A 57671-nucleotide genomic window follows, 5' to 3' on the forward strand; every position below is an offset into this window, starting at 1 on the left:
TCAATAAGGTCCCTACCACAAAGGTCTTGGCGTTTGAAAAAGTCTCCAGTGATGCTTCACTCGCCAAAAGAATGAGACTTTCTGAAGGGGAAGAGTTATATAAAATTACAAGACTAAGGCTAGCGGACGAAGTCCCTATGCTGTATGAGATTTCCTATCTGCCTGTAGCAAAATTTCCTGATTTAAAAGCAGAGACTTTACAAAAGCAGCCAATGTATACGATATTTCGCGATCTTTACCACGTTCAAATCACAAAAGCAAAGGAACGTTTCCGATCCGTGCCAACTTTGCCAAAAGAAGCAGGATTTCTGCAAATTCAAGAGGGGGAGCCTAGTCTTTTAATTGAAAGGCTTACCTTTGAAAATGACATGGTGATTGAGTATACATACACCATTGCAAGAGGAGATAAATTCACCTATTCAGTAGAATTAACCTAGCAGTAGGTGAATAGCTTCATTCACTATCTGGTCATGATGACATTACATGAGAGGAAGGATATACGTTGAATAAAGTTAAAAGTGAACAGACTCATACTAGAAGAGAGATTGAGCAGCAACCAGATTTATGGATAAAAGTCATTAAGCAATTTTCCGAAGAAAAAGATAGAATGGAACAATTTTTTAAGACACTAGCAGAAAAGCATCAGGATGCTCGAGTGGTTTTTTCAGGGGCAGGTACAAGTGCATTTATCGGAGAAACAATTTATCCTTACGTTCGTCGAGCAATCAGAAATAAAGGTTGGGACGTAGAGGCGATCTCAACAACCAATTTAACAGCAACCCCTCATTTATTCTTAGATAAAGAGATTCCTACGATTTTGGTTTCTTTTGCTCGTTCCGGAAATAGTCCTGAAAGTATCGCGGCTGTGGAACTCACCGAAAAGCTTGTGGATGAATTTTATGAGATTACGATTACTTGTAATCAAGAAGGGGCTCTTGCAAAAAGGCAACAGGGGGAGGACCGGCAACTTGTGCTTATTCTCCCGGAAGAGGCCAATGATAAGGGATTAGCCATGACAAGCAGCTATTCGACGATGGTTTTAACCGCTTTATATCTATTTAGTGAAAATAAAGCAGGATTTGAGCAGGCTATCTCAGATATTTCCGCTGCTGGAAAAGAAATGCTGGATATATGCACCGGAATGATTCCGAGTTTGGTAGAAGAGAATACTTCTCGAGTCGTTTATTTAGGATCAGGGGTATTTGAAGGGTTATCGAGAGAATCGTCCCTGAAATTTTTAGAGTTAACAGCCGGTAGATTTCCAACGATGTTCGATACTTCTTTAGGATTCCGTCATGGTCCCAAATCGATCCTAAGTGCTAATACAATGGTTGTTGTGTATCTGTCTAACCATCCATATACAAGAAAATATGATCTTGATATGTTGAAGGAAATTTATGCAACAGAAGAAAGAGGGAAGATTGTAGCTATTTCTGGTATCGAGGATTCTGATGTTGAAAAATACAGTGATTACCAGATCACCCTTCCTTTATCTGAAAAGGAAGATGTCGATCTTGTCTTGCCTTATGTGATTTTTGCCCAATCATTTGCCTATGAGAAATCACTTCATAGTGGAATTTCACCCGATAATCCGTCTCCAACAGGTGTGATTAGTCGAGTTGTCGAAGGTGTAAAAATTTATCCTTTTGAGGGGGAAAAATAAGATGACCGATTCATCTAAGAATCTTTTTCAACTAGCACAAGCTGGAAAATACGCCATACCTGCCTTTAATGTCCATAATTTGGAGATTACAAAGGCAGTACTTGAAACAGCTCAAGAGATGCAATCCCCTGTTCTTCTAGCTGCGACACCAGGTACGGTTAAATACATGGGAGAGGAATTCTTAATTGGCATGATGAAAGCGGCTAGAAAGAAATATACCATTCCGTTTGAAGTCCATTTAGATCATCATGAGAATGTAGCTGATATCAAGAGAATGATCGATATGGGAGTAGGTTCGGTGATGATTGATGCCAGTCATCACCCATTCGAAGAGAATATGAAGATTGTCAAGGAAGTTGTCGATTATGCTCATCCAAAGGGTGTCCTTGTTGAAGCAGAGCTTGGTCGTTTAAGTGGCATTGAAGATGATATGAGTGTCGATGAAAAGGATGCGATTTATACTAATCCTGACCAAGCAAAGGAATTTGTGGAGCGGACGGGTATTGATACTTTGGCCGTTGCAATTGGGACAGCCCATGGTTTATATAAAGGGGAGCCAAAGCTTGACTTGGAACGTCTGCAGGAAATTCGCGCAGTAGTCGATATTCCGCTTGTTTTACATGGAGCTTCCGGTATCCCAGATGCTTTGGTCCATGAAACAATTCGTCTTGGCATTTGTAAGGTGAATGTGGCAACGGAGTTAAAGAACGCTTTTGTTGCTGGTTTAAGAGTATATTTATCAGCACATCCTGAAGAAAATGATCCACGCAAATATTTTAGTGAGGCCATTACTGATCTTAAGCGAGTGGTGGCAGATAAAATTACGATGTGCCAAAGTGCACAGAAAGCGTAGGTCAAAAGATGATTGTTACTGTCACTTTAAACCCTGCGGTCGATATTTCCTATAAAGTGAATCATTTTCAAATTGGTCATGGCCACCGAGTAGAGGCTGGCAGGAAGACGGCAGGTGGAAAAGGGTTAAACGTATCTCGTGTGTTAAAAAAGTTAGGAGAGACCCCTATATGTACAGGCTTTTTAGGTGGACATAATGGAGAATGGATTGAAGATCAGCTTAAGCAAGAAAAGTTGGATCATGCCTTTATTGCGATTGCGGAAGAAACGAGAACTTGTCTCGCTTTTCTGGATGAAGAGCAGGGGACTCAAACTGAATTGATGGAAAGGGGGCCTGTGATATCCGCGGAAAAACAGGAAGAGTTTGAAGCGATTTTTAAGGAATTATTGGGAGAAGCAAGCTTCGTTATTGCCTCTGGAAGTCTTGCTTCTGGTATTCCTAATACTTATTATCGCGACATTTGTGAATGGGCACATGCCGCGCATATTCCTGTTCTATTGGATACAAGCGGGGAAGCTCTGAAAGAGGGGATTGCCGGAAAACCGTTTTTAATTAAACCGAATCAAGAGGAATTATCGCAATATATGAATCTACCACAATTAAGTTTTGAGAGCCAAGTCGATGCGGCAAAAGCGATTTGTGCTCGCGGAGTGAAGTATGTGCTCCTCTCGCTTGGAAAAGATGGCGCTATTCTGGTTGAAGAAGGTAGAGTGCTGAGAGCTGAATTGCCGGCAGTCAAGGTTGTCAATCCAGTTGGTTCAGGGGATAGTATGATAGCAGGAATGGCTTATGCTCTGCAAAGAGGATACCCGCTTGCAGAATGCCTTAAATGGGCCTGTGCATCTGGGACAGCGAATGCGATGGAGCCAGAAACAGGCATGATTCAGCCGCAGATCGTACGAGAATTAGTAGCAAGAATAAACGTTCATGAGGAAATATAGGGGAGGTGTTCCAAAAGGATTTTTTTCAGGACTTTTGGAAAAACCCCATGAAACGTATTGACAGCGATTTCGAGTTTTTGATAGATAAGCTCGAACATGAAAGGAGACCGTTATCATGCAATTCCAATTAACCGATTCTTTGGAAAAGGTTTTTCCGAACATTCAGCCGAGAGTTTTGGCGAACAATGCCTTTACTGTTTTTCAAAAAGAGCAATTTTCATTCCAATTAGCTTATTACAACAAAGAGACAGAAAATAAAATGATTCAGCTTCAAGTCGGAGCTGCAGATGATATTGAAGTTGCCCTCAGTCATGTAAAAAAGGTGCCGTCTGAATTACCGGCTTATCCAGACCGGCATGATGCCAATTATTTATCAACAGAGCCAGGGTTGTACCCGGATTTCCTTGAGCCCATCTCTACGCAGGAAATCGTTTTAGAAACAGACGGTTGGAACGCCATATGGGTGGATGTGCAGCCTGGGAATTCCGTTTCAGGGAAGCGAGCGGTTCAGATTACCGCGCTCGATCAGGAGGGGGAACCTCTTTATCAGGGTGTTGTCTATATCCGCGTTCTTCCTTATGAACTCCCTGAGCAAACCTTAATTCATACGGAATGGTTTCATGCTGATTGTTTAGCAGATTACTATCAAGTGGAGGCTTTTTCTGAAGATCATTGGAAAATAGTCGAAAATTTTATTCAAATGGCAAGTGAAAATGGCATCAATATGATTCTCACTCCGGTTTTCACACAGCCATTGGATACGGAAGTAGGTGGGGAACGAACAACGGTTCAATTGGTGCGAATGGCTTATGAGGATGGGGAATATAGTTTTGACTTTTCTCTTTTAAAAAGATGGCTGGAGATTTGTGAACGTCAGAGAATGAAATATATTGAAATCGCCCATTTATTTACGCAATGGGGGGCGGAATTCACCCCGAAAATAATGGTAGAGGAGAATGGGCAGTTAACAAAGAAATTTGGCTGGCATGTGCGGGCAGACAGTGAAGAGTATCGAGAATTTTTGCAAGCCTTCCTCCCGGCATTAACAGATTTTTTGAAGGAAAACTGGTCACAAGCGCATGTTTATTTTCATATTTCGGATGAGCCTAGTAAAGAAAATCTACCGATGTATTCGAAAGCGAAGGAATTGGTAGAGCCTCTTTTGAAAGGGTTTCACATCATTGATGCCTTAAGTGATTATAACTTTTACGAGCAAGGGGTGGTGGCAAAGCCAGTAGTGGCTTCTAGCCATATCCAGCCTTTTCTAGAGCATCAGGTTTCTGGGCTTTGGACCTATTATTGCTGCTCGCAAAATGTCGGTGTAAGTAATCGTTTCATGGCGATGCCTTCTGCAAGAAATAGAATCATTGCGACGCAGTTATTTAAATATGACATTGAAGGGTTTCTGCAATGGGGATATAACTTTTATAATAGCCAATTTTCGAAAGAGCCCATTGATCCTTATAAAATGACCGATGCTAAAAAGGCCTTCCCGTCCGGAGATCCCTTTATCGTGTACCCTGGGAAAAATGGAGAAGCATTAGCCTCCATTCGGTTAAGGGTATTCTATCAAGCTTTACAAGATTTACGTGCCTTCCAATGGCTTGCAGAGTTAAAAGGAAAAGAAGTGGTACTTGAGAAAATAGAGAAACAGGGAGAAATAAGTTTTACGAAATATCCACAAGAGCCGAGCTATCTATTCGAATTACGTGAAGAAGTCAATCAAGCGATTGAAGAGGCTTTACGCTCATCCAGTAATTGAGACTAAAAGTTTCAATGGAAATAAACAAAATTCGTATAATTTATTCGGGAGTGATAAGTATGAGACAAGTAAGAATGGGGATTATTGGAGCAGGTTTAAGAAGTGGTATTGCTAAAAACTGGCATGCTCCAAATGAAGAATCGATTGTTGTGGCTGCAGCAGATGTTTCAGAGGAAAGATTGGCCAAATTTAAACAAGAGATTAATCCAGACGCATTTGTGACAACGGATTATCAGGAGTTATTAAAACAAGATGATATTGATGCTGTAGCTGTTCTTTCTCCAGATTATTTACATGAAGAGCATGCCATTGCCGCTTTAAAAGCAGGCAAGCATGTGTATTGTGAAAAGCCTTTAGCCATTACGGTCGAGGGCTGTGATCGTATTATTGAAACAGCCAAAGAAACAGGGAAACATTTGATGGTTGGTTTTAATATGCGCTATATGAGTATGTTTCAGACGATGAAAGGGATCGTGGATTCTGGGATCATCGGTGATATTAAAGCAGTTTGGGTTCGGCATTTTGTCGGTCTTGGCGGTTATTTTTACTACCATGATTGGCATGGATTGAGCCGGAACACGACTTCCTTACTGTTGCAAAAGGGATCCCATGATTTGGATGTGATTCATTGGATTACAGGGAAATATACCCAAAAAGTGTCCGCATTTGGCAGTCTCGATTTCTTTGGAGGGGATATGCCCAATACGTTAACATGCCCAGAATGTGATCTAAAGGATACTTGTACCGAATATAGTCCCCATACATTGACGCAATGTGCTTTCCGTGAAGAAATTGATGTGGAAGACAATAATATGCTGATTATGGAGCTAGAAGGTGGGATTAAAGCTTCCTATCTACAATGCCATTTTACGCCTGATTATCAACGAAACTATGTATTTATCGGAACAAAAGGAAGAATGGAAAACTCCGAATTAGAAGGAAAAGTGTATGTAAAGACAAGAAAATCAAATTCTTGGAATGAGCTTAGTGACCAAACCTATGATATTAAAAAAGAGAGAGGCAGTCATGGAGGAGCAGATCCTAAGATCACAAAAGACTTCATTAATCTAGTTTTACACGATAAACAACCATTAACCTCTCCTGTTGCAGGAAGAATGAGTGTCGCGGTAGGTTGTGCGGCAACAGAATCGATTCGTGCAGGCGGGAAGGTAGTGGAAATCACAAAAAGTCCTGTCATTGAGCAGAGTTTAGAGGAAAGCAAATAGTCAGAAGGACGTGTGAAGGATAAATTGGGGCCGGATGGTAACGAGAGGCCAATAACAAGTGAGGTCGTGGTGAGGCCAGGGCCTTTTCTCTCACTAGCTGTAAGGCGTTAAAGTGAGATGTTCGCAGGATGTGCAAGTCGAGAACGCGTAGCTGTTGTCACGCTCATAGCCGATCAACTAGATTCAAACGCTTAAGTTTTTCCGCAAAAATAGTTTGCGAAAACGAGGATCGACTATTAGAATAGCCATATAGCCTCTACAGTCGGGAGAGATTGACATCTATGCAAGCAAATATCGCGAAAAAAGGTCCGGTCATCACCATTGCCATCATTACAGCTATTAGTTTATTAGGTAATGAGATGTTGTTTATTGTGTTGCCGATCTATTGGAAGTTTTTTGGATTAACGGCCTTGTGGCAAGTGGGAATCATTTTGTCCATGAATCGGATCATTCGCCTGCCCATCAATTCTGTTGTGGGATGGTGTTATCAAAAAATCAGCAAAAGAACTGGCGTTTTGATCGCCGTTATTCTTGCGATTATATCAACCTATTCATATGGAACTTTAAAAGGCTTCTGGCTTTTATTAGTAATGAGGATCCTTTGGGGCATCTCATGGTCATTCCTGCGTCTAGGAGGCTATTTAACAGTTATTTCTTCCAGTACTAGTCAAACAAGGGGAGAATTGATGGGGCTATACAATGGTCTTTGGGGATTAGGGACATTATTTGGGATATTAACCGGAGGTCTACTTGCTGAACTCATTGGCATTAAGTGGATCACAACAGCTTTCGCTATACTGGGAGCTCTTGCCCTTCCTATTGTCATTCGGTTTATTCCTAATACCTTGAGTGAGGTGAAATCCAATAAGAAGTCAGATAACAACACTTCTGTCCTTAAAAATAGCCATCATCTAAAAATATTAATGAACGGTTTACTTGTCGCCTTTATTGTGTATGGAATATTTTTTTCTACCATTAGCAAACTGATGGAATATCAGATGGAGCATAACTTCTTGATTTTAGGCTTTTCTTTAGGTGCGGCAGCGATCGCAAGCCTTGTGCAATCAATCAAATTGGGGTCTGATCCATTTGTCGCTCCTTTAGTTGGGAAATGGTCTGATTTAAAATTCGGCCGTCTCCCCATGCTTCTTTTTGCTTTTGGCGTTGGGACCGTCTTATTTATGTTGCTTCCCGTTTCTTTTCCGTTTCCGTTGTTCTTGCTCTTAGTATTTGCTTTTCAAATCATCGCGACTATTTTTATTACAACAAGTGATTCTATAGCGGTTCAGGCAGCGAATGGACCCAATGAAGTCAAGGTGATGACATATTATACATTATTCGTAGATCTTGGCTCCGCTTTGGGCCCTTTAATTAGCTATTTCGTCCTTGATTTTATTGGACTTGCCTGGTTATATTGGCTTTCAAGTATCCTGTTGTTGATGTCTTTTTTATATTGGTCTCGGGTATCTCGTCGTCAGAAGAAAGCACAGCTGGCAGAAATATTCTAAGATTCGAAAAAACAGCCTAGTGCAACACTGTTGAAACCATAAGGCACTAGGCATTGTTTATTTCCCACTCTATTTTGAAACTATAATTTATTATAAAACCTATTTTTCTATCATTTTCTATTCATCCTCTGTTGACAATAACGAAAAGGGTAGGTTATAGTGTAGTTGTAAGAATTATAATATTTTTATAAAATGTAAGCGGTATATGAATGCGTTTTCCTTGAGACTGAGATGATTCACTTTACAAGGGGGAGGAGATAGATAAATATTTTATAAGTTAAGTGGTAATGACATCATACCCTGGTGACATTTGTTATTTTAGGTGACAATTTTCCTTGTGGAAAATAAAAGTGATTTAGTCCTTTGGAGGGGAAATATCAAATCAGAAGTTTGAGGTAACGCAATGAATTATTTATTAAAGTATTAAAGTGCATATCTTGTTCTTAATTAAATATATGGGGGATGAAATTGTATGAATAGGTCGAGAAGAAATTGGGTGATGGGGCTGATCCTCGTTTCTATGGGTCTTTTTTTCGGGGCATGCACTAAATCTACGAGTGGAGATACGGGAAAAGGCGGAGAACAAAAAGAAAAAATTGTTGTTGTAAGTGATGAACAAGAAGGGACCCCCGACAATCCACTCACGATTAATGTTGCTTACCCATGGGAGGAAGAACAATTTAATGAACGCTTTAAACCAATCGAAGAGGCATTAGAAAATGTAGAAATTGTTTTTAATTCCTATAATGGTACAAGTGAAGGATTGCAAGAATTGTTCGCCGCCGATGTGGTTCCAGATATTATTATTTCATCTCCGGATGATATTGGACCGCTCGAAGATTTAGAGGCTATTTATCCACTTGATGATCTTGTGATACAAGAGGATTTTGATCTTGGCCGATTGAATCCATCTCTTGTTTCTCTTGTAAAAGGGTATGATTCGGAAAATCGATTAATCGGATTTCCGGATGGAACGGGACTGTTTGCCCTTTATTATAATAAGGAAGTATTTGACCTGTTTGGAGAGCCTTATCCTGATCCTAATAAACCAATGACTTGGCAAGAGACATTGGAACTTAGTAAAAAAATGACAGCCGAGCGTAATAATCAAATGTATATTGGGTTGCTATTTGGCGGATGGGGTTCGACAGGCGATTTAGCAAAGGTGCCCCTAAGAGAGTTTGGAATAGCTATGACAGATGCAAAATCCGGGGAAGTTTTGCTTACTAAAAAACCAGAATTTACGAGATACCTAGAGCTGATGCGAGAATATTATAACATTCCTGGGATGCGTAGTAAGGACGTACTGGAAAGTGATATGTTCGCACAAAAAGCAGCAGCAATGACGATTCATTGGCAGAATTATTTGGCTCAGGGCTGGGGTGATCTTGAATATCAAGAAAATATGGATTTTGCTCCTGTACCTGTTTGGGAGGATCAACCAACAATTGGTCCTCATCTTGGAACCGCTGCAATGGTTGTGACCTCTTACAGTAAAAACAAAGTAACAGCATTTCGGGTGTTGACAGAATATGTATCAACCAAAAGCCAAATAAATATTGTTAGTACAATGTCCTCTGGTCCTGCGGTCCTTGATCCCGAGGTGTTAGATAATTTTGGTGCAGAATTAGACCAATATAAAGATCGAAATACCAAGCTGTTCTTCGAACTTGAACCAGCAGAATTAGACAACTATAGTCATTTTGACCGTTATGTTCCATTTGATTTAACTAAATTTGCCGACTCCGACATAGATATACCTACCTTTTTACGTGAAGTGGAAGAAGAGGCTGAGAAAATTATTGAAGAAGCAAAAGTGAAAAACTAATTCAAAAATATATTGGGTCGAAGGGCTTTACAGTAGATGTGAGTTAGAAGCATATTCCAAAAAACAAGGGGGCATCATTTGTCGGGTATAAATTTCTCGTATTAAAAGGTTTTGGATGACAGTCTATTATTCTTGTTGTTCTTTAGGACAGCTGTAGTAAACGGGATATAGAAAAAACAGTAAACGAGATTGCAAATCTTTGGGATTAATTAAGAGAATGTATACAAAGATACCGCCTGATAACCTGGATTCCCGAAAAATACACTGTTTTATAACGAGGAATGTGATTATAAAGGGATTTAGACATATAAATCATCGTCACACATATTTTTGTATAACGAGAGGAAAAAGTTATTGTACCGGCACTTGTAGACTACCTCGTTATAAATTCCGGGAATCCAGATGATAAGAGCAAACTTGAAAGGGGGTGCAAAACTAATTTGTGTATAAAATTTAAAAAATGATAGAAAAGTGAAGTTTATTTGGTGTACTCTTTTTTAAATCTCCCCATTTTTTGATAAAACAAGGCTGAAGTGAGGTCCCTGGCGTTTTTTTAAAAAGAACTTTTGTCTGGGGCTCCTAGGTCATATCATATAGTGGGTGGGAATCCCATCAGGTTAGAGTTAGCCACTCGCCTGTAGCGAGTCTTGGAGGGTAGGAGGTAACTTCTATCTTTAAGCGTAGACAGTAAGATAAAGACTATTTTCCTGTCATTTTTCTATTATTCCTCTGTTGACAATAACGAAAGGGGTAGGTTATAGTTTAATTGTAACTAGCTTATAAGGTTTCCAAAAATGAAAGCGGTATATGTATGCGTCCTCACTTAGGTTGATATTAATGACTGTACAAAAAGGGGGAATGCGATAGAGAGAAGACTATATGTGAAGGTAATCTGGTAATGACATCATGTTGATAGGAGGATATTTTAATATAAGGTAATATTAATGGAAATAGCGCAATGATACATATAAAATTAATAGAAAAACATTCTTACAAACCATGTGGTAATGACATCATGTTGAGTAAATGGATTTTCAGTTGTACGATTTGCGGATGATGCCAGTTTTCTGTAAAACAAAGGTGCAAGCCCAAAGGCTTATAGAGCCGCTAAAAAGATTATAGAAGATGATCTTAAGCTCACCATGCATCCCGAAAAAACGAAGATCGTTCATTTGATGAAGGTTTCCGATTTCTTGGCATTGATTTCTGGAAGAACTATATGGTGCTCCCAGAGCAAAGAGTGAAGAAGTAGAAAGATAAAATAAGATATTTATCTAGGAGACAACAAGGCGAAAGCTTAGAAGAGGTGACCATAAACTAAATAAGGTCATACGAGGTTTTGCCAATTATTTTCTAGTCAGTAATGTGAAAGAAAATTCCAACGTCTGGACGAATGGATTTGTATGGGGGTGCGAGCTTTCATAAGGAAAAAGATACCAATGAAATCCAACTGGAGAATCCCTAATAAGTGCTAGCAAAAACTGGATTAGCCTCAATGGTTGACTTACTCACTAATCGTTCCTAATTCAGCAGTGAAATAAAGAGAATGTAAGAAAACCCGCTCTTGGAAATGGAGACTAACGAAGAGAAAGCCAGATGGGGGAAATCTGTACTTCCGGTTTGACGAGAGGTCGGAGGGTGAAAACCCTCATCCTACTCTATTAACCCGATTAAATAGCAATTACCACGAATGTATAAAAGTCTTAAAACCGAATCAGAAGTGATCGATGCAAGATTAAGAACAAATATACTAGATTATTTTCAATTTAATTTTATGGTAAAGCAACAGCCATTAATATTCGGAATAGAGGTTTTTAAAATATAGCATAGCTTAATTATATTAGTGTACATCATAAATTATTGAGTAAAAGAGGGTGATGAAATGTTCTCATCTAGGATGAAGGAAGATATAAAATTTTATCTATTTATTTCACCTTGGATAATTGGATTTTTGGCATTTTTTGTAGGGCCTACCTTGGTATCATTGATTTACAGTTTTGCTGATTATAATTCAATAACACCCCCCCAAATGGGTAGGCTTTCATAATTATCTAGGACTCTTGCACGATTCAATTTTTATAAAAAGCCTATTTAATACATTATATTTTGTCTTTATTGGCACACCTTTTGTTATAGCCTTTCAGTTGGCAACGGCTCTGATATTGAATATTGAGGTAAAAGGAATTAATATTTTTCGTACATTGTATTACCTGCCTTACCTGGTACCAATGGTTGCATCTGTTATTATTTGGATTATAATTTTTGGCCATACAGGAGTTGTAAATCAAATCTTAGGTCTTGTAGGGCTGGGTCCATTCGATTGGATCCAAAATGTGCATTTAATTAAACCGGTAATAATTGCAATGGGAATGTGGGCAGCAGGAAGTGGAATTTTGATTTTTCTAGCTGGATTAAAAGGTGTGCCAACACATCTTTATGAGGTTGCAAAAATAGACGGAGCTGGACCAATCAAACGATTTATTCATGTAACACTTCCGATGATAACCCCAACGATCCTTTTTTCAGTGGTTATGCAGAGCATTGCATATTTCCAGATGTTTACTGAATCATACATTTTAAATAAAGGTGGACCAGATTACGCTTCAACAACTTATTTGGTAAATACCTACAATACCGCCTTTAGAGATTTTGACTTTGGACTGGCCATGGCTCAGTCTTGGATATTGTTTATTATTATTTTAATAATCACATTAATTGTTATGAGGTCATCAAAAAGTTGGGTATATTACGAAGCGGGGAATGGGAGGTAGTATTATGAAAAGAAATCCAAGGATAGTTACCTTTTTACAATATTTAATATTGGTACTGGGGCTGGCTATCTTTGCTGGTCCATTGTTATGGCTTATTTCTACCATGGTGAAAACACAAGGGCAAATGTTGGTCTATCCTCCGGAGTGGATACCCAACCCAATAACGTTTTCTGCATTTTCTCGTCTTTTTGAAAAATTACCTTTATTTCCAAGTTGGATAATTAATTCATTTATCATTTCAACAGGTGTTGCAGTTGGAACAGTTATTTCCAGTTCACTTGTTGCGTTTGGATTTGCTAGAACGAAGGCACGCAACAAAAATCTTTTGTTTGTAGTTGTTATTGCAACGTTAATGATACCTCAGCAAGTTACTTTAATACCACTATTTATTATCTTTAAGAACATTGGTTGGTATGACACATGGTTGCCATTAATTGTACCTGCTTTTCTGGGGAATGCCTACTTTATCTTTTTGTTTAGACAGTTTTTTTTAACCATACCCTTAGAGTTGGATGAAGCAACCTATATGGATGGTGGAAATTTATGGACAGTATACAAAAGTGTGGTTATGCCACTTTCTGTTCCAATTTTAATAACTGGGTTTATTTTCTCCTTCGTTTTTTCTTGGACAGACTTTTTTACACCTTTTCTATTCCTGCAAACTCCAGAAAAATATACATTGAGTGTTGGATTAGAGCTATTGGTTGGAACACAATCACAAGATATTCCTTCGTTAGCTGCAGGAGCCTTTATAAGCTTGTTACCTATTGCTGTTATATATTTCTTTGCGCAAAGATTTTTCGTGGAAGGGGTGGTTTTAACGGGAACAAAAGGTTAAAAAGAGATTTATAATCAGTAAAAATGGGCTTTAATCGTGATAATTTAAAGGAGATGGTCATGTGGAAAAGGGGAAAGTCTATTTATTCTTTAGTTTGCTGTTTATTTTTACTTTAATTTTGGGGGCTTGTTCAAGTAAAGATACAGGTACCAATAAGGATTCAGATGGTTCAGGTGAAATTACTCTTGGCATTTGGGGGGCATCCGATGAAATTAAACGTGAACAACAATTAATTGACAGTTTTAATGATAAATATCCTGAAGTGAAGGTCAATCTCGTTTATAAGTCTTGGGATAGCTATTGGAATTGGTTAACCTCCCAAGCTTCCTCGAAAGACTTACCTGACCTTTATAAGATTGACCCTGCTTATGTAAACCAATATGCCAAATTAGGGGTTATGAAAGATTTGGGCGATCTAATCAATTCTTCAGATTTTGATCTATCCAATTTCTCACCGAATGTGTTGGATATTCACAGGTTTGAGGATCAGCAAGTTTCTCTTCCAAGAGATGCTAATGTGATTGTCATGGCTTACAATAAGGATATTTTTGATGAGGCAGATTTGCAATATCCTGAGGATGAAATGTCCTGGGAGCAAGTGCTTGAACTGGCAAAAAAATTAACGTTAGATCAAGACGGTAACAATGCATTGAGTTCTTCTTTTGATTCCAAACGTATTAAACAGTTTGGACTTGCAATTAATGCTGCTGGAACTGCAGATTCTGTTTTAGAGCCTGAACTTTGGTCTAACGGAGCTCGATTATTAGATGAGGATCATAAACTCGCTCTTTCCTCCCCAGAGGCGATCGAAGTATTAAACTTTTTCAGAGATTTAACAACTAAATATCACGTAAATGTTCCAGCGAGTCAAATGGAAAAATTGGGAGATGATCCGTTTTTAGTTCTTGGATCGAAAAGAGTAGCAATGTCATTTATCGGTAGTTGGAATGTTCAAACGTTAAAAGATGCGGGAATAAACTTTGATGTCTTTTTACCGCCAAAATTTGATGAAATACAGGCCGTTGTACAGCCTGCCGGCTACGCGATGAGTCCCTATACGAAGAATGAAAAAGCTGCCTGGAAATTGTTGAGTTGGTTGGCTGGCTCAGAGGGACAGAAAGAAATTGCTAAACAAGGACATGCAATTCCCGCAAATAAGATGGCTTTTGAAGACTATCTTCCCAATGATGATAGTTTCAATAAACAGATATTTTTTGAGGCACAATCTAAGTCCATTCCTGATCCATATTTTGAAGACGTAACAAAACTGTGGTGGGAGTATATCCCTCAAAAACTTCAATTACCTTTAAACGGTAAAGGAGACATAGAAAAGGCAGTGGACGAGATTGCAAATCTTTGGGATTCAAAACATTAAAAAAATTTAAGTGGTTTTTTAATCCTTTCAGGAATATTCATTGAATGGTGGCAGACAGTATATAATCGGTTCTGCCCTATAATATGAAATGCTCCTGAAGGGAGTACAAATTGTGATTTTGTTGTTAGGTCTTATTAGGAGAAATTGGTATTGAGGACAATTCTAATTCGGGTTGACTACACAACAAGATGGAATGGTACCTTGGAAGGTAATTTTTTTCCGATTCCACTTGCGACAGGGGCTTGACGTTCCGTATTGTTTTCACATGTAGCTTTAATTTGCCGATTTTTTCTGGAAAGGGCAAATATGTGCTTCTTTAAAACTCTTTTTTATTGGCTAAAGTTACTGCGAAAATAATTAGCCAAGTAACGAGAAATGAGAATCCAAATGTTGAAACGCAGCCATTGTCTAAGAAAGGTTCATGGAATGGATTAAACGAAAAGAAAGAGCAGTATAACTTTTCATTTTAAATAAAAGTATGTATTGACCTTAAATAAAGATGTTGGAGTGAAAGAGGTATGATTAAAATTTCAATTATTGGGGCTGGAAGTGCATTTACACAGGAAATTATCGTGGATATTTTAACAATCGATGGGATTGACGAGGGTATTATTGCACTTGTTGATATTGATGCAGAGCGGTTGGAGATAGCACACAAACTCGTGGAAATGATAGTTGAGAAAACAGGGAAAAAGTGGACAGTGGAATCCTCAACAAATCGTAGGGAGGTCATAGTCAATTCTGATTTTGTAATAAATCAAATTGAGGTTGCGGGTCTGTCAACTGTAAAGATGGAATATGAAATTCCTTTGAAGTATGGTGTTAAGCAGTGTATAGGGGACACGTTGGGTCCCGGTGGTTTATTTAAAACGTTAAGAACGTTACCTGCATGGTTGGAGATTGTGGAGGATATAGAGGAGCTATCTCCGAATGCAACTATTTTAAATTACACAAATCCGATGTCTGCGGTTACCTTAGCTACAACGAAAGTGACATCTATTCCGGTAATTGGATTATGCCATTCTATTCAAAATACCTCACAAGATTTAGCGAAATATTTGGATGTTCCTTACGAAGAATTAAAATGGAAATCAGCGGGTATAAATCATATGTCTTGGTTCGTCGAGTTAACTCATAACGGTAAAGATATGTATCCAGTCCTCAAAGAAAAAATAAAGGATCCGAACTTGTTGGCAAAGGACCCAGTTAAGTTTGATGCGATGAAATATTTGGGGGCCTTTGTGTCAGAATCAAGTGGTCACTTTTCTGAGTATGTTCCATATTATCGAAAGCGCCAGGATCTTATAGATATCCATTGTAGTACGGGTTACAATGGAGGTACAGGCTTTTATGCGAATAACTGGCCTACATGGAGAAAAGAGAATGACGAAATAATAAGAAAAAAGCTAACCGGAGAAGAAGACATTGAACTTACTCCTAGTGGCGAATACGCTGCCGTGATTATTGAAGGAATAGTCAAAAACTCACCTAAGGTTATTTATGGTAACGTATTAAATCAAGGATTAATCGAAAATTTACCAGTTGATGGGGTTGTTGAGGTTGCCTCATTGGTAGATCAAAACGGTGTTCACCCTTGTCGCTTTGGTAGGTTGCCTGAGCATTTAGCTGCACTTTGCCGCAGTAACATGGCTTTTTTTGAGTTGGCCGTTAATGCTGTTTTGAATAAAGATAAAGAAATGGCTATGCACGCCTTGATGTTGGATCCTTTAACCGCTGCTATTTGTTCTCTTGGTGAAATCAAGAACATGTTCGAAGAATTGTTTTTGGCTGAGCGTGAGTACATTGGAGATTTAAAATAATGGTGAAAGGCAAAAAAAATCTGTCCGAAAATAATGTTGTTGTTATCGGTGAATTGAACGTTGATTTTATATTAACCGGAGAGGAAGTAATACCTGAATGGAACCGTGAAAAACTTATCAATGAGTTTAACTTGGTTTTAGGGTCCTCCTCTGCAATAACGGCATGTTGTTTGGCTGGGTTAGGATTAAACGTTCGATTTGTTGGAATGGTCGGGGATGATTCTTTCGGAGAATTTTGTATAGAAAAATTGAAGGCCAGAGGGGTAGATACATCGTACGTAAAAAAGATACCTAATATTAAGACGGGCGTTACTTTATCGTTTTCAACATCAAAGGACAGGGGTCTATTAACCTACATGGGGTCTATTCCACATCTGATGCCAAAAGATTTACCGGAAAATCTATTGGGAATTGCTGATCATATTCATTTCGGTTCTTATTATTTACAAAAAGGAATGCAAGAATACTGGAATCAATTATTTTCAGATGCTCATAAATACGGTATCAGCACATCTTTTGATGTTGGGTGGGATCCATACGAAGAATGGAATAGGGACTCAATAAGTGAGTTGCTTCAGTACACGGATTTATTTATTCCTAGTAAAGATGAGTTTCAGCATATCTTCTTTGACTTGCGTGATAGGAACAGGATCTCCGAGAAACTGCCTGAGAAGAGAGGGATGATTGTTATAAAATGCGGAGCTGAGGGATCGTGTGCCATAGTAGGAAATGAAATGAACAAAGCACCTGGTTATCCCGTAAATGCAGTTGATACGACAGGTGCAGGGGATTCTTTTAATGCTGGGCTTATTTGTGGATATCTTGAAGGGAAACGTGACCTGGAATTGCTGTCTTTTTCTAATGCATGTGGTGCCCTAGCGACCTTACGAATCGGGGGCGCAGAAGATGTACCCAATAAAGAGGAAGTTGAATCGTTTTTAAAAAAGGAAATAGCTAAATGATGAATCCAAAAACCAAATGATTCTTAACCCTTAGCCGTTCATGGCCACTTTTTTTTCTAATCATGTACCTTATATTTGATTGATCTCGATCGGGTTATTTTAAGTATTTTTCCATTTCATTTGAAAAAGGCATAGAAGAGAGTTCGAATAGAGCGATATCCGGTAGTGTTAAAAGTTCTCCGAAAACAAAAAATCAGAAGAAGTACTAGGTCTAGACTGTGATGGTAAGTCGTCGCAATCATTCTTGGCAAAACCGCCAATGGTTTGATATTAGAGTAACGAAGGGGAAAAAGAAGGCATACCGAATAACCTCTTGGTTTTTCCTATTTTAACCCATTGGCAAATGCGGTTTGTCGAGAGCTCGCTCTGTTAATTGCCATAAAGTATAATAGAATTCTTATTATCTTAATCTACACAATAGTAAATGTTAAATATTTCTCCCCAAACTTAACCTATCAATACCTTACAAAACCTTCTCGATGAAGATTTAGGAGGTTTTGTAAGGCAAAAAAAGAACTTGTATGATAGGACTATAATCCCCAATTTTACTGAAAGACGTTTTTAACATCATAAAAGTACTGGAAGTTAATGGTAGTTTCCTGAATAGAATTAGACAAGTATTATGCCCACAGGTTTCAGTTATCCACATTCCAATTTCGTGTTCTATATTCCATAGGGGTATTTTTTGTATTTTTAAAACATTTTTGAAAAATGGAACTGGTCAGCAAACCCGGTCATTTCAGATATTTGATGAAGGATGTGTTATGATGACCATAACTGAACTACATTATGAAAAACCTACTCATTCTATTCCTCCACTTAAAGTCAGAGAAGACCCCACGGATTACAACCAACAGATGAGGAAGGAAAAGCTGCTCAAAAATCAGTTGCAGAAGAATATGGATTATGATGAGCTACGACCCGTGAATTCCATTAATATTCTTAATTTTCCCGTATTCACTCAAACAGAACGCTTTCATACGTCTTATCATCTCTACGAAGATGAGGAACAATTCAGGCTGTCGAATATAATGGAGTTTCATTTTGTTGAGATGCCGAAGTTAATAAAAGATTGGCAAGTTGATAAACTAGATCCATGGAATGATGTACTAGCAAGATGGCTCTTGATGTTAGGTATGGTCGATGGTAGAAAGGGGAAAATCTATGACGATATTTTTAAGGAATTGGAGGAGATAGCCATGAAGGATCCGATCTTGCGTAGGGCTTTTGAAGACTGGGAGGAGTCGAGCATGACGGAGGAGGAAATCTATGCTTATGAATCACGGTTGAAGTATATTTTGGATAAAGAGGAGGACGAACGCAAGAAGAAATTATTCGTCCAGCAACAAAAGGCTTTTGAACAAGAAAAGAAAGAGTTTGAGCAGAGGAAGAGAGATCTAGAACAAGAACAGAAAGGTCTCGAACAAAAGCGGAAAGGTTTAGAACAAGAAAAGAAAGGTTTAGAACTAGAGAAGAAAATTTGGGAGCAAGAAAAGAAAGAAATAGAGCAAGAGAAAAGGCGTATTAAACAATTAAAAGATGCCAATCATAAAGCAAATGAAGCAGAACAAACTGCTAAAAGAAGGATTGCCCTCCATCTTTTGGAAAGGGGCATGCCCATCAAATTTGTTGCGGAATCAACGGATCTGGATGAGGACAAAGTGACTGAAATTCAACGTGAAATGAAAGAATAAGGACGTTCCTATTCATTCATATAGACGGTCGATTATGGATATATGAGCCGGCCGCGCTGCCGGCAACAGAAGTATGAAATCAGAGGGACTTTGTTCCCTCTATTTTTTGTGTAAAATTGTCCTTTATCAATGTACATTTTCTGTGCATATGGTATAGTATGTGTATAAATCAGTGTTATGTAAGAACTATTGTATTTTTGGAGTGGACATTTGTATATTATACACTGACATGGGAACAATGATAACGATATGGAGGGATTGGAATGACAAGTCAAAATTTACACAAATTTTTAACAGAGAATTTAGACACGTTGCGGGAGCAAGGGCTTTATAATGAAATTGATGTTGTGGAAAGTCCTAATGGACCGATGATCAAACTTAATGGTAAAAAGTTGATCAATTTGTCTTCTAATAATTATTTGGGGTTAGCTACAGATGATTGTTTAAAGGAAGTAGCGATTACGGCGATTCAAGATTGGGGAGTTGGAGCAGGTGCGGTTCGTACAATAAATGGTACTTTACAGGTCCATACGAGGCTGGAAGAAAAGCTAGCTGAATTTAAAGGAACGGAAGCAGCGATCTCTTATCAATCAGGCTTTAACTGTAATATGGCAGCGATTTCAGCAGTAATGGATAAAAATGATGCGATTTTATCGGATGAGTTGAACCATGCTTCGATTATCGATGGTTGCCGCTTGTCTAAAGCAAAAATTATTCGGGTCAACCATTCTGATATGGATGATTTACGGCAAAAGGCGAAAGAAGCTAAGGAATCCGGTCTATATAATAAGATCATGGTGATTACGGATGGCGTCTTTTCAATGGATGGAGATATCGCTAAGCTGCCAGAAATTGTGGATATTGCTGAGGAGTTTGACCTTATTACGTATGTTGATGATGCTCATGGATCCGGTGTACTTGGCAACGGAGCTGGTACTGTGAAGCATTTTGGTCTGCAAGAGAAGGTGGATTTCCAGATTGGAACACTATCGAAAGCGATTGGGGTTGTTGGGGGATATGTCGCCGGCAAGAAAGAATTAATTGATTGGTTGAAAGTTCGGTCTCGTCCCTTCTTGTTTTCTACGGCTGTTACACCTGCAGATGCCGTAGCCGCCACAAAAGCGATCGAAATCTTAATGGAAAGCAAAGAACTAAATGAACGACTCTGGGAAAATGGCGATTATTTGAAAAAAGGGTTGCAGGATTTAGGGTTTGATATTGGTCATAGTGAAACACCGATAACACCCTGCATCATTGGCGAAGAAAAGGCAACGCAACAATTTAGTAAGCGGCTTTTCGAAGAAGGGGTATATGCAAAATCCATCGTTTTTCCAACGGTACCAAAAGGAACCGGTCGCGTTCGAAATATGCCGACAACCGCTCATACGAAGGAGATGCTTGATCAAGCCATAGCTGTTTATGAGAAGGTTGGGAAAGAAATCGGAATCATCTAAACAAGCTGGATCAGGGGGAAGTCCAATGAAAAAAATTTTGGTAACAGGTGCGCTTGGGCAAATAGGGTCGGAATTGATCGTGAAGCTGCGAAATCTATATGGGGAGAATAATGTTATTGCTACAGATATTCGCAAAAATGATTCAGTTGCAGCTTTATCTGGGCCATTCAAGCTTCTAGATGTGGCAGATGGGGAAAAGATGTTTCAATTGGCGAAGCAGAACCAAGTGGATGCTATCATTCATTTGGCCGCCATGTTATCAGCAGTTGCCGAGAAAAAACCGCTTGCTGCTTGGCATTTGAATATGGGTGGATTAATCAATGCGCTTGAGACAGCCAAAGAGCTAGGCATTCAATTATTTGCGCCAAGTTCGATTGGGTCTTTCGGGCCAACCACACCGAAAGATAAGGCTCCACAAGATACAATTCAACGGCCAACCTCGATGTACGGAGTGAACAAGGTAGCTGGTGAGCTTTTATGTGATTACTATTTCGCGAGGTTTGGCGTGGATACACGCGGAGTTCGTTTTCCTGGTTTAATCTCATATGTGACTCCTCCTGGAGGAGGGACAACGGATTATGCTGTTGAAATATATTATGATGCCGTTGAAAAGGGGCGTTACCAGTCTTTTATTAATAAAGGGACTTATATGGATATGATGTTTATGCCGGATGCGCTCGAAGCCGTTGTGCAATTGATGGAGGCGGATCCAGCAAAATTACAGCATCGAAATGCCTATAATATAACAGCGATGAGTCTAGAACCAGAGGAAATTGCCACAGAAATTCGGAAACATATTCCATCCTTTGTATTAGATTACCAAGTTGATCCTGCTCGTCAAGCGATTGCAGACAGCTGGCCTAACTCTATTGATGATTCTGCTGCCCGGGAAGAATGGGGGTTCCGCCCACAGTATAATCTAGAGAAAATGACGGCCGATATGTTAGAAAAAATCCGTGAAAAAGCGAAGGTATAAAAGGCGGTTAGTTATTACATGGATACTAGTAAAGGCTATTTGGCTTGAAAGACAAATAGCCTTTTAGAAATGAACGGATCTGTCCTTGTCGACAAGAATCGACCTTTTTCGGGAGGTGCCAGGCACTTGCACTTAATGGAGGACCATGAGCGGATCAGCTGTGCAGATTTTTTCTAAACGACTTACCTAATCAATAGCCTTCCATGTTTCAGTCCACTTAAAAAGTCAATTCTACTATTACAACCGCTGTTGTTGCTTCGCTCCATAGCTTCTTTTTGGTATACTATTCTTATCTATTCAATTGGAGGGTCGTTCATTGTTGACCAAAGGAAAACAATTACTTCAAACCCATTTCGGATACGAGCAATTTCGAAAAGGACAAGAAGATATTATTCAGAAGGTATTAGCTGGAAAAGATACCCTTGCCATTATGCCGACAGGTGGAGGGAAATCAATCTGTTATCAAATCCCAGCGATGTTGTTGCCAGGTGTGACGATTGTGGTTTCTCCTCTGATCTCATTGATGAAAGACCAAGTTGATGCCTTAGATAAGGCTGGAATTCCCTCAACCTATATTAATAGTGCTGTTCCCAATGACGAAATTCAGCAACGACTTGCAGATGTTTATAATGGGAAATATAAACTTGTTTATATTGCACCCGAGCGATTAGAAGTAGCATCTTTTAAAAGAATGATAGAAAGAATTCATATTTCCTGCCTAGCGATTGATGAAGCGCATTGTATTTCTCAATGGGGGCATGATTTTCGTCCCAGCTATTTACAAATCAAACATTTGATTAACGATATTCAACCAAAACCGGTTGTCCTCGCTTTGACCGCAACTGCCACACCGCAAGTTCAGCAAGATATTTGCAAGCTTATCCATATTGATAATGAGAATGTCGTCATGACAGGGTTTGAGCGTGAAAATCTTCATTTTCAAGTGGTGAAAGGGCAGGATCGTGATCGTTATGTATTGGATTATATGGAGAAAAACCAAGGACAATCCGGGATTATTTATGCGGCCACTAGAAAAGAAGTAGACAGGCTTTATCAACTACTGGATAGAAAAGGTGTATCCGTAGGTAGGTACCATGCGGGCCTGTCAGAAAAAATTCGAAATGAGCAACAAGAAAAATTTTTATACGATGATTTGACGGTTATGGTTGCAACCAATGCTTTTGGGATGGGGATTAATAAATCCAACGTCCGTTTTGTGATCCATTACCATATTCCTCGTAATATGGAATCTTATTATCAAGAGGCTGGCAGAGCAGGAAGAGATGGGGAAGAGAGTGCTTGCATTCTTTTATTCGCTCCTCAAGACACTCATATTCAGTCTTTTTTAATTGAGCAATCCGACATGGATGAACAGAGAAAAGAAAATGAATATGGCAAATTGCGTAAAATGGTCGCTTATGGGCATACGGAATCTTGCTTGCAACAATACATTCTTCAATATTTTGGGGAGAAAAAACCACCTGAATGTGGGAAATGCGGAAATTGCACAGATCAGCGTGAGCAAATGGATGTGACGAGAGAAGCACAAATGGTCCTTTCTTGTATCCGCAGAATGAAGGAACGGTTTGGGAAAACAATGGTCAGCCAGGTGTTAACTGGATCAGCAAATCAGAAGGTGAAAAACTTTGGGTTCCAAAACTTATCTACATATGGGATTATGAAAGATAAGACGCAAAAAGAGGTAAATGAATTTATTGATTTTTTAACGGCGGAAGGTTATTTAAAACCCACAGACGGCACCTATCCTCTTCTGATGCTTACGGAGAAAGCGGGGGAGATTTTAAAAGGCAATGAGCCTGTTTTTCGAAAGGAAAAAGTGCAAATCGCACAAATTGTGGAAGATGATGAGTTATTTGAGAGACTGCGGCAATTACGAAGGGAGATCGCCACTGAAGAGAAAGTCCCGCCCTATATCATTTTTTCCGACGTCACATTAAAAGAAATGAGCGGGAGATTGCCATTGAATGAGGCTGAGCTCATGCAAATTAAAGGTGTTGGAGAGAGGAAATTAGAGGCATATGGGGAAAAGTTTTTAGTGGTTATTCAAAATTATTCTGAAGAAAAAGGGATAGAGAGAAAAACCTTTTCGCCCTCCTATGTCATCGAAAAGACCACCGCTCAAAGTTCAAAACAACCAAGCCATCAGATCACATACCAATTATTGCAAGAAGGAATGGAAATTTCAGAGATTGCAGCAGAACGGGGACTCTCCACTAGAACTGTGGAAGGTCATATTGTAAAATGTGACCAGGAAGGTTGGACTGTTCAATGGGATCGATTCCTTCCGCATGAATGTGAACCACTTATTGCAAAAGCAGTAAAAGAGGCGGAGACAACAAGATTAACACCTATAAAAGAATTATTACCTGATGACATTAGCTTCTTTATGATTCGCGCTTATTTACAGAAACATAAAGAGGTTTTGTGACATGGGAGGAGAAAAGAGGCAGTCTTAAGCGACCGCCTCTTTTCTATTAAAAAAGTAAATGCGCAATCAAGGTAATGATCGGTAAGGTAATGAGTGTTCTCAGAAGAAAGATAATGATTAAATCCTTCATATTGACAGGAATCTTAGAACCGATTAGAAGGCCGCCGACTTCAGACATATAAATAAGCTGTGTAACGGAAACACTGGCAATAATGAAACGAGTCATGTCTGATTCAATGTCACCTGCCAAAATAGATGGAAGGAACATATCAGCAAAGCCAACTACGAGTGTTTGAGAAGCGGCCTGGGCTTCAGGAATGCCGAGTAATTGCAGCAATGGAATAAACGGAATGCCTAGCCATTGAAAAATCGGGGTGTACTCCGCAATAATTAATGCTAATGTTCCAAGGGCCATCACTATGGGAGCAACACCCATCCACATATCTAATATATTTTTGCTACCATCTAAAAGAAACTTCGACACGCTGCTACTTTTCTTCGCTTGGATTAGAGCTTGTTCTAATCCATAGCCTATTCTGGAATATCCTTCTGGAATGAGCTCAGAAGCATGATCCCTTTCTTTCCCATTCATATACGTATTTGCCTTTTTGGAAAGGGGCCATATTCGGGGCAAAATGATCGCAGCGATAACCCCTGAAAAGGTAATTCCAAAATAATAAGGAACAAAATAGTTCATCAAATCAACTCTTTTTAAAACAACAATACTAAATGTGATGGAGACAACAGAAAAAGTCGTTCCAATAATGGCTGCTTCCCGTTTTGTATAATGCCCTTCTTCATACTGCTTACTAGTTAGTAAAACTCCAATGGTTCCATCTCCAAGCCAAGAAGCCAATGCATCGATGGAAGAACGACCAGGCAGCTTGAAAACGGGTCGCATAATTTTCGTCATTAAAGCGCCAAACAGCTCTAGTAAACCGAAATTTAATAGAAGAGGTAAAAGCAAGCCTGCAAATAAAAATACACCAAAAAGTACAGGTAATAAATCATAAAGTAAAGTACCTCCTGTCTCCTCAGACCAAATCGCTTCTGGTCCGAGGCGGAAATACACCATCACAGCAAAAATAGTGGCTAATATTCTAGCAATCACCCAAACCGGATGAATATCAAATAAATTGGTCAGAAAAGGGGATGTCTTTATAAATGCTGGTTTTACCGTTTTGGCCACTATAGTACCGAATAAGGCAAAGATGATGATCCACACCATCATTGTTGGAATAATCGGGCCAATCAGATCTTGAATAAGATCCGATAAAACAGCAATAGGAATCGTAACTCCATCAGAAGAAGGAATGGGAATCATAAATAGGAAGATACCAATTAAAGACGGGATTAAAAATAATAAAAAGTTATTGAAGGAAAAAGTATTTTTGTTCAAAATGTTCACCTTTCATACATCTAAATTTACTTCTCTATTCTAGTGTATATTTATAAAAAAATCCACATAATTATACCTGGGATATTCTTTCTCGTGATATACTCATTATACGGCCACCGGTTCGAGCATAGCCGTTTTTAACTGATAATAGATAAGCAAATCTCGATTATAAGGGGCTGTATATGTTAAAAGGCTGTTGAATTGAACTTGGTCCATAATCGGTGATTCCACGATTGAATGTCGCTGATTAAGAGTATGGGCGTTTAACCAAGCTGTTTCTTCAAAACGATAATTCATCTCATGATCTTCTATATCCCACTGGAAAAGCTCTATATTTCTACATCGTTCAGAATAGGTATGGGCTTTTTTTATTTGATAAATGTGGTAGGATTTTGGAATAGAGGCCAATAAAGCTTTACGATCAAGAAAATGTCCTAATTCATGAAGCGTTAACGCTTGGACAAAGGCCTTCAATGCAACCGCCTCTCGCATTTCTCTATGAGACTGAATCAATCTTTTTGGATTGAAGCCAATAAAATTTTCTAAGAAATGATAACTCATATTGACACCTGATTGCCGTTGCTTGATTCGCATAGGCAGTTGGGCTGCTTCTGTGGCTTTATGAATCCAATTTTTTATTTGCTTACACTGAGTTCTTCTATTCAATTTTTCCCCTCTTTTTCTAAAAAAATCAGTCTCCTCATTATAACGTAAAATCGGTCCATAAGAGTAGGGGAAATGGGAAAAAGGAAAACGACAAAAAAATAGGGTGAAGGAAAATGAACATTTTAATTGTAGAAGATGATAAAACGATCGCATCGGGGTTAGAATATTCGCTCAAACAGGACCACTATTCAACCATTCTTTGTTATGATGCTGCTTCCGCTAAAAAGATTGTAACAGAAGAATTGAATGGAATTGATTTGTGCTTGTTTGATTTATCTTTGCCAGATGGCAGCGGCTATGAATTATGTCAAATCGTTAAAGAGCGTGCCGATATCCCTGTTATTTTTTTGACAGCGATTGATGATGAAGTGAATGTTGTAATGGGATTAGATATGGGCGCGGATGATTACATTACAAAACCTTTTCGTATTCGGGAACTGTTATCTCGTATTAAATCGGTATTACGTCGATATCAGAAACAACCGAAGACAAAATCGATTATTGATCTTGAGAATATCCGAATTAATCTCCTTGAAGGAAAAGTATATAAAAATGGAGAGGAAGTTGTGTTAACGGCATTGGAATATCGTTTGCTGCTTATTTTTGCTAATCATATCGGACAGGTTTTGTCGCGAAACCAGCTGTTAGAGCAAATTTGGGATGTAGCTGGGGACTTTGTGAATGACAATACATTGACTGTCTACATCAAAAGGCTGCGAGAAAAATTAGAAGATGAACCACAAAATCCACGAATGATCAAAACTATTCGTGGTTTGGGGTATAAGATTGGGGATTAGTATGATTCGTAATCGGGAGTTTCAAATTTTATTACTAGTGCTAGGGAGTATCACCATTGTCGGGGGTATAACGGCAGGGTTTTTTTCAACCAGATCAGCCATTGTTGTATGGATCACATCCATCATATTGATTGGCACCTGCATATTTTTTACAAGCTGGAGATATCGCGAAATAGAAAATTTATCAAGGTATTTACGCCAAATTAGTGCTGGAGATTATTCCTTGGATGTTAGGGATAATCGGGAAGGCGAACTGAGCATTCTAAAAAATGAAATCTATAAAGTGACCATGACGTTATCAGAACAGAGGTCGCTTTTGCATGAGGATAAAATGCGTCTAATGAACGCTATTTCGGATATCTCCCATCAATTGAAAACACCACTAACTTCTATGACGGTGATGGCAGACTTACTAAGCGACGATGATTTGCCAACCGAAAAACGAAAGGAATTCGTCCAAAATATTCAAATTCAACTCGAACGGATTGAATGGCTTGTTTCATCTTTATTAAAAATATCGAAAATCGATGCGGGTACCGTGCTTTTTAAAAAAGAGCAAGTTTTGGTAGAGGAACTGATTCAAAAGGCCTTAAAGCCTGTCCTCATTCCCATGGATATCAAAGCACAAACCGTTTCTATCCATGGCGATCAACAGGTGTCCTTCCAAGGAGATCTTAATTGGACAGTGGAAGCTTTGGTCAATATCTTAAAAAACTGTGTAGAACATACGGGGATAGGAGGAGGGATCACGATCACCTATGGAGAAAACGCCTTGTTCACAGAAATCGTGATTGCCGATACTGGAAAAGGCATTCCGAAAGAAGATTTGCCCTATATTTTTAGACGGTTTTATAAGGGGAAAACTGGGAGTGAAGAAAGTGTCGGCATTGGCCTGGCCATGGCTCATAGCATTATCACAAGTCAAAGCGGATCCATTGATGTACAAAGTGAAATGGGAAAAGGCACACGCTTTATTATTAAATTTTATAAGCAAGTTGTATAAAGAGGTTTGGTTATACTCAACTGTAGAAAGACCACCTAAATGCGTCTATGTTCTCGGAGTTATCGAAAAGTGGTCAAAGTGGGTACATAAATATGATTTATGAGCCTAAAATCATGTCAAAGCAAGAAAAATGGTCGGATAGGGGTGTTTTATGAGCCCAAAATCATGTCAAAGCAAGAAAAATGGTCGCATAGGGGTGTTTTATGAGCCCAAAATCATGTCAAAGCAAGAAAAATGGTCGCATAGGGGTGTTTTATGAGCCCAAAATATGTCAAAGAAAGAAAATGGTCGCATAGGCATGTTTTATGAGCCCAAAACGATGACAAATAGAAAAAATGGTCTCATAGGCGTGTTTTATGAGCCCAAAATCATGTCAAAGCAGGAAAAATGGTCGCATAGGGGTGTTTTATGAGCCCAAAACGATGTCAAATAGAAAAAATGGTCGCATAGGGGTGTTTTATGAGCCCAAAATCATGTCAAAGCAAGAAAAATGGTCGCATAGGGGTGTTTTATAAGCCCAAAATCATGTCAAAGTAAGAAAAATGGTCGGATAGGCATGTTTTATGAGCCCAAAACGATGACAAATAGAAAAAATGGTCTCATAGGCATGTTTTATGAGCCCAAAATCATGTCAAAGCAAGAAAAATGGTCGCATAGGGGTGTTTTATGAGCCCAAAACGATGTCTAATAGAAAAAATGGTCCCATAAGCATGTTTTATGAATCCAAAATCATGTCAAAGCAAGAAAAATGGTCTCATAGGCGTGTTTTATGAGCCCAAAATCATGTCAAAGAAAGAAAATGGTCGCATAGGCATGTTTTATGAGCCCAAAACGATGACAAATAGAAAAAATGGTCTCATAGGCGTGTTTTATGAGCCCAAAATCATGTCAAAGCAGGAAAAATGGTCGCATAGGGGTGTTTTATGAGCCCAAAACGATGACAAATAGAAAAAATGGTCGCATAGGGGTGTTTTATGAGCCCAAAATCATGTCAAAGCAAGAAAAATGGTCGCATAGGGGTGTTTTATAAGCCCAAAATCATGTCAAAGTAAGAAAAATGGTCGGATAGGCGTGTTTTATGAGCCCAAAATTATGGCAAATAGGAAAAATGGTCTCATAGGGGTGTTTTATAAGCCCAAAATCATGTCAAAGCAAGAAAAATGGTCGCATAGGCGTGTTTTATGAGCCCAAAACGATGACAAATAGAAAAAATGGTCTCATAATAGGCATGTTTTATGAACCCAAAATCATGTCAAAGTAAGAAAAGCGGTCACAAAGGCTTGTGCACTGGCTCGAAGTCTGTGCCCACTGGGTCGAACTTCAGCTCAAACGGCTCAAAAGCAACACTCAATAGCTCGAATAATGCAGTTCACATTCATAGAAAGCTTCCAAAAGTGACTAGATTGTCACTTAATAGTCACCTGGGAGTCATTTTAGATAGATAGACTGAACGTAATTAAAAGATAATGGAGGTTTCTCAATGGAAATTTTAAAAATTGTGCATCTGTCTAAAGTGTACGGAAAAGGGGAAACGGCAGTTAAGGCACTAGACGATGTTTCCTTCTCTATCAATAAAGGAGAATTTGTTGCGATCATTGGCCCATCGGGTTCTGGAAAATCCACCCTGCTCCATTTACTAGGTGGGGTGGATCGGCCTTCAAGTGGAAAGGTATTTGTCGACAACACCGATATTTATGATCTAAATGAAACACAATTGGCGATTTTTAGGCGTCGGCAAATCGGGCTTATCTATCAGTTTTATAATCTAATTCCAGTGCTTACCGTAGAAGAAAATATTACCTTGCCTCTTTTACTCGATGGCCATAAAGTGGATAAAAAACAATTTGATGATGTCGTCAAAAGATTAGGGTTGGAAGGGCGTTTAAACCATTTACCAAATCAGCTTTCGGGTGGACAACAACAGAGGGTTTCCATCGGGAGAGCCTTGATTTGTAATCCAGCCTTAATGCTTGCGGATGAACCTACAGGGAACTTAGATAGTAAGAATAGTAGTGAGATCATCGATTTGTTGAAAATGTTTAACAAAACGTATAACCAAACATTGGTTATTATTACTCATGATGAGCGGATTGCCCTTCAAGCAGATCGAGTGATTGCGATTGAGGATGGCGGTATCACCAAAGACGAGGTGGTTCGTCCATGAATATTATGAATAAGCTGACGATCAGGCAATTAAAACAAAACAAAAGGCGTACCCTTGTCACGATTATTGGTGTGATCATTTCTGTCGCGATGTTGACAGCAGTCGCGACTATTGCGGTTTCTTTTATGGATTTAGTGAAGAGGCAGACGATTGCAGACAGCGGGGAATGGCATGTCATTTACCATGATGTCAATCAAAACCAAATCGACGCCATCAAGAAAGATGATAATACGAAAAAAGTGATACTGTCGAAGGATCTTGGTTATGCCTTTTTAAAAGACAGCAAAAATGAATCGAAGCCTTATTTATTTGTGAAAGAATATAATAAACAGGGATTTGAACAATTTCCGATTGAATTAAGTTCGGGACGATTCCCACAAGCGGCGAATGAGGTTGTCATTTCCGATGAAATGAAAGAAGATGCCAAGGTTGACTATAAAATTGGTGATATTCTAAAGCTGGATATAGGTCAGCGCATAGCGAATGATGAGGAAATTGATGAGCCGCTTGATCAATCCTATTCCTTAATGATGGGTGAAAAAGGCCAGTTGGAGGAGGAATTGAAAGGGACGGAAACACGAGAATTTACCGTAGTAGGCACAATTAAACGTCCCACATGGGAATCTCCCTGGGCACCGGGCTATACCATTATTTCCTATCTTGATGCAGAGAAGGAGAACGGGATCAATGCGTCCGTCGTATTAAAGAAACTGAAAAATTCGATCTTCACTGATACGGAAAAATTTGCTAAAAAAAATAACATTTCTGCCGAGGCTTATGATTTTAACTATGAATTGCTTCGTTATTCGGGTGTAATTAAAAGCGAAGGTATGCGTACGACACTCTACTCATTATCCGCGATTATCATGGTCATTATTATCGTGGGCTCGGTTTCCTTAATTTATAATGCCTTTGCGATCTCAGTATCCGAACGATCGCGGCATTTAGGGATGCTTTCCAGTGTTGGCGCAACTAGGCAACAGAAAAGGAATTCCGTCTTTTTTGAAGGAGCGGTGATTGGGCTTATTAGTATCCCAATTGGCATCCTTGCAGGGCTTGCGGGTATGGGGATTACCTTTATGTTCATCAATAAGATCATTCAAGGGGCACTTGGCGTAAGTGAAAAATTGGAGGTAACGGTTACGCTCGGTTCCATCCTTGTTGCGATCCTCGTTTCCATTCTAACCATTTTTATTTCTACTTATATCCCGGCAAGAAGAGCCTCTCGTATTTCTGCCATTGATGCGATTCGTCAAACAATGGATGTCAAATTAACGGGCAAAGCGGTCAAAACATCAAAACTCGTTCGAAAACTCTTCGGGATTGAGGCAGAAATTGGCTTAAAAAATTTAAAACGAAATAAACGAAGATACCAAGCCACCGTTTTTTCACTAGTAATAAGTATAATTCTCTTTCTATCCGTTTCGTTTTTTACTGACAGCCTGAAAAAATCCGTGGGGCTTTCGCAAGAGGGAGTTAATTATGACATGATGATTGAGCTTGGGCATGAAGGGGATGACCAGCTTGTTCAATCTATATTATCTATGGACGAAGTGATGGACTACAACATGATGACGGCGAGCGGCAGTTTATTTTCCTGGGTAGAGAAAGAGGCAACAGCAGACCCACTTAAGAAGGATGAAATCTATCAAGAAGATTTTAAAGATGATAAATACCCCTATTATGTTGGCTTATATGCCCTGGAGGATGAAAGTTTAAAAGCGTATGCCAAAGAAATAGGCGCCGATTACAATCAACTTAAAAATGAATTATCAGCGATCGTCATAGACACGATTCAATATGAAGATGATAAAGCGGGGAAATATGTGGAAACAAAGGCCATTCATACAAAGGTTGGTAAGAAAATCGATCTTTACTCTAAAGATTGGGAAACAGAGAAAGAAACGTTTTTGGATAAAGTCACAGTTGCAGCGTTAACAGATCAACTTCCAATGGGAGTTCATCAGAGCAGCCTTGGTCAGGTGAATCTGATTGTGTCCAAATCGACTTTAACCCAGTTAGGTGAAGGTGCTTTGGAAGAGACAGACAATCCTCCCTATTTGTATCTAACTAGTAAAGACCCTGTCAAAACCCAGAAAAAGATTGAGGAAATAGAAGAAGTGAAGCATTATATCGTAAATGACTATCAAAGTAGACAAGAGGAACAACAACTAGTGATGTTATTATCCGTCTTTACGTATGGTTTTATTGTATTGATCACAGCCATTTCAATTGCCAATATCTTGAACACGATTTCGACAAGCATATCCCTTAGGAAGCGAGAATTTGCGATGCTCAAATCAATGGGGATGACCCCAAAAGGGTTTAATAAAATGGTTAATTATGAAAGTATTTTTTATGGAATAAAAGCTTTACTGTATGGACTGCCGATTAGCGTTGCGCTGATGTTCTTGATGCACAGGGCCTTGGAAAACAGCTTTAGCTTTGCCTTTGCCTTGCCGTGGCTAAGCCTATTGTATGTTGTGGTGGCTGTTTTTCTAATCGTCGGCATTTCAATGCTGTATTCTAGCGCGAAAGTGAAAAAAGAAAATATTGTCGATGCTCTGAAGCAGGAGAATATTTGATAGATGATCCTTTTGTCACGCAAACCATGCTATTATAAGAAATAATCGGGGAGTGGTGGAACACCGGGGCGTGATTGATTTTATGCCAATTGGTAAAAAGCCTGATTTTCCCCGTATTAGTAGGACTAAAATAGTAAGATTGTGACGAAAAAATGAAACTTTTTCTATTTAATAAACGTCTATCAATTACTTCTATATTAGAGTTAGATTGAAACTTTAAAAAAGCGAGGAACTTAATTAAATCGTAGTACTGTATGGTAGTGAAATTCCCCTATTTTGATAAAGGAGTGTTTTTGAATGTCAGTACCTAAGTTTTTTAAAAATGATGTCGTAAGAGACAGCGGTAAAACGTTATATTATTTGGCAATTTTGATATTGCTTGTATTGATTTATGGATTCCATGATATGAGTGCTGGTCCTTTTATCTATAGGGAATTTTAAAAACAGAGTAGAAAGAGAAGAGATGAAACGAAATGAAATTACTTCAAGCTATTAAGCAATTTGCTGTTAATGATCCCGGCAGAATCGCTTTTTTGAACTCCGGCACGACACTGACGTATGGTGAATTATGGGATCGTTCGGACCAGCTGGCGGCATATTTTTTAAAGCAAACGAGGCGGCCGCAATCTCCGATTCTTGTATATGGGCATATGGGACCGGAAATGATTGTTTCATTTTTGGGGAGCGTGAAATCAGGTCATCCTTACATTCCAGTAGATGTATCCATTCCAGTTGTAAGAATAAATAAAATCATTGAAAGTGCAAAGCCCGAATTTTTTATCGCTACTGAAGAGATGGAGGATGACGGGTTTCTGAAGTACCCGATCGAAATCTTACAATCAACTGCACTAGAGGAAATTCTACTAGGTTCGGTGCAACAGCCACCGGCGGAAGCATGGGTTAAAGGTGATGAAAACTTTTATATAATATACACCTCCGGAAGTACAGGCAATCCAAAAGGTGTGCAAATATCAATGAATAACCTCCAGAGTTTTGTTGATTGGATATTAAAAGATTTTTCCATCAATGGGCAACAGAACTTCCTGAATCAGGCTCCATTTTCATTCGATTTGTCAGTAATGGATCTTTATCCTGCCCTATGCTCTGGCGGGACGCTTTTTTCCATTACGAAAGACATGATTGCTAATCCAAAGACCCTGTTTGCAGAACTTGAGGCATCGGATGTAAACGTTTGGACATCAACGCCATCGTTTGCACAGATGTGCTTAATGGAACCCAACTTTAAACTAGAATTACTGCCTAATCTGGAAACTTTTCTATTCTGCGGGGAAATACTCCCTGTTAAGCTGGCAAAGCAGCTAATGGACCGTTTTCCAAGGGCGCGGATATTTAATTTGTATGGACCAACTGAGGCTACAGTAGCTGTGACCAAGCTTGAGGTTACGAAGGAAGTGCTGGATAGTCACAGCGTATTGCCGATAGGGTACTGCAAAGACGATACAGAACTTCTTGTGATCAATGAAAATGGAAAACCGGCAGTGGATGGTGAAAAGGGGGAACTGGTCATCATCGGCCCAAGTGTCAGTAAGGGATACTTAGGTGAACCACTGCTAACGGAAAAATCTTTTTCGATAAATAACGGTCAAAGAAGTTATCGAACTGGTGATGCTGGTTATCGAAAAGATGGTGTTTTCTATTATTCGGGCAGACTTGATTTTCAGGTCAAGGTTCATGGATATCGTATGGAGATGGAAGAAATTGAATATAACATCACAATATCCCCATACGTAAAAACATGTGTCGTTGAACCGGTCTATTGTGATGGAAAAATAGACTTCCTGAATGCTTATGTTGTGCCAAATAACCATTCATTTGAAAAGGAATATCAGTTGACAAGTGCAATTCGAAAAGAACTTTCTCAACAACTTCCGGCTTATATGATCCCTAGAAAGTTCACTTACTTGGATCGATTGCCTATGACAGCGAACGGGAAAGTCAATCGTAAAAAACTGGCAGCAGGAGTATTGATATGACACCTTATGAAACGTTTTATTTTTTCTTTATAGTTGGTCTTCTGCTGATTCCAAGTATTATATTAGGTTTACAAGGGAAACCTTCCCGTAAATACAATATGTTTGTAACAATTATCATGTTGGCAATCATATTCGGGAATAGTTTAATAGGGTCATTGTCTTTGATTGTTTTTACAATTTGGCAAATCACTTTGATCAATAGCTATATGAAATATCGTAAACAAGCAAATAGTACGCTCATATTTTGTTTATGTGTGCTGTTGTCAATCCTGCCTTTAATTTTAGTCAAAGTACTTCCATTCTTGGAACTGGGTAACTTCTTTGGATTTTTGGGTATCTCTTATCTCACCTTTAAAGCAGTTCAAATGATTATGGAAACAAGGGATGGATTGGTAAAGGAAAATATTCCACTAGGAGATCTTCTCTATTTTCTTTTATTCTTTCCGACCATTTCCTCAGGACCGATTGATCGATGGAGAAGGTTTGAGAAAAATAACTTGACCCCCCCAACCAAAGAAGAATACAGATGGTACTTACATGAAGGAATCGACAAGATTTTCAAGGGGTTTCTTTACAAGTTTATTATTGCTTACTTGATTCATCACTATATCATGATGGAGTGGATGTCATCATCGTATTTTAATACTCGTCCCATTTTGTATTATTTTGTGGATATGTACTCATATAGTATGTATTTGTTCTTTGATTTTGCGGGATATAGCGCTTTTGCGATTGGCATCAGTTATATTATGGGCATCAAGACGCCCGAGAACTTTAATTTGCCTTTCATCAGCAGAAATATCAAAGACTTCTGGAATAGATGGCATATGACGCTTTCGTTCTGGTTTCGTGATTATATCTATATGCGATTTGCCTTATGGATGACAAAGAAAAAGTGGATTAAAAATCGTTATACGATTTCAAATATCGGTTATATCCTTTTATTCTTCATTATGGGTGTTTGGCATGGGCCGGTACCGCATTATATAGTATACGGTTTGTATCACGCTTTTTTGATTGTAAGTTTCGACTATATTGATCGTTGGAATAAAAAAAGGAAAATTTATCCTAAAAATACATTTACGCATGTGATTGGGGTTATTCTTACCTTCAATTTTGTTTGTTTTGGTTTTTATATTTTTTCTGGACACTTATTTTATTAGAGGAGAATATATATGATAAAAAAACAAGAAGTATTTGAATTGATAGCAGAAGTTTGTCAGGATGATGTCGCAGTAGAAAATCCGGATATTGATCTTTTTAAAACAGGATTACTAGATTCTTTTGGAACAATTTCCCTGTTAGCGGAAATCGAAGGACGCTTTGATATCAATATCCCTATCACCGAATTTACACGGGAAGAGTGGAATACACCAAATCAGATTGCGATGAAATTAGCTGAACGTGGATGAAAAAATATTCATTTTACCCGCTATTTATAGCGGTAGGATTGTTTTTGGTGTTTCTATTTTTGCCGAAAAGCTGGCTGGAAAATGCCATTTCGGACCATAAAGCAAAACTTGCTGCAACTGAGTTAAACCCACTAATGTTCCAAGGTGACTATATGCAACGTAAAATACTTTCTGATCCAACATATTTTCCTATCTATGGATCATCGGAACTGTCACGGTTTGATCCATTCCATCCGTCAAACTATTTCGCGGCCAATCAAGAGGGATTTACCCCCTTTTTGTATGGGCGTGGCGGAACGCAATCATTGATACAATTTATGAATTTGGCTGCACATGCAGATCAGCTGAAAGGGAAGAAAATGGTAATCATCCTTTCCCCGCAATGGTTTCATAAAGAAGGAATTGGTGAAGGGCACTTTTCATCAAACTATTCCATGCTTCAGGGATATGGATTAGCTTTCAATCATACGATTAAACCTGAGCTGAAAAAGGAAGCGATTCGCAGGCTGCTCCAATTTGATGTCATAAAAAGAGATACAGTCCTGACAGCACTATATAGGGATGAAATTGCACCATCTAAATATAATCATTTGAAAGCTGAAGCTGTAAGGCCAATTGCGTTAATGAAAAAAAAGTTACTGGAGAAAAAAGATAGGTATTATACATTGCTTGGCGGAAAGCAACGACACCGTCATGATAATCCAGATTTGGTTAAAGATAAATCTTGGGCTCAATTGGAACATGAAGCTGAAAAATATGCCAAGAAACGGGCAAATAATAATCCTTATCTTATCGATAATAGATATTATAAAAGAAAAATTGCTCCAATGGAAAAAAAATTGAGAAACTATAAAAAGGATACGTCTTTTGTGGAATCCGTGGAATATAATGATTTCCAAATGCTTTTAGACCTACTGAAAGATGCGAAGGCTGAGCCACTATTCATTTCCATCCCTGTGAACGGAAGATGGTATGATTATACCGGTTTTCCAAAAGGAGACCGCAATCAATATTACAAAAAAATCAAAAGGCAAGTGGAAACGGCAGGATTTCCGATTGCTGATTTTTCGGATCATGAATACGATCCATACTTTACTAAGGATACCATGCATATCGCATGGAAGGGCTGGGTTTATCTGGATAAAGAAATGGAAAAATATTGGAAACAATAGAGATTTGCAGATACTGAGGTTATGTAGGCTAAAATCGAATGAATACCGAAATTGGAGAACAAAATGATTCCAACAAGTTCAAAGCTTTCGTCATCTGTACAGTTTTTCATTGCACGAATAAGCTGTTATAAGAATAGGAGTGAAAATATGAGTGGAATCATTCAGTCATGGGTGGAAAAATTGGAAAAAGAGTGGGATCTAGCAGATTTTGAATTGAATAATCCAACTATTCGTAGAGAAGTTTCTCCTATTCAAACAACAGAATATAGACTTGAAATGGAATGGTTTCCGCCCGGCACGGCGATGAAAGATGACTTAAATCCTCCGGGAACTGTGTTTGTAGAGGTGAATCTGAATCTTGGTCTTTTAACAAGTTTTATCGTCGTGCAAAATGAAGATCGTCGAAAAAATCCATCTCATCTACTTAGTGCTAGATTAGAAGATGTTGTAGCTTGGATCAAGGAAAATACGGGCCTCCAATCTGAGGTTGATTTCCAACTAAAACGGGAGGAGCATGAAGGGGATGGCTATGAGTATTTCTTTTCATCCATTTTAAATGGAAAAAAGGTTTCTCCTGAAGGCTATATGGAAGTGAAGGTGAATAGTGAAGGGGCAATTGTTTTTTTTACAATGTATGGCTTTTTTCCAAAACTTTATCCCGAAATCTCCGTTGAAACCTCAAGAGAACGAACTCTAGAAAACGTGGAAAGATTTAAGAATCAGCAAGTTGTCCTATTTGGAACCTTAGAGGAAGGCGGTTATCAACTCCTCTATGGGGTGGAGGAAGCTTTTCTTGGTGTTGTGGAGGATACAATGATTTTAGAATGGCGTGAAGAGGAGGCGATTCAAGAGGTACCTAGATCTGAAAATCATCTAGGTGTACTTTGGGAAAACTTTAGAAAATCCCAAATTGTCACTGAGGAAGAAATGAATGCGCCCATTTCACATCCTGACGCCTTACCGATTTCCCTGGATGAAAAAAGAGGGTTTTTAAAGCGAATAACAGATTATATGAGAGCGCACCGTCCAAATGAAAGTGGTAGATGGAAGGTGGAAAAGTTTGAACGGCGGTATGGATTGTTGGAGGCAAATGTGGTCCCCGTGTCCTTTCTCGATCGAGTCCTCGACAAATTCAAATTTATTTATGATTCGAAGGAGAATATGATCGTCGAGGTATTAGATAAACGCGAATTGTTTCATGAAAAAATGGAGTTTCCTGTACCCCAGCCAAAGATTACCAAAGAGGAAGCGATCGCTATTCTCAATAAAGATATCGTTTTTGAACCCTACTATGTTTATGATACAGTGGAACAGGTGTTGAAGCCAACACAAATGATTGATTGCCATGTTTTTGTAGATGCACTTACAGGAGAAAGAGTTTTTGAATAAAAATTTGCTATTGGCAAAATTGCCTCAGATCATAGTTGGCAGCGGCTTATAATCTAATAGACTCGTAGAAATGCTAATTGGATACGTCGAAGCTCATGGGCCCCAGCCCGACCGCTAATAAAACCTTACACCGGCTATAAGAAGCCTCAAACATAGCAGTTCCCGAAAAATTCCAATAAAAAAACCGGTGGGATCACCGGTTTTTTTACAGGATAGGAAAGTATAAATTTTGGCTAATGTTGGATCTAGCTCCAGCGCCCAGCGACTAGCAAACTTTCGGTGCCTGCTTGCGTAAGTCAACATCGATTCACCCTTCGGGTTCATCGTGTTTCCTTTATCTCGTCAGGCCCCTAAAAAGTTTGTACGTCGCTAAACGGGCGCTTGCGCTTTTCTTACGGGATAGGAAAGTATAAAAATTGGCTAATGTTTGGATCTAGCTCCAGGCGCCATCGGCTCGAGGTCAAATAACCTGAGACAATAAAAGTCAAGACCGCACTTTTCTTGTCTCAGAACATTTGCTTGTCGCCGATAGGCGGGCGCCTTGCGCTTTTCTTATAAAACTTTATCGTTTTCCCAATCATACGTCCAAAAACGCTCTGTCGTAAACTGCTTAGGTAATCCTGTTTTTTCTTCTGCCATTTTCTTTTCTAAATCTGCGAGCATCCATACAGTTTGTGAAAGATGGGCTTTTAAAGCTCCTAACTTTTGTTCTGAAACGGCACTGACATCATGTTTGATGTCTGGTGAACCAATTTCGGCTTCATGGTTTTTAGCAAAAGCCACACAGTGTAGTTTCGGGCGGTTTTCTTTTGGGAGTCTGCGCACAGCACGGACGACAGCACGAGCTGTTGCTTCATGATCAGGATGGACGGAATAGCCAGGGTAAAAGGATATAATTAAAGAAGGCTGTAATTCTTCAATCAAGCCAAAGACGAGATTGGTAAGCTCTTCATCCTTAATAAATTCCAATGTTTTATCCCGATAGCCCATCATCCGTAAATCAGTGAGCCCGATTGCCTTAGCAGAAGCTTGTAATTCCTTTTTACGAATCTCTGGAAGGGATTCTCTAGTCGCAAAAGGAGGATTACCTAGATTTCTCCCCATTTCTCCAAGTGTAAGGCAAGCATAGGTGACTGGTGTTCCATTTTGAATATGACTAGCCATAGTTCCGGAAACCCCGAAGGCTTCGTCATCAGGATGCGGGAAAACAACTAAAACATGACGTTCTTTTTCCATGGATAGCAACTCCTTTCCTTTATGATTGAAATGGCTTTTTACTGACTTCTAAGGCAACGGCTAGCTTGCCATCATTCCCATGACCGGCAAGGAGCAATCTTCCTTCTTTATCCAATTCAAAATGGGTAAGACCTTCTGCGTAAATCCAGCCGATCGCTAGTTTTAACCCAACGCGATAGGGGCCATCTCCGACAATTTTTCCGTATTCATAACAAACCTCTGCATTGCGAATATAGGCTCCTGCCGAAAAAAAGGTCTCATCGTTGTGGGAAGCATAAGCTCCATTCGTTGTCTCTAAATGTATGTAAACTTGTTCAGTGGCAAAAGTATTAATCAATTGTTGGACATCATCGATACAAATCTTTTCCATAAGATACCCCTCCTTCCTACACTATTATTTTACTAAAAAGGGATTCAAATTACGAAAAATAAGTTTTAAATGGATTTAGGTTAAAGTGTATGTTCAAAAAGGAGGATAAAAAGGACCAAGAAGTTCGAGGCGGCGCAGCTTTGAGCAGATAGAGAAAAATTGAGTATCAAAAGAGATAATCTCCTTTAAAATGACGCCCCATTTGCCACGGACGCTACTTATAAACCTCACTTGAAAGGCCCAAAGGGAAAGATTCTCTCCGGGCTATCTCCTTATTTCTTTGCATTTTCTTCAAATAAATAATAGGCTCCGTGCATGACAGGCCCCACGTATTCGTTGAGCTTCCAGCCATGTTGGATGGCGGCTGTCACAAAGTCTTTGGAAGTAGCCACCGCTTCCTTAACAGACTTTCCTCTTGCCAAGTTTGCTGTAATGGCAGCAGCAAAGGTACAACCCGCTCCATGATTATAAGTGGTTTCTAGTTTGTCCGATTCAAGTAAAGTGAATTCGTGACCATCATAGAAAAGGTCGATCGCTTTATCATGGGCAATCGCTTTTCCACCTTTTACAACCACATTTTTTGCTCCTAATTCATGGATTTTAACAGCTGCCTCTTTCATTCCTTCAATCGTCTTAACAGGGCCGGTTTTGGCTAATTGTCCGGCTTCAAAAAGATTTGGTGTGACGATTAAAGCACGCGGTACAAGGAGTTCACGCATGGCTTCCGTATTTTCTGGCTGCAATACTTCATCCTCTCCCTTACAAACCATGACAGGATCTATCACAACATTTTTCAATTTATGTTCATCCAGTTTCCGGGCACCAAGTTCAATGATTTCAACTGAACCTAGCATGCCTGTTTTCATCGCATCGACACCAACAGATAGAATCGTGTTTAATTGTTTTTCCACTGTATCAACATCAATCGGATAGACGTCATGACTCCAACCATTTTCAGGGTCCATCGTTACAATGGAAGTTAAGGCGTTCATTCCATAGACACCATATTCTTGAAATGTCTTTAAATCAGCTTGGATTCCAGCACCACCACTTGAATCTGAACCAGCAAGCGTTAAAACTTTTTTCATTGACATCGGTCATTCCTCCTAGCTTGGACATGATGTTTTCTCTTTAGGATATAACAATTAAATTGAAAATAAAAGTCATAACAACTTACCTGGCCTTTCTGGCTATTATTAGGAGTTTTTCCGCATAAATGATAAAATTCATAAAGAAGTGCGAAAAATAAAATTTCATTCCCATGTTATTTAGGTTTTTTTAGGAGGAAGAAAGTGAAAACCATCATTTTTCGTCTGGATTCGAGGTAGGAGGAAATCCTTTTTTGGTATCTGTGTTGGTTGAAGGAAAAAGGGTCGTCTTTTTTCAGGATGGACGCGCTCTTATTCATAGAACCAATCATATAGATCAAGCTCGGAAAATTTACTATTCCTTAATTGGATGAAACTTTCATACCTTTCATCCGTATGGAATAGAGATGAAACCAAAAATAGATTTAAGTGTCCATAAAGGAGATGGTAAATATTGGTTTCTAGCTCTATGTTTGTCGCGCTAGTCGCATCCCTTTTATTTGCAATCGGATTACCGATTGCATTAGTCATTATTTTTAAAAAGAAATTTGGCATTTCGTTATATGTGCTCTTAATAGGGATGGCCACCTTTTTGGTTTTTGCGTTATTATTAGAGAATATTCCCCATACTTATTTTCTAGCGGGAAATGCAACAACAAGTGAATGGTTAAAGAACAATCCTTGGCTGTATATGCTTTATGGGGGCTTAATGGCCGGACTTTTTGAGGAAACGGGACGTTTTATCATGATGAAATATGTCCTGAAAAAGTATCGCGACTGGAAAGATGGTCTTTCCTTCGGGTTAGGGCATGGTGGTTTTGAAGCTGTCGTTTTGGTCGGGATATCGAGTATTGGTACCCTTGTCATGGCCATTATGATTAATAACGGTTCTTTTGATTCTATATTGTCTGTAGACCCATCGCTCCAAATTGTGAAAGATCAGCTAACGGGTAGTGCGGCTCTTGTATGGCTGGGAGGAATTGAAAGAATCAGCGCGATTGCCATTCAACTCGGATTATCGATCCTTGTAATGTATGGTGTGAAGAATAGGAAGATTATCTTCTATTTTCTCGCTATTCTTATTCATGCGATCATTGATTTTCCCCCAGCCCTTTATCAAACTGGCATGATTGAAAACATCTTTGTTGTTGAAATTATTATTGCCATCATTGCCGTCATAGCGATTGTTTGGATTGTGAAATCAAGAAGGTTATTTAAGGAATCAGGACCTGAAGTATAGGTTGTAAGAGAAAATACCCCATTCGAAAAAATGGGGTATTTTTAAAAAGGTAAGAAAGCATAAAAATTGGCTAATGTTTGGATCTAGCCCCAGCGCCTAGCCCCTCGAGGTCAAATAACCTGAGCCAATAAAAGTCAAAACCGGACTTTTCTTGTCTCAGAACATTTGCTTGTCGGGGGCCCGCAGGATGCGGGTCAGGACGGCGTTGCGACAGGACGTCGCGTCTTTAGCCGTTCTTCCCTATTCCAAGGCGCTTGCGCTTTTCTTAACTTTTCAAATATTTTCCTAGTGTTGCTGAGCAACAATGACAACTTGCCCCTTATCTAAGATGCTTTCATATTTTTCGGCTTCTTGCGGTGTTAAGCCCACTGATTCAAATTTTGATCGAAGCTCGTCTCCTTTTTTACGGAAGACATTTTTTACAGAATCGATAACCCCTTCTTCTTGAAGTCCGACTGTTTCCACTTCAGTCGCATCTGCTAAGTCTTCTGTTCGCTCATCATCATGGGTAAATAAATAGATATCATCATGAGAGAAGCCTTGAGCAGTTAATTGATTAATAATGTTATTTGCTTGTACACCATTTTCACATACTTCAATTCGATTCATTGAAATCATCCTCCTTGAGAATAATGATTAGCACATTATATATATTACCGATTTTTAATGTTTCAAACATTCTCTTACAGAGCGTGTTCATTAAATTATCATATTGTTTATCTGGATTATGACTTCAATCTTTGCATTTTTTGCTTATAATAATTAAGCTTATGAAGTATAAGGAGTGATCACGATGGCGATTTCATTCGAAGTATTACTAGGGAAAATCGAAGAAGAAATAAATAAAGCAAAACAAACGAAGGACACATCCGTTCGTAATGCGCATTTGTATACGGTCAAAACATTAGCGGAGCTTGGAATAGGGGCCGATACGTTTACTCAGCAAATTGAAAAAAAGGGAGGGGACTATACAACGAATTTTCTCAACCCATCCACCTCAAAACCCATCTCTGTTCATCAATCTGCTCCCCTCCAAACCGAAGATGGCGCAAATGGTGCATCCATCTTTGACTTTTGAAAAACAGTGGAGGGCAAAATAAAGAAATATAAAAAAGACAAAGGAAGTGCGTTCAAATGAAACTCTTTGTTATATTAGGTGCCTTAAATGCCTTTTTAGCCGTTGCGTTAGGGGCTTTTGGTGCGCATGGATTAGAAGGGAAGTTAGAACCAAAATATTTAGAAGTCTGGAAAACAGGCGTTCAATATGAAATGTTTCATGCGCTAGGATTGATTGCTATCGGTATTTTGTCGGGGAAATTCCCTGCCTCCTCTCTTTTATCGTGGTCAGGCTGGGCCATGTTTATTGGGATTATTCTCTTTTCCGGGAGCTTATATGTTCTAAGTACTTCAGGCATCAAAATTCTCGGGGCGGTTACACCGTTTGGTGGGGTGGCTTTTCTTCTCTCGTGGATTTTATTGATCATATTTGCAGTAAAGCATGTGTAAAAGATGCGTAAATCTTCAAAAACAGATTCCACAAAAATGCACTGGAAACATATTTGTTTTCCCAGTGCACGTTAGATTCGTCCGTTTTTTTTAGCATGAAAATCACCTAACGGGGCGGTGCAGAGGCAAGCGGTCCCGCTCCAAAAGGATATTCATACTCAACAGGTTCGTTGAATGTGACATAATCAACATAGACCATGGGGATTAAATTTCTCTTTCCCGTCTCTGGATCGCTCAAAATCACATGATCTCTTCCAGCGGCTTCAATAATGCCCGTAAAAATCATGGCGTTCCATTCTCGATTGTTCTCGAATGTTGCGTGAACTTCCACAAGCTTCCCCTTGTTTAATCGTAATATATTTTCAATATAAGATTGCTCAATTGGAAGCATACCTGGAACATTGACACCGCCTTTTGCACCTGCAGTTGGACTGGACATTTGCATAGGCTGGGGCTGGTACAGATTTGGGTTTTGCCCTTGAGGGGCCATTGGCATTTGTTGCATTGGATAGTAAGGATAATAGCCAGAACTTGGTTGGTAAGGATTCGAATTTGCCAAAAATTTTCACTCCTTATAAAATAGGTTGACCATAAAGACTGGTACTCTTACATTTGTATGTCCGCTCAAAGGAAGATATACCTATTTTGGAGTGTCTTTTTGCATGGGAGCTAGAGCAGTCCCAGCTCCTCATTCTTCCCTATTCATTAGTCGCTGAAGTGAATTATATATGTAAAAATCTAGGTATGTCATGGTCCTCTATCAGGTTTCCGACAAAGAAAGAGCCGAATTCCCCATAGCGAGCACTTACTTCATCAAACCGCATTTCGTATACAATTTTCTTAAATTGAAGGGCATCATCAGAGAAAAGAGTGACCCCCCATTCATAATCGTCAAGACCAGCAGAACCACAAATAAGCTGTTTAATTTTTCCGGCATATTTCCGACCAATTAATCCGTGACTGCGCATAAGTTCCTTTCTTTCATCCATCGAAAGCATATACCAATTATCATTTCCTTCGCGGCGCTTATCCATTGGATAGAAGCAAGCATGTTTCGTTTTCGGCAATATCGGATATAGACGGCTACGGACATAAGGATTTTGGTAAGGATCTTCATCGGACTCCCCAGCAAGATAGTTACTTAATTCTACGACAGAAACGTAGGAATAAGTAGGAATCGTAAATTCCGCTACGGTTAATTTATTAAACTCATTTTCAATTTCGTTCAATTCCTCTAATGTTGGACGTAATATCATCAACATAAAATCAGCTTTATGCCCGACGATCGAATAAAGAGTGTGGCTTCCTTCCTTTTTATCCTGCACACTGTTCAATTTATCAATGAATTGCTGTAGCTCATGAATGGCGGCTTGCCGCGCATCACTTGAGAGTAACTTCCATGAAGCCCAATCTATTTTTCTAAAATCCTGAAGGGTATACCAACCATCTAATGTAAGGACTGCTTCACTCATATGATCAACTCCTATATTTCCTTTTATCAAGCTATATATTCAAACTATATCATAGTTTCTCCAACTCTTCATTTCCCAATCATAAATGTTGAAAAAACGACAAGAATATACATATCATTATGTGTTTTTAGATGAAAAGGTATATGCTAGAGGAGGCCAACAGGAAGTCGATCACAAAGGCGTTGCAACGTACAGGACGTGCTAGTGCAGGCGAAGCGACAGGAAGTCGTTGCCCTGAGCCTGCCAACAGGATGTTGCGATTTTAGCCTTTGATCGGGCCGACAGGAAGTCGGTCACAAAGGCGTTGCGACGCACAGGACGTGCTAGTGCAGGCGAAGCGACAGGACGTCGCTGCTCTGAGCCTGCCAACAGGATGTTGCGATTTTAGCCTTTGATCATCATTATTATTACAATAGGAGGTCACTTTTAATGGCTCGATCAAACAATGATTTATTTGCAGAGTTAAAACTAAAAGTGCAAGGATGGAATCGAAAAATTGTCTTTCCGGAGGCGTTAGATGCCCGGGTTCTTGCTGCTGCAGGCCGGCTTGCAGCAGAGGAAGTCGCCACTCCTGTCTTAATAGGAGATATGAATGAAATTCAAGATAAGGCAAATGAACTAAAGGTTTCTGTAGATCGTATGGAAATATATGATCCAAAGAATTATATTGACAAGGATCAAATGATTGCTGCCTTTGTGGAACGCAGAAAAGGAAAGGCGACAGAAGCAGATGCACAGCAATTATTATTGGATGAAAATTATTTTGGGACGATGTTGGTATATATGGGAATGGCGGATGGGTTGGTAAGTGGTGCCGCCCATTCGACGGCAGACACGGTAAGACCAGCTTTGCAAATTATTAAAATGAAGCCAGGTCTCAGTAAAACCTCTGGGGTATTTATTATGGTGAGGGATGAGGAAAAATATGTGTTTGCTGATTGTGCCATTAACATCGCTCCTGATCCGCAAGATTTAGCTGAAATTGCCGTAGAAAGTGCAAGAACAGCTAGGATATTTGATATTGATCCACGTGTCGCTATGCTTAGTTTCTCTACAAAAGGTTCGGCTGTTTCAGAAGAGACCAAAAAAGTAGCAGACGCTTTACAATTGGCGAAAGAACTGGACCCAGAACTTGTGATAGATGGTGAAATGCAATTTGATGCAGCGATAATTCCTTCTGTTGCGAAGAAAAAGGCTCCAGACTCGCCCTTGCAGGGAGATGCATCAGTCTTTATTTTCCCAAGTCTAGAAGCAGGCAATATCGGCTACAAAATCGCCCAACGTCTTGGCGGTTTTGAGGCAGTTGGTCCTATTTTGCAAGGGTTGAATTCACCAGTAAATGATCTATCCCGTGGATGCAGTGAAGAGGATGTCTATCATTTAGCACTTGTGACCGCGATCCAATCGATGGGGAACAAGTAGCAGAGGATATTCAAAAAAAGGCCGGTAAAAATGGTACTTCGAATTTATTGGTCCTTTTTACCCTCCTTTTAAACACGCACTAGTAGGAGAAAAAGAATGTCAGAATTATTAAAGCAAACAGAATGGCGATTCATTGATCAATCTGGGATTAATCCGCATTTCCATGCACTCCAATCATTTGCAATCGATGATACATTATGTAGGTCAGTGGGGGGCCGTTATTCTCCGCCGACCGTTCGTGCTTGGGTTCACTCCCCCACTTTAGTCTTAGGCATTCAAGATACGAAACTTCCCGATTTGCAAGCTGGACTTCATTTTTTAAGAGAAAAAGGTTATGAAGGTCTTGTTCGTAATTCTGGTGGCCTGGCCGTAGCATTAGATGAGGGGGTTTTAAATCTTTCCTTGATTTTCCCCGATACGGAAAAAGGGATTGATATTAACAGAGGTTATGACGCGATGTGGGACTTAATCCAGCGAATGTTCGCTGATTTTGATTGTGAAATTAAAGCAGGGGAAATTGCAGGTTCCTATTGTCCTGGAAGCTATGATCTCAGCATCGATGGGAGAAAGTTCGCTGGTATTTCCCAACGTCGAATTCGGAAAGCGGTAGCCGTGCAAATCTATCTTTGTGTAACTGGAAGTGGGCAAGCACGAGCCGAATTAGTGAAAGAGTTTTACGAGCATGCTCAATATCAGGAATCTTTAAAATTTATTTTTCCGGAAATCCAAACGAAAGTGATGGCTTCTTTATCAGAATTACTAGGTGTAGCATTTTCCATCCAAGCTGTTATGCAAAGATTTCTTCAGGTTATGAAGGAAAAGTGTGACACATTATCTGTGAGCCAGCTTCGTGACACAGAATTGGACTGGTTCCATGAGTATTACGAACGAATGATGGAAAGAAACGATAAAATATTGACATATAGAGAGCCGTGACAGGGGGAGGTCACGGCCTTTCTATGTCCAGGAGTCAGATTAGCTTAAAAAGTTTGTACGCTGCTACACAGTCGCCTGCGCTTTTCTTTGTCCAGCTTCGGCTTCTAGCGGCTCGCAGTAAATAACCTTCCTCCGGCAAAGTCTTTTGACTTTCCCTCCAGAAGAACATTTTCTGTCGCCGCTGAACAGTCGCCTACGCTTTTCTTTGTCCAGCTTCGGCTTCTAGCGGCTCGCAGTAAATAACCTTCCTCCGGCAAAGTCTTTTGACTTTCCCTCCAGAAGAACATTTTCTGTCGCCGCTAAACAGTCGCCTACGCTTTTCTTGTTATTCAGCCAATTTTTCTAAGTTGCCATTTCGGTCCATTTTAAAGGAAGTAGGAGGGGTCTCCTCTTCATCAAATAAAACCAGTTTTCGAGCCCTATTCAAAATTTTCATTAAAGTTTCGTAATCCTCTTGCATGGTAACAGAGTTATCTTCCAGCTTTGCAACCTGCTTCTGTAAAGACTTATTTTCCGACTCTACATCATGTAGTTGTCTCTTTAATCTTTCATTCTCTCTTTGCAAAATTTCTACCTGGATATCTGAATTTTGCAAAGTTTGAAGATAGGAAATTACTTTTTCCATGTTCATATCACTAGACGGGAGCGCTGCTGGTGCTGGTAAAAGATTTCCCGAAAAAGTGGTAGACTCCGATTCAATCGCTTCTCCGTTAAGCAATTCGAAGGCTTCATCCATTTCCATATCAGCTTCATCAAGCAGAGTAATCGGTGGCTGATAAAGTAATTTCTTTTTGCCGCCTTGCTCTTTTCCCATCATTCGATGGCGTTGCTTGCGTTGTTTTTTTGCTAAATCTAATGCCTTCTCATATTGATGGCGAACGACAGCATTCCATCTAAAACCACATGCGGCTGAAGTCCGATTTAATTTGTCCCCAACTTCCTCAAAAGCATTTAATTGTGTGCTTCCTTCCCGAACGTGGCGTAATACTGTTTCTGCTAACAATAAATCATTTTCTTCTGTCCATGCATCTTGTCTCGTTTTCATCTCATCATCTCCTATTTTTTTCTCCCAGGGAAAGATCACTTGATCGTGATCTTTCCTCTTTTTTAAGCATTTGCTAGTTGAAGAAAGTTATGATTTACTAGAGGTCTACTATATTATGTCTCGAAAGCTCTCTTGTTATTCTTCTTTTCTTTCTGATAGGACAAATGCTTAATCTTTTGATTAGTCCTATCATGGACAATTCAAACCTTTTTTATACCAAAATAAAAAAAATACTAGGAAATCCTTGCTTTATAAAAATAATCAAAGCCGATATAATAAAAATATGATAGATAGGAAGAGGGCTAATCAATGGATCATGCCAATGCAAAATTAAGTGAAGAAAAAGTTTTTAAAGACCCTGTTCATCGATATATCCATGTTCAAGATCAGATTATTTGGGATTTGATTGGAACGAAGGAATTTCAACGCTTGCGGAGGATCAAGCAATTGGGGACCACGTATTTAACCTTTCATGGGGCTGAACATAGCCGTTTTAGCCATTCTTTAGGTGTATATGAAATCGTCAGGAGAATTGTCGATGATGTCTTTCAAGGACGGCCGGAATGGAACGAGGATGAAAGGCTTCTTGCTTTATGTGCGGCCCTTTTGCATGATCTTGGTCATGGACCATTCTCTCATTCGTTTGAAAAGGTGTATCATACAGATCATGAACAGTTCACGAAACAAATCATCTTGGGAGATACAGAAGTCCATTCTGTTTTACATAAAGTGGGTGCTGATTTCCCACAAAAAGTAGCGGATGTCATTGGAAAAACCTATCCAGATAAACTTGTCATTAGTTTAATTTCCAGTCAAATTGATGCGGATCGTATGGATTATTTACAACGGGATGCCTATTTCACAGGTGTAAGTTACGGGCATTTTGATATGGAACGAATCTTGCGTGTAATGAGGCCCAGAGAAGATCAGGTTGTCTTTAAATCAACAGGAATGCATGCTGTAGAGGATTATATTATGAGCCGCTACCAAATGTATTGGCAAGTCTATTTCCATCCTGTTACTCGAAGTGCAGAGGTCATCTTGACCAAAATATTACAACGAGCGAAAGTTTTATACCAAGATTCCTATCATTTCAAATATTATCCTACACATTTTATTTCCTTATTTGAAGAGAAGGTCAGTTTGACGGATTATTTAAAACTAGATGAACCGGTAATTCTTTATTATTTTCAAATGTGGGAAGAAGAAGAGGACGCTATTTTGCGAAAACTGTGTACTCGATTTATGAATCGGAATCTATTCAAATATGTAGAATTTGATCCGTCTAAGCAATATAAACTACTTGGACGGCTAGAGGAGCTTTTTAAGGAAGCAGAGATTGACCCTAATTATTATTTGGCTGTTGATTCTTCATCAGATTTGCCCTATGATTTTTATCGGCCCGGTGAAGAGGAGGAGCGTCTTCCGATTCATTTATTCATGCCTAACACGGAATTACATGAATTATCAAGGGAATCTGCCATTGTTGAAGCGATTTCCGGCAAACGACGGACGGATCATAAATTGTATTATCCACAGGATTTGCTTTTAGACCAATCAAAACATCAAAAGACGAAAGAGCAAATTTTGTCCATCTTAGAGAAGCACTAGGCAGTATAAATTGAAAATAAAGCAGGAGTTGAATCGTTTGCCATGTTAAATGATCATCAAAGATTAATGAATATATTTGCTTTATCAGGGGAAGTAACGGGACGAAAAAAACTGCAAAAAATGGTCTTTATTGCAAAGAAATTGGGCTTCCCCTTTCAGGAGAAATTTGAATTTCATTTTTATGGACCTTACTCTGAGGAATTGAGTTTACGTGTAGAGGAATTATGCAATTTTGGTTTTTTGAGTGAAACGAAAGAAGATAAAGGTGGATATTCCCAATATAAATATCAAATGACGGAAAACGGTAGAGAGTTTTTAGAGGAATATCCTACCGAGATCCCCCATTTAAAAGAATGTTTAACCAATATGAATGAACAAAACGCCCGCTTTCTTGAACTAGTTTCAACGGTGCTCTATTTTGAACAGCAATCAAGGGAGGAAGTGGAAGTGAAAATTCAGACGTTAAAGCCGAAGCAAGGTTATACGAAAGAGGAAATTGAGGAAGCTTATCAGTATATAGAAAGATTGAGGAAATTGAAGGCATCTGGTTAATAGAGGGTGGATAAGGATGAACAAGGATAAACGTTTTGAACCACATTCTGTGGGCCTAAAGACAGCAGGATCGCACTAATGCAGACTGCTGTCTTTATTACAAGTTAGTCACTTAAGCGTTTGCCGCCAACAGCATAATGATTTTTGCTCATTTCTTCAATGAAAACAACAATTTTTTCTTTAGGAGCTCCAGACGTTTCACTTACTGCGTGTGTGACCTTCTCTACGAGGGCTTTTTTCTGTTCTTCTGTTCGTCCTTCTAGCATTTTTACGGTAACATACGGCATACCGATCACCTCTCCATTAAGATATGTACAGATAAAAGTTTATTCCTTTTGGTGGCTTGAATCAAGATTAGGAACAGATTGTATGAGGTTTATCGAGAATTTTTGTATAATAGGGTTCAAGTATTGCATTCTTACATAAAAAGGAGTTAAATCTGTGGAGTTTCTTGAACGTTTTTTGCGTTTCCCATTAGAACAATTACCGTTGATTATAGTGGTTTTATTAATAGCGTTTACCGTACATGAATTTGCCCATGCCTTTACAGCCTATAAATTAGGAGATACAACGGCAAAAGATCAAGGCAGATTGACTTTGAATCCGATTCAGCATCTTGATCCACTTGGAACCTTATTCATTCTAATTGTTGGTTTTGGCTGGGCTCGTCCTGTACCTGTCAATCGGTACCACTTTAAAAATCCCCGTGTAGGGGGAATATTTGTTTCGTTAATGGGACCGATTAGTAATCTGATTCTTGCTTTTATCGGAGCAGGTATCTTTAACATATTTGTTATGACAGGGGTTGCTGGATCTCTCCATCCGCTCGTCACCCAATTTTTTAATTTATTTGTCTATTTTAATGTCTTGTTATTTGTGTTTAATTTATTACCGCTCCCGCCGCTGGATGGGTATCGAATTTTAGAAGATTTATTACCAAATAAGAATAGGGCACGGATGACCCAATATGAATCATTTGGTGCATTGATTTTCTTAGTGTTGGTCATTACACCATTAGGGCACTATACGATTTATCCCATTATTAATACGGCAGTTCCTTTTGTTATTCAAAGTATCCAAAGAATATTCTCGATATTTTTATAGGAGGTATGCGTTATGGAACAAAATAAGCGCAAGGTCGAATTTAATATTTTAAAAAATGATCCGGTTGATGGGCATAAGGGATATGGTGTTGGTTCTCTTAGCCTAGAAAACGTCACTCCTTTATTGATAGATGTGGCCGAGAAGGAAGTTTGGATCGATCCGCAAGTGATGCATGCGCGTAGTAAAACAGAGCGTGGGGTAAGATATGTTAAATCTCTCGATGAATTGCTTTCTCAATATCCTGAAGAAGATACGAAAAAATACTGGGTGATCTGGGTGGTATTAGACCGTAACCCTGAGGGTCCCTATTATTCAGGGATCGCTGCCTGTGAATTATATATTAACAGACCAGCACGTAGAGGATATAAATCAATGCCACAGCATGTCAATTACATGGATAAAGCGATAAAGGGTCATATTATCGTGGATCATATGGATCAGGCTTGTAAAACAAAGCTTGGGGAATTTTTAAAACAATATGACGAAGAGATCTGGAAACGATCTAGTGAAGAATTTCAAAAGGCCTTTATGAACAATTTATGACATTTATGATCGATCATGAATCTTTTTCTTGCCGATTTCTTCAAAAATAAGTAAACTAACATATAGTTTGCACAGCAAACTAGGACAAAACAGAAAAGCGGAAGGTGGCTGCTTAGGAGCGACAAGCAAATGTTCCTGAACCTAGGAAGGGCGGTCTTCCCTTCCAAGGTTCAGGGTTATTTAGCGGAACATCGGCTAAGAACGCGACGTCAATCGCCACGCCGATGGACTCGCGTCCTGCGAGCCTCTCGCTCCTGCCACCTGTAGCTGGACAAAGAAAAGCGGAGGCGCCTAGCAGGCGCTTATGCAAAGTAAAAACCTCAAGGCCGCACACCTTGAGGTTTTTATTATTCGACAAAAATCAGGTGGTGCCAGGCACCAAATGCGTTTAGAGCCCTAATAAGTGTTCGGTACAAAATTCCTCTGGTTCTGTACCCTTCACAAAGTAGGTAAGTCTGAAGGTTGGACACATATTGGTGGCCCATTTGCCATTATGAGGGTCAATTGGAACAGCTTCTACTCCAGAAGGTGGTTTAAATGCATGTAATTCTTCTGGTTGTTGATCGATGGACTGTTCCATAAACTGTATCCAAATGTTTTTCGCATATGATTTATCCGCACTTAATGTAATTTCCTTCCCTTGATCATAGCCTGTCCAAACAACGGAGGCTAACCCGGGAGTAAAGCCGGCCATCCAATAATCCGAGTTGGTAGAACCTGATTTACCCGCATAGTCCCGACTCATTTTTCCCTCCAGGGAGGCTCCAGTGACAGAAGCATACCCGTTTAAGCTGGGATCAAACATCCCCATCATCATATGACTCATCACAAAAGCTAATTGGGGGTTCAGCACTTGTTTATTCCTTGGCTTTGCCTCATAAAGTACTTTTCCATCACGGTCCTCCACTCTTTTAATAAAGATAGGTTCTACTTTTTTTCCGCCATTCGCAAACATACTGTAGGCATTAAGCAGTTCCATCACTTTTAACCCCGAAGAACCAAGGGCAAGAGAGGGAACGGGCTTCATCTTGGACTGGATGCCGAAGTTTTTTGCGGTGTTAACGAGCACCTCTTCACCTAAAAATAGATGGGTTTTAACCGCATAAATATTATCGGATAAAGCAAGCGCTTGTGACATCGTAATCTCATCATCCGCATAACGATTATTAAAGTTATGGGGAGAATACTTCGATTTTCCATGATCATATTCAAATGTTGTTGCTTCACTGCGAAGCCGAGTAGCAGGAGTAAAACCATGCTCTAAGGCTGCATAATAGAGCAAAGGCTTAATGGCAGATCCCGGTTGTCGAATCGCCTGCGTCGTCCGGTTAAAGGAGCTTTCATCATAATCCCGGCCTCCCACCATCGCTGTCACAAATCCAGTTTGCGGATCCATCGCCGCAAAACCTACTTGAATATCAGATGAATGGGGAATGGTCTCCGCCACAACTTTTTCAGCAATTTCTTGTTGCTGGCGATCCAATGTGGTATACACCTGCAAACCACCTAGTGCAATCGCTCTTTCATCCAATCCGACCGTTGATTTTAATTCTTTTTGGACCTGATCATAAAAATACGGTGCCATATCTGCTCGATGATGAGGATGTTTTCCGATAAACGTTAATTTCTGAGCCGCTGCTTCCTTTTTTTCTTCTGCACGAATATATCCATTTTTTTGCATGGCTTCTAAAATAAGAGATTGACGTTTCTTCGCTTTTTCCTCCGAATGTAAAGGAGAATAGATACTTGGACCTTTCGGAATTCCCATTAGTAAGGAAGCCTCTGCGAGCGTTAAATCCTTCGCGTTTTTTCCAAAATAGAACTGACTTGCCGATTCGATGCCATAGGCTCCATGACCAAAGTTAATGGTGTTTAAATACCCTTCCAATATCTGCTTTTTATCGTAATGGAACTCCAACCGTGCTGCATAAACAGCTTCGGATATTTTTCTTGTCCATGTTTTATCCATTGTTAAAAACAAATTTCGTGCATATTGTTGGGTAATCGTACTAGCCCCTTGCACCTTCTGACCTGCCTTTATATTTGCTAGTACGGCCCCGCCTATTCTTTTAAAATCATAACCGTGATGCTCATAAAAGGTTTGATCCTCAATCGCAATGGTCGCTTGAATGGCAACAGGGGAAATATCGTCAATGCCAACCCAATATCGCCTCTCGCCACTATTGCTTTCGCCAAAAACGGTTTCATCTGAAGTGTAATATAAAGTGGATTGAGGAATCGCTAGAGGTGGGGGCCCCAGAACTTTTAGATAAATAAAAAAGGATAAACAAAGAATAAAAAGGACCCCGACCATAAACAAGATTAAGTAAGAAAGCAACCGAATATTTCTCCACTTTTTCCGTGTATTTATTTCAGCTTCCATCGCGACACCTCCCAGATTCTAGCAATCTTCTATCACCAGTATGAGGAAAAACCTCCTGTTTTATTCATAACAGGAATATTTTTTATTACTTTTCTCCTTCCTGAGGACCGATATTCCACCGACCTCCATGAAGCAAAGAGCTGTAATCTCTTTGGTAGAATGGACTTTCCTTTAAAACTTTCTTATAATGAAAAAGTTACGAGGATTTTGTGAAGGGCGTGCTTTTTTTGCAAGTAGATACGCAAACACCAATAAAAATTCACCTGACAACCAAGGTGAGGATGGATAATGATGAGGAAACCTATGAACTAACCGTTTTCGGGCGTCACTACCAAAAGGGTCAGACGATTTATTTAAAATATGATGAAATACAAGAGCAAGGAACGGTCCATACCGTTGTAAAAATTACGAAGAAAGAAGCTTTTATTTTACGAACAGGCTTGCTGAAAATGCGTTTGAATTTTAGCTTACACGAGCAAAAAAACGGCTCCCATGAAAGTGAATTAGGAACTCTTTTTTTAACAACTGATACGAAACGGCTTATTCATCATGAAACCAATGACGGCTGTACCGGCAGGTTGAGTTTAGCATATGAATTAGCGATGCAGGGTACAGTAGCAGGCTATTATGAAATGGATATTGATTATGAGGAGGATAAGTGAAACATATGAACATCGTAGAACAGGTACAAGCAAATCTAAAAAATGAAATCCATGCAGCCGTCTTAAAAGCGGGTCTTGCAGAGGAAGAGCAAATTCCTGAGGTCATGATTGAAACCCCAAAAGATAAAGCCCACGGCGATTATTCAACGAATATCGCGATGCAATTAGCCCGGATTGCCAAAAAGGCTCCACGAGTGATTGCGGAAGCTATTTCATCGCATATTGACTACTCAAAGGCTTCGATTGAAAAATTGGAAATCGCTGGCCCAGGATTTATTAATTTTTATATGGATAATAGCTATTTAACAGGAATTGTGCCAGTTATTTTAGAACAAGAGGCCGAATACGGCTCCTCCGATGCAGGAAATGGGCAGAAAATTCAGGTTGAGTTTGTTTCCGCTAATCCAACTGGAGATCTCCATCTTGGACATGCGCGTGGTGCTTCTGTTGGCGATTCTCTTTGTAACATCTTGGATAAAGCGGGTTATGAAGTGTCACGTGAATTTTACATTAATGATGCCGGTAATCAGATCAATAATTTAGCTTACTCAGTGGAAGCTCGTTATCTTCAAGCCCTCGGTATCGAAAAAGAAATGCCAGCGGATGGCTATCATGGAAAAGATATTATTGAGCTTGGAAAAAAGCTTGCAGATGATAAGGGTCATCAGTATGTTCAAATGGATGAGAAGGAACGTTTTAAGATTTTTCGCCAATATGGGTTGGAATATGAGCTAGCAAAATTGAAAAAGGATCTAGAAGATTTTCGGGTCAAATTTGATGTTTGGTACTCGGAAACTTCCTTATATGAAAATGGAAAAATAGAGCCAGCGTTAGAGAAACTGAAAGAAAAAGGCCATATTTATGAGAAAGACGGAGCGACTTGGTTTAGGTCCACTACCTTTGGTGATGATAAAGATCGTGTTTTAATCAAAAAGGATGGCAGTTATACGTATCTAATGCCGGATATTGCTTATCACTTAGATAAGTTTTCTCGAGGATATGATCAGCTTATCAATATTTGGGGCGCAGATCATCATGGTTATATACCCCGGATGAAGGCCGCTATTGAGGCATTAGGGTATAATCCTAATCGGCTTGAAGTGGAAATTATTCAACTTGTTCAGTTGTACAAAGATGGCGAAAAAATGAAAATGAGTAAACGGACAGGCAAGGCTGTGACGATGCGCGATTTAGTAGATATGGTCGGGCTTGATGCCACTCGTTATTTCTTTGCGATGAGAGGGTCAGATACACATCTAGACTTTGATTTAGATTTGGCTGTTTCGGAATCCAGTGAAAACCCGGTTTATTATGCGCAATATGCACATGCCCGTATTTGTAGTATCCTTCGGGCAGCCAGCGAAAGAGGTTTTACATTTCATCAGAATACTCCTGTCACTTCACTCACAAGTGAAAAAGCGATTGACTTATTAAAGCAGCTTGGGGATTTTCCACAGGTCGTAGCTGATGCCGCAGAAAAACGGATGCCCCATCGTATTACCCATTATATTTATGAATTGGCTTCTGTCTTTCATCGTTTTTATAATGCGGAAAAAGTATTAAATGAAGCAAATAAAAATGAAACAACAGCAAGATTAGCCCTTGTCAAAGCTGTTCAAATTACACTGAAAAACGCTTTAGCCCTTATTGGCGTTTCTGCACCAGAAAAAATGTAAAGGAGGTCCGCAAGATGCGGGTCAGAACGGCGTGGCAATTGTTGTCACGGGCCAACAGGATGTTGGTCAGAACGGCGTTGCGCCAGGACGGCGCGAACTTAGCCGTTCATCCATTAAACGGTCG

General features: G+C 39.4%; 50 protein-coding genes (2 of these 50 cut by a window edge). 39 read left to right on the plus strand and 11 right to left on the minus strand.

What is annotated here, in order from left to right; genetic code table 11:
* The 17 genes from MUB24_RS11675 to recQ form a co-directional block, all read left to right on the plus strand.
* Window positions 1-437: the 3' portion of a GntR family transcriptional regulator gene (locus MUB24_RS11675; RefSeq protein ID WP_244704199.1), read on the plus strand. Its footprint begins 283 nt before the window's first position; 437 of the gene's 720 nt are visible here — the last part of the coding sequence; its start codon lies off the left edge, out of view; the stop codon is at window positions 435-437.
* 65 nt (window positions 438-502) lie between these two features.
* Window positions 503-1663, plus strand: a complete 1161-nt coding sequence (locus tag MUB24_RS11680; protein ID WP_244704201.1) for an SIS domain-containing protein — start codon at window positions 503-505, stop codon at window positions 1661-1663.
* Between the two features lies 1 nt (window position 1664).
* Window positions 1665-2516: a tagatose-bisphosphate aldolase subunit GatY gene (gatY, locus tag MUB24_RS11685; RefSeq protein WP_244704203.1), complete on the plus strand. Its 852-nt coding sequence runs from the start codon at window positions 1665-1667 to the stop codon at window positions 2514-2516.
* A gap of 8 nt (window positions 2517-2524) precedes the next feature.
* Window positions 2525-3457, plus strand: a complete 933-nt coding sequence (gene pfkB / locus MUB24_RS11690; RefSeq protein ID WP_244704205.1) for a 1-phosphofructokinase — start codon at window positions 2525-2527, stop codon at window positions 3455-3457.
* 115 nt (window positions 3458-3572) lie between these two features.
* Complete coding sequence (locus tag MUB24_RS11695; RefSeq protein WP_244704207.1) at window positions 3573-5219, plus strand: DUF4091 domain-containing protein; 1647 nt, start codon at window positions 3573-3575, stop codon at window positions 5217-5219.
* A gap of 59 nt (window positions 5220-5278) precedes the next feature.
* On the plus strand, window positions 5279-6445 hold the full coding sequence (locus tag MUB24_RS11700; protein WP_244704209.1) for a Gfo/Idh/MocA family protein: 1167 nt from the start codon (window positions 5279-5281) through the stop codon (window positions 6443-6445).
* Window positions 6446-6726: 281 nt separating this feature from the next.
* Window positions 6727-7953, plus strand: a complete 1227-nt coding sequence (locus MUB24_RS11705; RefSeq protein ID WP_244704211.1) for an MFS transporter — start codon at window positions 6727-6729, stop codon at window positions 7951-7953.
* A gap of 472 nt (window positions 7954-8425) precedes the next feature.
* Window positions 8426-9781: an ABC transporter substrate-binding protein gene (locus MUB24_RS11710; RefSeq protein WP_244704213.1), complete on the plus strand. Its 1356-nt coding sequence runs from the start codon at window positions 8426-8428 to the stop codon at window positions 9779-9781.
* A gap of 2060 nt (window positions 9782-11841) precedes the next feature.
* The gene (locus tag MUB24_RS11715; protein WP_244704215.1) at window positions 11842-12552 is read left to right on the plus strand and encodes a carbohydrate ABC transporter permease; all 711 of its coding nucleotides are present in this window, start codon (window positions 11842-11844) and stop codon (window positions 12550-12552) included.
* 4 nt (window positions 12553-12556) lie between these two features.
* On the plus strand, window positions 12557-13390 hold the full coding sequence (locus tag MUB24_RS11720; RefSeq protein ID WP_244704217.1) for a carbohydrate ABC transporter permease: 834 nt from the start codon (window positions 12557-12559) through the stop codon (window positions 13388-13390).
* A 61-nt stretch (window positions 13391-13451) separates the two neighbouring features.
* A complete protein-coding gene (locus tag MUB24_RS11725) occupies window positions 13452-14765 on the plus strand; it encodes an ABC transporter substrate-binding protein (protein ID WP_244704219.1) in 1314 nt (437 codons plus the stop codon).
* A gap of 518 nt (window positions 14766-15283) precedes the next feature.
* Complete coding sequence (gene melA / locus MUB24_RS11730; RefSeq protein ID WP_244704221.1) at window positions 15284-16585, plus strand: alpha-galactosidase; 1302 nt, start codon at window positions 15284-15286, stop codon at window positions 16583-16585.
* A complete protein-coding gene (locus MUB24_RS11735) occupies window positions 16585-17547 on the plus strand; it encodes a carbohydrate kinase family protein (RefSeq protein ID WP_244704224.1) in 963 nt (320 codons plus the stop codon). The genes melA and MUB24_RS11735 overlap by 1 nt, the downstream gene beginning before the upstream one ends.
* Before the next feature lie 767 nt (window positions 17548-18314).
* Window positions 18315-19241 (plus strand): Rpn family recombination-promoting nuclease/putative transposase, encoded by a 927-nt coding sequence (locus tag MUB24_RS11740; RefSeq protein ID WP_244704226.1) that lies wholly within the window; start codon window positions 18315-18317, stop codon window positions 19239-19241.
* A 263-nt stretch (window positions 19242-19504) separates the two neighbouring features.
* Window positions 19505-20695: a glycine C-acetyltransferase gene (locus MUB24_RS11745; RefSeq protein WP_244704228.1), complete on the plus strand. Its 1191-nt coding sequence runs from the start codon at window positions 19505-19507 to the stop codon at window positions 20693-20695.
* Between the two features lie 25 nt (window positions 20696-20720).
* A complete protein-coding gene (locus MUB24_RS11750) occupies window positions 20721-21671 on the plus strand; it encodes an L-threonine 3-dehydrogenase (RefSeq protein ID WP_244704230.1) in 951 nt (316 codons plus the stop codon).
* A 316-nt stretch (window positions 21672-21987) separates the two neighbouring features.
* Window positions 21988-24120 carry a DNA helicase RecQ gene (recQ, locus tag MUB24_RS11755; RefSeq protein WP_244704232.1) on the plus strand — a complete coding sequence of 711 codons (2133 nt, stop codon included), beginning with the start codon at window positions 21988-21990 and terminating at the stop codon, window positions 24118-24120.
* Window positions 24121-24166: 46 nt separating this feature from the next.
* On the opposite strand, the gene MUB24_RS11760 is transcribed toward recQ, so the two are convergent.
* Entirely contained in the window at window positions 24167-25444 is a 1278-nt protein-coding gene (locus MUB24_RS11760) for a YjiH family protein (protein WP_244704305.1), read from the minus strand.
* A gap of 180 nt (window positions 25445-25624) precedes the next feature.
* Window positions 25625-26185, minus strand: coding sequence for a hypothetical protein (locus MUB24_RS11765; RefSeq protein ID WP_244704234.1), 561 nt, complete (start codon window positions 26183-26185; stop codon window positions 25625-25627).
* 113 nt (window positions 26186-26298) lie between these two features.
* On the opposite strand from MUB24_RS11765, the gene MUB24_RS11770 reads away from it, so the two are divergent.
* The 10 genes from MUB24_RS11770 to MUB24_RS11815 all read left to right on the plus strand — a co-directional run bounded on the left by MUB24_RS11770 (window position 26299) and on the right by MUB24_RS11815 (window position 38701).
* The gene (locus MUB24_RS11770) at window positions 26299-26982 is read left to right on the plus strand and encodes a response regulator transcription factor (protein ID WP_244704236.1); all 684 of its coding nucleotides are present in this window, start codon (window positions 26299-26301) and stop codon (window positions 26980-26982) included.
* 1 nt (window position 26983) lies between these two features.
* On the plus strand, window positions 26984-27985 hold the full coding sequence (locus MUB24_RS11775; protein WP_244704307.1) for a sensor histidine kinase: 1002 nt from the start codon (window positions 26984-26986) through the stop codon (window positions 27983-27985).
* A gap of 1480 nt (window positions 27986-29465) precedes the next feature.
* Complete coding sequence (locus tag MUB24_RS11780) at window positions 29466-30149, plus strand: ABC transporter ATP-binding protein (protein ID WP_244704238.1); 684 nt, start codon at window positions 29466-29468, stop codon at window positions 30147-30149.
* The gene (locus tag MUB24_RS11785; protein ID WP_244704240.1) at window positions 30146-32734 is read left to right on the plus strand and encodes an ABC transporter permease; all 2589 of its coding nucleotides are present in this window, start codon (window positions 30146-30148) and stop codon (window positions 32732-32734) included. Before MUB24_RS11780 ends, MUB24_RS11785 begins: the two co-directional genes overlap by 4 nt.
* Window positions 32735-33031: 297 nt before the next feature.
* Complete coding sequence (gene dltX, locus MUB24_RS11790) at window positions 33032-33175, plus strand: teichoic acid D-Ala incorporation-associated protein DltX (RefSeq protein WP_244704242.1); 144 nt, start codon at window positions 33032-33034, stop codon at window positions 33173-33175.
* Window positions 33176-33207: 32 nt separating this feature from the next.
* A complete protein-coding gene (gene dltA, locus MUB24_RS11795; protein WP_244704244.1) occupies window positions 33208-34728 on the plus strand; it encodes a D-alanine--poly(phosphoribitol) ligase subunit DltA in 1521 nt (506 codons plus the stop codon).
* Complete coding sequence (gene dltB, locus MUB24_RS11800) at window positions 34725-35891, plus strand: D-alanyl-lipoteichoic acid biosynthesis protein DltB (RefSeq protein ID WP_244704246.1); 1167 nt, start codon at window positions 34725-34727, stop codon at window positions 35889-35891. Before dltA ends, dltB begins: the two co-directional genes overlap by 4 nt.
* A gap of 12 nt (window positions 35892-35903) precedes the next feature.
* Complete coding sequence (gene dltC, locus MUB24_RS11805; protein WP_244704248.1) at window positions 35904-36140, plus strand: D-alanine--poly(phosphoribitol) ligase subunit 2; 237 nt, start codon at window positions 35904-35906, stop codon at window positions 36138-36140.
* Window positions 36137-37312, plus strand: a complete 1176-nt coding sequence (gene dltD, locus MUB24_RS11810; protein WP_244704250.1) for a D-alanyl-lipoteichoic acid biosynthesis protein DltD — start codon at window positions 36137-36139, stop codon at window positions 37310-37312. Before dltC ends, dltD begins: the two co-directional genes overlap by 4 nt.
* A 147-nt stretch (window positions 37313-37459) precedes the next feature.
* Window positions 37460-38701 (plus strand): hypothetical protein, encoded by a 1242-nt coding sequence (locus MUB24_RS11815; RefSeq protein ID WP_244704252.1) that lies wholly within the window; start codon window positions 37460-37462, stop codon window positions 38699-38701.
* A gap of 552 nt (window positions 38702-39253) precedes the next feature.
* Here MUB24_RS11815 and bshB2 read toward each other — a convergent pair.
* From bshB2 to pdxK, 3 genes are all read right to left on the minus strand, one after another.
* Window positions 39254-39937, minus strand: a complete 684-nt coding sequence (bshB2, locus tag MUB24_RS11820) for a bacillithiol biosynthesis deacetylase BshB2 (RefSeq protein WP_244704254.1) — start codon at window positions 39935-39937, stop codon at window positions 39254-39256.
* A gap of 19 nt (window positions 39938-39956) precedes the next feature.
* Window positions 39957-40307 carry a YojF family protein gene (locus MUB24_RS11825; RefSeq protein WP_244704256.1) on the minus strand — a complete coding sequence of 117 codons (351 nt, stop codon included), beginning with the start codon at window positions 40305-40307 and terminating at the stop codon, window positions 39957-39959.
* Between the two features lie 272 nt (window positions 40308-40579).
* Window positions 40580-41401, minus strand: a complete 822-nt coding sequence (gene pdxK, locus MUB24_RS11830) for a pyridoxine/pyridoxal/pyridoxamine kinase (RefSeq protein WP_244704258.1) — start codon at window positions 41399-41401, stop codon at window positions 40580-40582.
* Between the two features lie 448 nt (window positions 41402-41849).
* On the opposite strand from pdxK, the gene MUB24_RS11835 reads away from it, so the two are divergent.
* Window positions 41850-42635, plus strand: coding sequence for a YhfC family intramembrane metalloprotease (locus MUB24_RS11835; protein ID WP_396426742.1), 786 nt, complete (start codon window positions 41850-41852; stop codon window positions 42633-42635).
* A gap of 285 nt (window positions 42636-42920) precedes the next feature.
* Here the strand turns inward: MUB24_RS11835 and MUB24_RS11840 are convergent, their stop codons facing one another.
* Window positions 42921-43244, minus strand: coding sequence for a YflT domain-containing protein (locus MUB24_RS11840; RefSeq protein WP_244704260.1), 324 nt, complete (start codon window positions 43242-43244; stop codon window positions 42921-42923).
* Window positions 43245-43428: 184 nt separating this feature from the next.
* Here MUB24_RS11840 and MUB24_RS11845 point away from each other — a divergent pair, with 184 nt between their 5' ends.
* Entirely contained in the window at window positions 43429-43713 is a 285-nt protein-coding gene (locus tag MUB24_RS11845; RefSeq protein ID WP_244704262.1) for a YwdI family protein, read from the plus strand.
* Between the two features lie 56 nt (window positions 43714-43769).
* Window positions 43770-44141 carry a DUF423 domain-containing protein gene (locus MUB24_RS11850; protein WP_244704264.1) on the plus strand — a complete coding sequence of 124 codons (372 nt, stop codon included), beginning with the start codon at window positions 43770-43772 and terminating at the stop codon, window positions 44139-44141.
* A gap of 106 nt (window positions 44142-44247) precedes the next feature.
* Here MUB24_RS11850 and gerQ read toward each other — a convergent pair whose 3' ends face one another.
* Together gerQ and hemQ are read right to left on the minus strand one after the other, a co-directional pair.
* On the minus strand, window positions 44248-44586 hold the full coding sequence (gerQ, locus tag MUB24_RS11855) for a spore coat protein GerQ (protein ID WP_244704311.1): 339 nt from the start codon (window positions 44584-44586) through the stop codon (window positions 44248-44250).
* A gap of 277 nt (window positions 44587-44863) precedes the next feature.
* Entirely contained in the window at window positions 44864-45613 is a 750-nt protein-coding gene (gene hemQ, locus MUB24_RS11860; protein ID WP_244704266.1) for a hydrogen peroxide-dependent heme synthase, read from the minus strand.
* A gap of 429 nt (window positions 45614-46042) precedes the next feature.
* Between hemQ and pta the strand changes: the two genes are divergently transcribed.
* Both pta and lipL read left to right on the plus strand, forming a co-directional pair.
* Window positions 46043-47035 carry a phosphate acetyltransferase gene (gene pta / locus MUB24_RS11865; protein WP_244704268.1) on the plus strand — a complete coding sequence of 331 codons (993 nt, stop codon included), beginning with the start codon at window positions 46043-46045 and terminating at the stop codon, window positions 47033-47035.
* A 96-nt stretch (window positions 47036-47131) separates the two neighbouring features.
* A complete protein-coding gene (gene lipL / locus MUB24_RS11870) occupies window positions 47132-47971 on the plus strand; it encodes an octanoyl-[GcvH]:protein N-octanoyltransferase (RefSeq protein ID WP_244704270.1) in 840 nt (279 codons plus the stop codon).
* 325 nt (window positions 47972-48296) lie between these two features.
* On the opposite strand, the gene MUB24_RS11875 is transcribed toward lipL, so the two are convergent.
* Window positions 48297-49016, minus strand: a complete 720-nt coding sequence (locus tag MUB24_RS11875; protein WP_244704272.1) for an RsfA family transcriptional regulator — start codon at window positions 49014-49016, stop codon at window positions 48297-48299.
* 309 nt (window positions 49017-49325) lie between these two features.
* Here MUB24_RS11875 and MUB24_RS11880 point away from each other — a divergent pair, with 309 nt between their 5' ends.
* Complete coding sequence (locus MUB24_RS11880) at window positions 49326-50627, plus strand: HD domain-containing protein (RefSeq protein ID WP_244704274.1); 1302 nt, start codon at window positions 49326-49328, stop codon at window positions 50625-50627.
* A 42-nt stretch (window positions 50628-50669) separates the two neighbouring features.
* Window positions 50670-51179: a YwgA family protein gene (locus tag MUB24_RS11885; protein ID WP_244704276.1), complete on the plus strand. Its 510-nt coding sequence runs from the start codon at window positions 50670-50672 to the stop codon at window positions 51177-51179.
* A 104-nt stretch (window positions 51180-51283) separates the two neighbouring features.
* On the opposite strand, the gene MUB24_RS11890 is transcribed toward MUB24_RS11885, so the two are convergent.
* A complete protein-coding gene (locus MUB24_RS11890; RefSeq protein WP_244704278.1) occupies window positions 51284-51466 on the minus strand; it encodes a 2-hydroxymuconate tautomerase in 183 nt (60 codons plus the stop codon).
* A gap of 154 nt (window positions 51467-51620) precedes the next feature.
* Here MUB24_RS11890 and MUB24_RS11895 point away from each other — a divergent pair, with 154 nt between their 5' ends.
* Both MUB24_RS11895 and MUB24_RS11900 read left to right on the plus strand, forming a co-directional pair.
* Window positions 51621-52283, plus strand: coding sequence for a site-2 protease family protein (locus MUB24_RS11895; protein ID WP_244704280.1), 663 nt, complete (start codon window positions 51621-51623; stop codon window positions 52281-52283).
* A gap of 12 nt (window positions 52284-52295) precedes the next feature.
* Window positions 52296-52826 (plus strand): YwhD family protein, encoded by a 531-nt coding sequence (locus MUB24_RS11900; RefSeq protein ID WP_244704281.1) that lies wholly within the window; start codon window positions 52296-52298, stop codon window positions 52824-52826.
* 388 nt (window positions 52827-53214) lie between these two features.
* Here MUB24_RS11900 and MUB24_RS11905 read toward each other — a convergent pair whose 3' ends face one another.
* The gene (locus MUB24_RS11905) at window positions 53215-55209 is read right to left on the minus strand and encodes a transglycosylase domain-containing protein (RefSeq protein ID WP_244704283.1); all 1995 of its coding nucleotides are present in this window, start codon (window positions 55207-55209) and stop codon (window positions 53215-53217) included.
* A gap of 227 nt (window positions 55210-55436) precedes the next feature.
* On the opposite strand from MUB24_RS11905, the gene MUB24_RS11910 reads away from it, so the two are divergent.
* The 3 genes in view from MUB24_RS11910 to MUB24_RS11920 are tightly spaced (at most 14 nt apart) and all read left to right on the plus strand, a layout consistent with a single transcriptional unit that may run on beyond the window.
* Entirely contained in the window at window positions 55437-55871 is a 435-nt protein-coding gene (locus MUB24_RS11910) for a YwiB family protein (protein ID WP_244704286.1), read from the plus strand.
* Window positions 55872-55876: 5 nt separating this feature from the next.
* Entirely contained in the window at window positions 55877-57547 is a 1671-nt protein-coding gene (argS, locus tag MUB24_RS11915; RefSeq protein ID WP_244704288.1) for an arginine--tRNA ligase, read from the plus strand.
* A gap of 14 nt (window positions 57548-57561) precedes the next feature.
* Window positions 57562-57671: the 5' portion of a hypothetical protein gene (locus MUB24_RS11920; protein ID WP_244704289.1), read on the plus strand. The gene runs 34 nt beyond the window's last position; only the first 110 of its 144 coding nucleotides appear in the window; the start codon lies at window positions 57562-57564; the stop codon falls past the right edge of the window.

This window comes from Lederbergia sp. NSJ-179, from assembly GCF_022867885.1.
Lineage (GTDB): Bacteria > Bacillota > Bacilli > Bacillales > Bacillaceae_C > Lederbergia.

Bases quoted from the DNA above. Each gene is read 5' to 3' on its own strand.
- gatY (WP_244704203.1), top strand. From the start codon at position 1,665: ATGACCGATTCATCTAAGAATCTTTTTCAACTAGCACAAGCTGGAAAA.
- pfkB (WP_244704205.1), top strand. From the start codon at position 2,525: ATGATTGTTACTGTCACTTTAAACCCTGCGGTCGATATTTCCTATAAA.
- MUB24_RS11695 (WP_244704207.1), top strand. From the start codon at position 3,573: ATGCAATTCCAATTAACCGATTCTTTGGAAAAGGTTTTTCCGAACATT.
- MUB24_RS11700 (WP_244704209.1), top strand. From the start codon at position 5,279: ATGAGACAAGTAAGAATGGGGATTATTGGAGCAGGTTTAAGAAGTGGT.
- MUB24_RS11705 (WP_244704211.1), top strand. From the start codon at position 6,727: ATGCAAGCAAATATCGCGAAAAAAGGTCCGGTCATCACCATTGCCATC.
- MUB24_RS11710 (WP_244704213.1), top strand. From the start codon at position 8,426: ATGAATAGGTCGAGAAGAAATTGGGTGATGGGGCTGATCCTCGTTTCT.
- MUB24_RS11720 (WP_244704217.1), top strand. From the start codon at position 12,557: ATGAAAAGAAATCCAAGGATAGTTACCTTTTTACAATATTTAATATTG.
- melA (WP_244704221.1), top strand. From the start codon at position 15,284: ATGATTAAAATTTCAATTATTGGGGCTGGAAGTGCATTTACACAGGAA.
- MUB24_RS11735 (WP_244704224.1), top strand. From the start codon at position 16,585: ATGGTGAAAGGCAAAAAAAATCTGTCCGAAAATAATGTTGTTGTTATC.
- MUB24_RS11740 (WP_244704226.1), top strand. From the start codon at position 18,315: ATGACCATAACTGAACTACATTATGAAAAACCTACTCATTCTATTCCT.
- MUB24_RS11745 (WP_244704228.1), top strand. From the start codon at position 19,505: ATGACAAGTCAAAATTTACACAAATTTTTAACAGAGAATTTAGACACG.
- MUB24_RS11750 (WP_244704230.1), top strand. From the start codon at position 20,721: ATGAAAAAAATTTTGGTAACAGGTGCGCTTGGGCAAATAGGGTCGGAA.
- MUB24_RS11760 (WP_244704305.1), bottom strand. From the start codon at position 25,444: ATGATTCCCATTCCTTCTTCTGATGGAGTTACGATTCCTATTGCTGTT.
- MUB24_RS11770 (WP_244704236.1), top strand. From the start codon at position 26,299: ATGAACATTTTAATTGTAGAAGATGATAAAACGATCGCATCGGGGTTA.
- MUB24_RS11775 (WP_244704307.1), top strand. From the start codon at position 26,984: ATGATTCGTAATCGGGAGTTTCAAATTTTATTACTAGTGCTAGGGAGT.
- MUB24_RS11780 (WP_244704238.1), top strand. From the start codon at position 29,466: ATGGAAATTTTAAAAATTGTGCATCTGTCTAAAGTGTACGGAAAAGGG.
- MUB24_RS11785 (WP_244704240.1), top strand. From the start codon at position 30,146: ATGAATATTATGAATAAGCTGACGATCAGGCAATTAAAACAAAACAAA.
- dltX (WP_244704242.1), top strand. From the start codon at position 33,032: ATGTCAGTACCTAAGTTTTTTAAAAATGATGTCGTAAGAGACAGCGGT.
- dltA (WP_244704244.1), top strand. From the start codon at position 33,208: ATGAAATTACTTCAAGCTATTAAGCAATTTGCTGTTAATGATCCCGGC.
- dltB (WP_244704246.1), top strand. From the start codon at position 34,725: ATGACACCTTATGAAACGTTTTATTTTTTCTTTATAGTTGGTCTTCTG.
- dltC (WP_244704248.1), top strand. From the start codon at position 35,904: ATGATAAAAAAACAAGAAGTATTTGAATTGATAGCAGAAGTTTGTCAG.
- dltD (WP_244704250.1), top strand. From the start codon at position 36,137: ATGAAAAAATATTCATTTTACCCGCTATTTATAGCGGTAGGATTGTTT.
- MUB24_RS11815 (WP_244704252.1), top strand. From the start codon at position 37,460: ATGAGTGGAATCATTCAGTCATGGGTGGAAAAATTGGAAAAAGAGTGG.
- bshB2 (WP_244704254.1), bottom strand. From the start codon at position 39,937: ATGGAAAAAGAACGTCATGTTTTAGTTGTTTTCCCGCATCCTGATGAC.
- MUB24_RS11825 (WP_244704256.1), bottom strand. From the start codon at position 40,307: ATGGAAAAGATTTGTATCGATGATGTCCAACAATTGATTAATACTTTT.
- pdxK (WP_244704258.1), bottom strand. From the start codon at position 41,401: ATGTCAATGAAAAAAGTTTTAACGCTTGCTGGTTCAGATTCAAGTGGT.
- MUB24_RS11840 (WP_244704260.1), bottom strand. From the start codon at position 43,244: ATGAATCGAATTGAAGTATGTGAAAATGGTGTACAAGCAAATAACATT.
- MUB24_RS11845 (WP_244704262.1), top strand. From the start codon at position 43,429: ATGGCGATTTCATTCGAAGTATTACTAGGGAAAATCGAAGAAGAAATA.
- MUB24_RS11850 (WP_244704264.1), top strand. From the start codon at position 43,770: ATGAAACTCTTTGTTATATTAGGTGCCTTAAATGCCTTTTTAGCCGTT.
- gerQ (WP_244704311.1), bottom strand. From the start codon at position 44,586: ATGCAAATGTCCAGTCCAACTGCAGGTGCAAAAGGCGGTGTCAATGTT.
- hemQ (WP_244704266.1), bottom strand. From the start codon at position 45,613: ATGAGTGAAGCAGTCCTTACATTAGATGGTTGGTATACCCTTCAGGAT.
- pta (WP_244704268.1), top strand. From the start codon at position 46,043: ATGGCTCGATCAAACAATGATTTATTTGCAGAGTTAAAACTAAAAGTG.
- lipL (WP_244704270.1), top strand. From the start codon at position 47,132: ATGTCAGAATTATTAAAGCAAACAGAATGGCGATTCATTGATCAATCT.
- MUB24_RS11875 (WP_244704272.1), bottom strand. From the start codon at position 49,016: ATGAAAACGAGACAAGATGCATGGACAGAAGAAAATGATTTATTGTTA.
- MUB24_RS11880 (WP_244704274.1), top strand. From the start codon at position 49,326: ATGGATCATGCCAATGCAAAATTAAGTGAAGAAAAAGTTTTTAAAGAC.
- MUB24_RS11885 (WP_244704276.1), top strand. From the start codon at position 50,670: ATGTTAAATGATCATCAAAGATTAATGAATATATTTGCTTTATCAGGG.
- MUB24_RS11890 (WP_244704278.1), bottom strand. From the start codon at position 51,466: ATGCCGTATGTTACCGTAAAAATGCTAGAAGGACGAACAGAAGAACAG.
- MUB24_RS11900 (WP_244704281.1), top strand. From the start codon at position 52,296: ATGGAACAAAATAAGCGCAAGGTCGAATTTAATATTTTAAAAAATGAT.
- MUB24_RS11905 (WP_244704283.1), bottom strand. From the start codon at position 55,209: ATGGAAGCTGAAATAAATACACGGAAAAAGTGGAGAAATATTCGGTTG.
- argS (WP_244704288.1), top strand. From the start codon at position 55,877: ATGAACATCGTAGAACAGGTACAAGCAAATCTAAAAAATGAAATCCAT.